Origin of the sequence: Pseudomonas putida NBRC 14164 (assembly GCF_000412675.1) — a bacterium.
GTDB classification, from domain to species: Bacteria; Pseudomonadota; Gammaproteobacteria; order Pseudomonadales; family Pseudomonadaceae; genus Aquipseudomonas; species Aquipseudomonas putida.
In genome coordinates this window covers 6,048,408-6,103,730 of sequence record NC_021505.1, presented here as the reverse complement: position 1 = coordinate 6,103,730, position 55,323 = coordinate 6,048,408, and the positions used below count along the sequence as shown (strand labels likewise).

The 55,323-nt window shown below is 63.0% G+C and carries 54 protein-coding genes and 1 pseudogene (2 of these 55 running past the window's edge); 28 read left to right on the top strand and 27 right to left on the bottom strand.

Annotated elements, in window-relative coordinates:
- Positions 1–1,117: the 5' portion of an aspartate ammonia-lyase gene (gene aspA / locus PP4_RS27195; RefSeq protein WP_041168153.1), read on the bottom strand. The gene continues 308 nt to the left of window position 1, outside the view; only the first 1,117 of its 1,425 coding nucleotides appear in the window; the start codon lies at positions 1,115–1,117; its stop codon lies off the left edge, out of view.
- A 182-nt stretch (positions 1,118–1,299) separates the two neighbouring features.
- On the opposite strand from aspA, the gene PP4_RS27190 reads away from it, so the two are divergent.
- The 5 genes from PP4_RS27190 to PP4_RS27170 all read left to right on the top strand — a co-directional run bounded on the left by PP4_RS27190 (position 1,300) and on the right by PP4_RS27170 (position 4,924).
- Positions 1,300–2,232 carry a LysR substrate-binding domain-containing protein gene (locus tag PP4_RS27190; RefSeq protein ID WP_162471777.1) on the top strand — a complete coding sequence of 311 codons (933 nt, stop codon included), beginning with the start codon at positions 1,300–1,302 and terminating at the stop codon, positions 2,230–2,232.
- A gap of 171 nt (positions 2,233–2,403) precedes the next feature.
- Entirely contained in the window at positions 2,404–2,895 is a 492-nt protein-coding gene (gene purE, locus PP4_RS27185; RefSeq protein ID WP_016489856.1) for a 5-(carboxyamino)imidazole ribonucleotide mutase, read from the top strand.
- A gap of 10 nt (positions 2,896–2,905) precedes the next feature.
- The gene (locus tag PP4_RS27180) at positions 2,906–3,988 is read left to right on the top strand and encodes a 5-(carboxyamino)imidazole ribonucleotide synthase (protein ID WP_016502259.1); all 1,083 of its coding nucleotides are present in this window, start codon (positions 2,906–2,908) and stop codon (positions 3,986–3,988) included.
- Between the two features lie 108 nt (positions 3,989–4,096).
- Positions 4,097–4,342 carry a GlsB/YeaQ/YmgE family stress response membrane protein gene (locus tag PP4_RS27175; protein WP_003253308.1) on the top strand — a complete coding sequence of 82 codons (246 nt, stop codon included), beginning with the start codon at positions 4,097–4,099 and terminating at the stop codon, positions 4,340–4,342.
- 48 nt (positions 4,343–4,390) lie between these two features.
- On the top strand, positions 4,391–4,924 hold the full coding sequence (locus tag PP4_RS27170; protein ID WP_161775560.1) for a DUF3299 domain-containing protein: 534 nt from the start codon (positions 4,391–4,393) through the stop codon (positions 4,922–4,924).
- 61 nt (positions 4,925–4,985) lie between these two features.
- On the opposite strand, the gene PP4_RS27165 is transcribed toward PP4_RS27170, so the two are convergent.
- Together PP4_RS27165 and PP4_RS27160 are read right to left on the bottom strand one after the other, a co-directional pair.
- Positions 4,986–5,882, bottom strand: coding sequence for a D-hexose-6-phosphate mutarotase (locus tag PP4_RS27165; RefSeq protein WP_016502258.1), 897 nt, complete (start codon positions 5,880–5,882; stop codon positions 4,986–4,988).
- Positions 5,883–5,953: 71 nt separating this feature from the next.
- Positions 5,954–6,352, bottom strand: coding sequence for an acyl-CoA thioesterase (locus PP4_RS27160; protein WP_016489852.1), 399 nt, complete (start codon positions 6,350–6,352; stop codon positions 5,954–5,956).
- A gap of 360 nt (positions 6,353–6,712) precedes the next feature.
- On the opposite strand from PP4_RS27160, the gene PP4_RS27155 reads away from it, so the two are divergent.
- The 8 genes from PP4_RS27155 (at position 6,713) to PP4_RS27120 (ending at position 17,215) form a co-directional block, all read left to right on the top strand.
- Positions 6,713–8,002, top strand: coding sequence for an MFS transporter (locus tag PP4_RS27155; protein ID WP_016502257.1), 1,290 nt, complete (start codon positions 6,713–6,715; stop codon positions 8,000–8,002).
- A gap of 218 nt (positions 8,003–8,220) precedes the next feature.
- Positions 8,221–9,219, top strand: coding sequence for a phosphate ABC transporter substrate-binding protein PstS (locus PP4_RS27150; protein WP_016502256.1), 999 nt, complete (start codon positions 8,221–8,223; stop codon positions 9,217–9,219).
- 139 nt (positions 9,220–9,358) lie between these two features.
- Complete coding sequence (locus PP4_RS27145) at positions 9,359–11,647, top strand: ABC transporter permease subunit (RefSeq protein ID WP_016502255.1); 2,289 nt, start codon at positions 9,359–9,361, stop codon at positions 11,645–11,647.
- Between the two features lie 71 nt (positions 11,648–11,718).
- Entirely contained in the window at positions 11,719–13,335 is a 1,617-nt protein-coding gene (gene pstA / locus PP4_RS27140) for a phosphate ABC transporter permease PstA (RefSeq protein ID WP_172439591.1), read from the top strand.
- 102 nt (positions 13,336–13,437) lie between these two features.
- Positions 13,438–14,271: a phosphate ABC transporter ATP-binding protein PstB gene (pstB, locus tag PP4_RS27135; RefSeq protein WP_016502253.1), complete on the top strand. Its 834-nt coding sequence runs from the start codon at positions 13,438–13,440 to the stop codon at positions 14,269–14,271.
- Positions 14,272–14,344: 73 nt separating this feature from the next.
- A complete protein-coding gene (gene phoU / locus PP4_RS27130) occupies positions 14,345–15,115 on the top strand; it encodes a phosphate signaling complex protein PhoU (RefSeq protein ID WP_016502252.1) in 771 nt (256 codons plus the stop codon).
- A 164-nt stretch (positions 15,116–15,279) separates the two neighbouring features.
- On the top strand, positions 15,280–16,176 hold the full coding sequence (locus PP4_RS27125; RefSeq protein ID WP_016502251.1) for a response regulator: 897 nt from the start codon (positions 15,280–15,282) through the stop codon (positions 16,174–16,176).
- A gap of 142 nt (positions 16,177–16,318) precedes the next feature.
- Positions 16,319–17,215 carry a peptidoglycan DD-metalloendopeptidase family protein gene (locus PP4_RS27120; RefSeq protein WP_016502250.1) on the top strand — a complete coding sequence of 299 codons (897 nt, stop codon included), beginning with the start codon at positions 16,319–16,321 and terminating at the stop codon, positions 17,213–17,215.
- Positions 17,216–17,332: 117 nt separating this feature from the next.
- Here the strand turns inward: PP4_RS27120 and PP4_RS27115 are convergent, their stop codons facing one another.
- The 3 genes from PP4_RS27115 to phoB all read right to left on the bottom strand — a co-directional run bounded on the left by PP4_RS27115 (position 17,333) and on the right by phoB (position 20,892).
- On the bottom strand, positions 17,333–18,673 hold the full coding sequence (locus PP4_RS27115; protein ID WP_016502249.1) for a hemolysin family protein: 1,341 nt from the start codon (positions 18,671–18,673) through the stop codon (positions 17,333–17,335).
- Positions 18,674–18,846: 173 nt separating this feature from the next.
- On the bottom strand, positions 18,847–20,154 hold the full coding sequence (phoR, locus tag PP4_RS27110; protein ID WP_041167940.1) for a phosphate regulon sensor histidine kinase PhoR: 1,308 nt from the start codon (positions 20,152–20,154) through the stop codon (positions 18,847–18,849).
- 48 nt (positions 20,155–20,202) lie between these two features.
- Positions 20,203–20,892 (bottom strand): phosphate regulon transcriptional regulator PhoB, encoded by a 690-nt coding sequence (gene phoB / locus PP4_RS27105; RefSeq protein ID WP_003253341.1) that lies wholly within the window; start codon positions 20,890–20,892, stop codon positions 20,203–20,205.
- A gap of 172 nt (positions 20,893–21,064) precedes the next feature.
- Between phoB and PP4_RS27100 the strand changes: the two genes are divergently transcribed.
- Positions 21,065–21,433, top strand: coding sequence for a COG4315 family predicted lipoprotein (locus PP4_RS27100; RefSeq protein ID WP_016502247.1), 369 nt, complete (start codon positions 21,065–21,067; stop codon positions 21,431–21,433).
- Between the two features lie 303 nt (positions 21,434–21,736).
- Entirely contained in the window at positions 21,737–22,732 is a 996-nt protein-coding gene (locus PP4_RS27095) for an IS110 family RNA-guided transposase (protein WP_016497900.1), read from the top strand.
- 92 nt (positions 22,733–22,824) lie between these two features.
- On the opposite strand, the gene ubiA is transcribed toward PP4_RS27095, so the two are convergent.
- Complete coding sequence (gene ubiA, locus PP4_RS27090; protein ID WP_016502246.1) at positions 22,825–23,715, bottom strand: 4-hydroxybenzoate octaprenyltransferase; 891 nt, start codon at positions 23,713–23,715, stop codon at positions 22,825–22,827.
- Entirely contained in the window at positions 23,715–24,272 is a 558-nt protein-coding gene (locus PP4_RS27085) for a chorismate--pyruvate lyase family protein (RefSeq protein WP_016502245.1), read from the bottom strand. The genes ubiA and PP4_RS27085 overlap by 1 nt, the downstream gene beginning before the upstream one ends.
- A 249-nt stretch (positions 24,273–24,521) precedes the next feature.
- Between PP4_RS27085 and rubA the strand changes: the two genes are divergently transcribed.
- The 4 genes from rubA (at position 24,522) to PP4_RS27065 (ending at position 26,869) form a co-directional block, all read left to right on the top strand.
- Positions 24,522–24,689, top strand: coding sequence for a rubredoxin RubA (gene rubA / locus PP4_RS27080; RefSeq protein ID WP_016502244.1), 168 nt, complete (start codon positions 24,522–24,524; stop codon positions 24,687–24,689).
- A gap of 16 nt (positions 24,690–24,705) precedes the next feature.
- The gene (locus tag PP4_RS27075) at positions 24,706–25,854 is read left to right on the top strand and encodes an NAD(P)/FAD-dependent oxidoreductase (RefSeq protein WP_016502243.1); all 1,149 of its coding nucleotides are present in this window, start codon (positions 24,706–24,708) and stop codon (positions 25,852–25,854) included.
- A gap of 187 nt (positions 25,855–26,041) precedes the next feature.
- Positions 26,042–26,347: an HU family DNA-binding protein gene (locus tag PP4_RS27070; protein ID WP_016502242.1), complete on the top strand. Its 306-nt coding sequence runs from the start codon at positions 26,042–26,044 to the stop codon at positions 26,345–26,347.
- 147 nt (positions 26,348–26,494) lie between these two features.
- Positions 26,495–26,869, top strand: a complete 375-nt coding sequence (locus PP4_RS27065) for an SCP2 sterol-binding domain-containing protein (protein WP_016502241.1) — start codon at positions 26,495–26,497, stop codon at positions 26,867–26,869.
- A gap of 135 nt (positions 26,870–27,004) precedes the next feature.
- Here the strand turns inward: PP4_RS27065 and PP4_RS27060 are convergent, their stop codons facing one another.
- The 6 genes from PP4_RS27060 to exbB all read right to left on the bottom strand — a co-directional run bounded on the left by PP4_RS27060 (position 27,005) and on the right by exbB (position 33,733).
- Positions 27,005–28,408, bottom strand: a complete 1,404-nt coding sequence (locus tag PP4_RS27060; protein WP_016502240.1) for an aminoacyl-tRNA deacylase and HDOD domain-containing protein — start codon at positions 28,406–28,408, stop codon at positions 27,005–27,007.
- 78 nt (positions 28,409–28,486) lie between these two features.
- A complete protein-coding gene (gene recG / locus PP4_RS27055; protein ID WP_016502239.1) occupies positions 28,487–30,565 on the bottom strand; it encodes an ATP-dependent DNA helicase RecG in 2,079 nt (692 codons plus the stop codon).
- Between the two features lie 3 nt (positions 30,566–30,568).
- On the bottom strand, positions 30,569–31,495 hold the full coding sequence (locus PP4_RS27050; RefSeq protein WP_016502238.1) for a hydrogen peroxide-inducible genes activator: 927 nt from the start codon (positions 31,493–31,495) through the stop codon (positions 30,569–30,571).
- Between the two features lie 94 nt (positions 31,496–31,589).
- A complete protein-coding gene (locus PP4_RS27045) occupies positions 31,590–32,321 on the bottom strand; it encodes an energy transducer TonB (protein ID WP_016489831.1) in 732 nt (243 codons plus the stop codon).
- Positions 32,318–32,746, bottom strand: coding sequence for a TonB system transport protein ExbD (gene exbD / locus PP4_RS27040; RefSeq protein ID WP_003253367.1), 429 nt, complete (start codon positions 32,744–32,746; stop codon positions 32,318–32,320). The genes PP4_RS27045 and exbD overlap by 4 nt, the downstream gene beginning before the upstream one ends.
- A 3-nt stretch (positions 32,747–32,749) precedes the next feature.
- Positions 32,750–33,733, bottom strand: coding sequence for a tonB-system energizer ExbB (gene exbB, locus PP4_RS27035; protein ID WP_041168152.1), 984 nt, complete (start codon positions 33,731–33,733; stop codon positions 32,750–32,752).
- Between the two features lie 191 nt (positions 33,734–33,924).
- On the opposite strand from exbB, the gene PP4_RS27030 reads away from it, so the two are divergent.
- Positions 33,925–34,782, top strand: coding sequence for an SDR family oxidoreductase (locus PP4_RS27030; protein WP_016502235.1), 858 nt, complete (start codon positions 33,925–33,927; stop codon positions 34,780–34,782).
- A gap of 154 nt (positions 34,783–34,936) precedes the next feature.
- Here PP4_RS27030 and PP4_RS27025 read toward each other — a convergent pair whose 3' ends face one another.
- The 5 genes from PP4_RS27025 to PP4_RS27005 all read right to left on the bottom strand — a co-directional run bounded on the left by PP4_RS27025 (position 34,937) and on the right by PP4_RS27005 (position 39,673).
- Positions 34,937–35,668, bottom strand: a complete 732-nt coding sequence (locus PP4_RS27025) for a hypothetical protein (RefSeq protein WP_041167939.1) — start codon at positions 35,666–35,668, stop codon at positions 34,937–34,939.
- Between the two features lie 56 nt (positions 35,669–35,724).
- A complete protein-coding gene (locus tag PP4_RS27020) occupies positions 35,725–36,105 on the bottom strand; it encodes a RidA family protein (protein ID WP_016489827.1) in 381 nt (126 codons plus the stop codon).
- Between the two features lie 23 nt (positions 36,106–36,128).
- Positions 36,129–38,237, bottom strand: coding sequence for a bifunctional GTP diphosphokinase/guanosine-3',5'-bis pyrophosphate 3'-pyrophosphohydrolase (gene spoT / locus PP4_RS27015; protein WP_016502233.1), 2,109 nt, complete (start codon positions 38,235–38,237; stop codon positions 36,129–36,131).
- 59 nt (positions 38,238–38,296) lie between these two features.
- On the bottom strand, positions 38,297–38,560 hold the full coding sequence (rpoZ, locus tag PP4_RS27010; RefSeq protein ID WP_003253383.1) for a DNA-directed RNA polymerase subunit omega: 264 nt from the start codon (positions 38,558–38,560) through the stop codon (positions 38,297–38,299).
- Positions 38,561–38,800: 240 nt separating this feature from the next.
- Positions 38,801–39,673 carry a LysR family transcriptional regulator gene (locus PP4_RS27005; RefSeq protein WP_016502232.1) on the bottom strand — a complete coding sequence of 291 codons (873 nt, stop codon included), beginning with the start codon at positions 39,671–39,673 and terminating at the stop codon, positions 38,801–38,803.
- A gap of 205 nt (positions 39,674–39,878) precedes the next feature.
- Between PP4_RS27005 and PP4_RS27000 the strand changes: the two genes are divergently transcribed.
- From PP4_RS27000 to PP4_RS26990, 3 genes are all read left to right on the top strand, one after another.
- Positions 39,879–41,261 carry a glutamine synthetase family protein gene (locus PP4_RS27000; protein WP_016502231.1) on the top strand — a complete coding sequence of 461 codons (1,383 nt, stop codon included), beginning with the start codon at positions 39,879–39,881 and terminating at the stop codon, positions 41,259–41,261.
- A gap of 4 nt (positions 41,262–41,265) precedes the next feature.
- Positions 41,266–42,039: a gamma-glutamyl-gamma-aminobutyrate hydrolase family protein gene (locus PP4_RS26995; protein WP_016502230.1), complete on the top strand. Its 774-nt coding sequence runs from the start codon at positions 41,266–41,268 to the stop codon at positions 42,037–42,039.
- A gap of 113 nt (positions 42,040–42,152) precedes the next feature.
- Positions 42,153–43,694, top strand: a complete 1,542-nt coding sequence (locus PP4_RS26990) for an APC family permease (protein ID WP_016502229.1) — start codon at positions 42,153–42,155, stop codon at positions 43,692–43,694.
- 132 nt (positions 43,695–43,826) lie between these two features.
- Here the strand turns inward: PP4_RS26990 and gmk are convergent, their stop codons facing one another.
- Both gmk and PP4_RS26980 read right to left on the bottom strand, forming a co-directional pair.
- On the bottom strand, positions 43,827–44,447 hold the full coding sequence (gene gmk / locus PP4_RS26985; RefSeq protein WP_016502228.1) for a guanylate kinase: 621 nt from the start codon (positions 44,445–44,447) through the stop codon (positions 43,827–43,829).
- A 13-nt stretch (positions 44,448–44,460) separates the two neighbouring features.
- Positions 44,461–45,324 (bottom strand): YicC/YloC family endoribonuclease, encoded by an 864-nt coding sequence (locus PP4_RS26980; RefSeq protein ID WP_016502227.1) that lies wholly within the window; start codon positions 45,322–45,324, stop codon positions 44,461–44,463.
- Between the two features lie 228 nt (positions 45,325–45,552).
- Between PP4_RS26980 and rph the strand changes: the two genes are divergently transcribed.
- Complete coding sequence (gene rph, locus PP4_RS26975; RefSeq protein WP_016489819.1) at positions 45,553–46,275, top strand: ribonuclease PH; 723 nt, start codon at positions 45,553–45,555, stop codon at positions 46,273–46,275.
- A gap of 61 nt (positions 46,276–46,336) precedes the next feature.
- Here rph and PP4_RS26970 read toward each other — a convergent pair whose 3' ends face one another.
- The gene (locus PP4_RS26970) at positions 46,337–47,116 is read right to left on the bottom strand and encodes an exodeoxyribonuclease III (protein ID WP_003253401.1); all 780 of its coding nucleotides are present in this window, start codon (positions 47,114–47,116) and stop codon (positions 46,337–46,339) included.
- 80 nt (positions 47,117–47,196) lie between these two features.
- Here PP4_RS26970 and pyrE point away from each other — a divergent pair, with 80 nt between their 5' ends.
- Complete coding sequence (gene pyrE, locus PP4_RS26965) at positions 47,197–47,838, top strand: orotate phosphoribosyltransferase (protein ID WP_003253405.1); 642 nt, start codon at positions 47,197–47,199, stop codon at positions 47,836–47,838.
- A gap of 175 nt (positions 47,839–48,013) precedes the next feature.
- Here pyrE and argB read toward each other — a convergent pair whose 3' ends face one another.
- From argB to coaBC, 4 genes and pseudogenes are all read right to left on the bottom strand, one after another.
- A complete protein-coding gene (argB, locus tag PP4_RS26960) occupies positions 48,014–48,919 on the bottom strand; it encodes an acetylglutamate kinase (protein ID WP_004575216.1) in 906 nt (301 codons plus the stop codon).
- 30 nt (positions 48,920–48,949) lie between these two features.
- Positions 48,950–50,317 (bottom strand): annotated as a pseudogene (locus PP4_RS26955) (phosphomannomutase/phosphoglucomutase); the annotation flags it as partial.
- 144 nt (positions 50,318–50,461) lie between these two features.
- Positions 50,462–50,917, bottom strand: a complete 456-nt coding sequence (gene dut, locus PP4_RS26950) for a dUTP diphosphatase (RefSeq protein ID WP_016502225.1) — start codon at positions 50,915–50,917, stop codon at positions 50,462–50,464.
- A 5-nt stretch (positions 50,918–50,922) separates the two neighbouring features.
- Positions 50,923–52,134 carry a bifunctional phosphopantothenoylcysteine decarboxylase/phosphopantothenate--cysteine ligase CoaBC gene (coaBC, locus tag PP4_RS26945; RefSeq protein ID WP_016489816.1) on the bottom strand — a complete coding sequence of 404 codons (1,212 nt, stop codon included), beginning with the start codon at positions 52,132–52,134 and terminating at the stop codon, positions 50,923–50,925.
- A 128-nt stretch (positions 52,135–52,262) separates the two neighbouring features.
- Here coaBC and radC point away from each other — a divergent pair, with 128 nt between their 5' ends.
- The gene (radC, locus tag PP4_RS26940) at positions 52,263–52,943 is read left to right on the top strand and encodes a RadC family protein (protein WP_016502224.1); all 681 of its coding nucleotides are present in this window, start codon (positions 52,263–52,265) and stop codon (positions 52,941–52,943) included.
- Between the two features lie 61 nt (positions 52,944–53,004).
- Here the strand turns inward: radC and PP4_RS26935 are convergent, their stop codons facing one another.
- Positions 53,005–54,612, bottom strand: a complete 1,608-nt coding sequence (locus PP4_RS26935) for an ABC transporter substrate-binding protein (RefSeq protein WP_016502223.1) — start codon at positions 54,610–54,612, stop codon at positions 53,005–53,007.
- Between the two features lie 361 nt (positions 54,613–54,973).
- Between PP4_RS26935 and rpmB the strand changes: the two genes are divergently transcribed.
- Both rpmB and rpmG read left to right on the top strand, forming a co-directional pair.
- The gene (gene rpmB / locus PP4_RS26930; protein WP_003253504.1) at positions 54,974–55,210 is read left to right on the top strand and encodes a 50S ribosomal protein L28; all 237 of its coding nucleotides are present in this window, start codon (positions 54,974–54,976) and stop codon (positions 55,208–55,210) included.
- Positions 55,211–55,221: 11 nt separating this feature from the next.
- Positions 55,222–55,323, top strand: the 5' portion of a protein-coding gene (gene rpmG / locus PP4_RS26925; protein ID WP_003253507.1) for a 50S ribosomal protein L33. Its footprint extends 54 nt past the window's final position; the window shows 102 of its 156 coding nt (coding positions 1–102); the start codon lies at positions 55,222–55,224; the stop codon falls past the right edge of the window.

Here is a 55,323-nt window from a genome sequence, read left to right as displayed (position 1 = left end):
TGTAGGCGATCAGCGGCTCCATCACGTTCAGCTGCAGCTGGCCACCTTCGGCGGCGACGGTCAGGGCCAGGTCGTTGCCCATGATGGCGAAGGCGACTTGGTTGACGGCTTCCGGGATAACCGGGTTGACCTTGCCTGGCATGATCGAGCTGCCTGGCTGACGCGCTGGCAGGTTGATCTCGTTGATACCGGTGCGCGGGCCGCTGGACAGCAGGCGCAGGTCGTTGCAGATCTTCGACAGCTTGACCGCGGTACGCTTGAGCATGCCGGAGAACAGTACGAAGGCGCCCATGTCGGAGGTGGCTTCGATCAGGTCGGCAGCCGGTACCAGCGGCTGGCCGCTGATGGTTGCCAGGCGCTGTACGGCGAGCATCTGGTAGCCCGGGTCGGCGTTGATGCCGGTACCGATGGCAGTACCACCCAGGTTGATTTCGGTCAGCAGCTCAGGCGCCAGCGAACGCAGACGGTTGAGGTCTTCGGTCATGGTGGTGGCGAAGGCGCGGAATTCCTGGCCCAGGGTCATCGGCACGGCGTCCTGCAGCTGGGTACGGCCCATCTTCAGTACGTGGTCGAACTCTTTACCTTTGGCAGCGAAGGCCTGGATCAGGCTGTCGAGGCTGGCCAGCAGGGCATCGTGACCCAGCAGCAGGCCCAGGCGGATAGCGGTCGGGTAGGCGTCGTTGGTCGACTGCGCCATGTTCACATCGTTGTTCGGGTGCAGGTACTGGTACTCACCCTTCTGGTGGCCCATGGCCTCCAGCGCGATGTTGGCGATGACTTCGTTGGCGTTCATGTTGGTAGAAGTACCAGCACCGCCTTGAATCATGTCCACCACGAACTGCTCGTGGTAGTCGCCCTTGATCAGTCGTGCGCAGGCTGCGCTGATCGCGGCGTGCTTGGCATCGCTCAAGTGCCCCAGCTCACGGTTGGCGTCAGCAGCTGCCTGCTTGACCATCGCCAGGCCGACTACCAGTTTCGGGTAGTGCGACAGCGGAACGCCGGAGAGGTGGAAGTTGTTGGCAGCGCGCAGGGTCTGGATGCCGTAGTAGGCATCAGCAGGAACTTCAAGGGTACCCAACAGATCTTTTTCGACGCGGAACGATGCAGCGGAGGACATGATGTATATCATCTCGATATTGACCCGGCACATGCCGGAATGGCGCCAATCCTAGGCCTGAAGGTGATTTTGCGGCCAATGCTGTTGCACGCTAACCTATGCACAAACGGCATAGTGTTTCATGTGACGCCAATTGACATTCGAGCGTGTTCCATTTTGGTGCACGCCGGGAGATGTGCTTCGTGAACCTTGAAAGCAAATGGCTGGAAGATTTCAGTGCGCTGGCTTCTACCCGCAGTTTTTCCCAGGCCGCAGAGCGGCGTTTCGTCACCCAACCGGCCTTCAGCCGGCGTATTCGCAGCCTCGAAGCGGCGTTGGGGCTGCAACTGGTGAATCGTTCCCGCACGCCCATCGAACTGACAGAGGCCGGCCAGCTTTTTCTCGTCACGGCGCGCACTGTTGTCGACCAGTTAAGCGAAATTCTCCGCCATTTGCATCATCTTGAGGGCGGGCAGGGCGAGGTGGTGCAGGTGGCTGCGGCACACTCCCTGGCGTCGGGCTTTTTCCCCCGGTGGGTGGCCCAGTTGCGCAACGACGGTTTGAACATCGCCACCCGCCTGGTTGCGACTAACGTCGGAGATGCCGTGCATGCATTACGTGAAGGTGGCTGCGACCTGATGCTGGCCTTCTATGACCCGGACGCGGCCCTGCAGATGGATGCCGAGATCTTCCCGTCGTTGCACATGGGCAACACCGAAATGTTGCCGGTGTGCGCCGTGGATGGCGAGGGCAAGCCGTTGTTCGACCTGGAAGGTGAGGGCAGCGTGCCGTTGTTGGCCTATACCGCTGGCGCCTTCCTGGGCCGGTCGGTCAATTTGCTGCTGCGTCAGCGCAACCTGCGCTATACCACGGTCTATGAAACCGCCATGGCCGACAGCCTCAAGAGCATGGCGCTTGAGGGCATGGGTATTGCCTGGGTACCGCGCCTGTCGATGCGTGGCGAGCTGGAACGGGGCGAGCTGGCCGTCTGCGGCGGCAGCCAGTGGCACGTGCCACTGGAAATTCGCCTGTACCGCTGCGCCCTGGTGCGCAAGGCCAACGTCAGGCTGTTGTGGCGCAAGCTCGAGGGTACGGCGACGGTTGACCCAAAAGTCAGCCAAAGCCCCGAAAAATAAGGCCCGACAGTTGGTCGCCGGGGTGCCTTAAACGCACCACCTTACGGTATACTGCGCGGCCTTTCGACCGGATGCGTCCGGTCCAGATCAGCAAACAAGCCACGCCGGTCGTCCCGCGTGGCTTGTTGTTTTTTGACGCGCCCGCGGGCGCACAAGCGAAGAGGCTCGACGATGAGTGCACTGGTTGGCGTGATCATGGGCTCCAAGTCCGATTGGTCCACCCTTAGCCACACCGCCGATATGCTGGAAAAACTCGGCATTCCCTACGAAGTGAAGGTGGTTTCTGCCCACCGCACCCCGGATCTGCTGTTCCAGTATGCCGAGGAGGCCGAAGGCCGCGGCATCGAGGTGATCATCGCCGGTGCCGGTGGCGCAGCCCACCTGCCAGGCATGTGCGCCGCCAAGACACACCTGCCGGTGCTGGGCGTGCCGGTGCAGTCGTCGATGCTGTCGGGTGTCGATTCGCTGCTGTCGATCGTGCAGATGCCAGCCGGCGTGCCGGTTGCCACGCTGGCCATCGGCCGTGCCGGTGCGATCAACGCTGCGCTGCTGTCGGCCAGCATCCTGGGCGCCAAGTACCCGCAGTACCACGCGGCGCTCAAGCAGTTCCGCACGGAACAGACCGACACTGTGCTGGACAACCCAGACCCGCGCCAGGCTTGAGGCTCAACCCATGAAGATCGGTGTAATCGGTGGCGGCCAGCTGGGCCGCATGCTGGCCCTGGCGGGCACCCCGCTGGGCATGAACTTCGCTTTCCTCGACCCGGCACCGGATGCTTGTGCCGCGCCGTTGGGCGAACACCTGCGGGCCGACTACGGCGACCAGGACCACCTGCGCCAGCTGGCCGACGAAGTCGACCTGGTCACCTTCGAGTTCGAAAGCGTCCCGGCCGAGACCGTGGCCTTCCTCTCGCAGTTCGTGCCGGTGTACCCCAGCGCCGAAGCGCTGCGCATCGCCCGCGACCGTCTGTTTGAAAAGAGCATGTTCCGCGACCTGGGTATCCCGACCCCGGCCTTCGCCGACATCCTCTCCCAGGCAGACCTGGACGCTGCGGTAGCCAGCATCGGCCTGCCGGCCGTGCTGAAAACCCGCACCCTGGGTTACGACGGCAAGGGCCAGAAGGTGCTGCGCACGCCAGAAGACGTGGTAGGCACCTTCGCCGAGCTGGGCAGCGTGCCGTGCCTGCTGGAAGGCTTCGTACCGTTTACCGGCGAAGTGTCGCTGGTGGCCGTGCGTGCCCGTGATGGCGAAACCCGCTTTTACCCGCTGGTGCACAACACCCACGAAAGCGGCATCCTGCGCCTGTCGGTAGCCAGCCAGGCGCACCCGCTGCAGGCCCTGGCCGAAGACTACGTGGGCCGTGTGCTGCAGAAGCTGGACTACGTCGGCGTCATGGCCTTCGAGTTCTTCGAGGTTGACGGTGGCCTGAAGGCCAACGAAATCGCCCCGCGCGTGCACAATTCCGGGCACTGGACCATTGAAGGCGCCGAGTGCAGCCAGTTCGAGAACCACCTGCGCGCCGTTGCCGGCCTGCCGCTGGGCTCGACCGCCAAGGTGGGCGAGAGCGCGATGCTCAACTTCATCGGTGAAGTGCCGGCCGTGGACAAGGTTGTCGCCATCGGCGACTGCCACCTGCACCACTACGGCAAGGCCTTCAAGGTCGGTCGCAAGGTTGGCCACGCCACCCTGCGCTGCCATGACATGGCCACCCTCGAGCGCAAGATTGCCGAAGTAGAGGCTCTGATCAGCAACTGATCGGGCTGTAAATCGAACTTCTGCAAGCGGCTTGCCCTCTGAACATGGCAACAAGCCAAAGCCCGTCTAGGCTTTGGCTTGTTCCATATTCACTGCAGAGGGATTGCCATGGGCATCATTGGAACCATCTTCATCGGCCTCATCGTCGGCCTGCTGGCCCGCTTCATCAAGCCGGGCGACGACAGCATGGGCTGGATCATGACCATCCTGCTGGGTATCGCCGGCTCCTTGTTGGCTACTTATGGCGGCCAGGCCCTGGGCATCTACCAGGCCGGGCAGGCGGCGGGCTTCCTTGGCGCGCTGGTCGGCGCCGTGGTCCTTCTGGTGATCTACGGATTCATCAAGAAACGCTGAATACTGGTTAGAATGCCCGGCAATTCATTCGAGTTGCCGAGCATTGCCATGCGAGCCTTTTTCCTCGTCCCCCTATTGTTGGCCAGTACCCTGGCCCATGCCGAATTGCCTGAAACCGACTGGCTGGAGCTGATGCCCAAGTCGGACCAGAAGGCGCTCGAGCAAATGCCCGAAATCGACCACAACTCGCCGGAAGCCATGGGCACCTTTACCGACAAGGGCGGGCTAAAGCAGAGCAAGGGCCTGCCAGCGGTGATGTATTCGACCAAGACCGTGGCGGCCATGAACGGCAAGGACATTCGCCTGGGCGGCTACCCGGTGCCACTGGAAAGCGACGCCAAGGGCAACAGCACGCTGTTCTTCCTGGTGCCTTACCCAGGCGCGTGCATCCATGTGCCGCCTCCGCCGCCCAACCAGCTGGTGCTGGTGCGCTACCCGAAAGGGTTGAAGATCGATGATATCTACACACCGCTGTGGGTCAGCGGCAAGCTGAAGGTGGAAAAGGTCAGCAATGACCTGGCCGATGCGGCCTATGCGCTGGATGCGGGGAAGGTGAGGGTGGTGGAAGACGCAGACCTCTGACACCTGGCCCGGCCTCTTCGCGGGCAAGCCCGCGAAGAGGCCGGCAAAAACATTTCAGGCCTCAGATCATTTCACAACCGATCTGTACACCCAGCGAATGACTCGCCCCAGGCTTCAATTCCACCAGGTCATTCCACACATTCGCCGTCTCGATGCACAGCATCCGCTGCCAGCCGTCGTCAGCCATGTCCGCCAGCTCCCGCGCCCGATCAGTCCATGGGTTCCAGATCACCGCCGACCGCGAGCCGCTGCTGGTCAGGTTTATCCGCCGGTTCCAGTGCGGGTCGACAATGCTCAATTGCGAAGGGGTGTCGAGGTAGATCCGGTCAGTCTCCCCCGCAAACGCCAGTGCCCCCTGCTGCTGACGCTGTTCCCAGTCCGCCAGCGTTTCGATATAGCCCAGGCCTTCGACGCCTTCGACCCGCGCCTGGCGCACATCGCTGACCGCGAAGTAGCTGTGCAGGGCCTGGCTGATGGTAACGGGGGAGTTGCCCATGTTGCGGCTGGTCAGGTTCAGCTTCAACGCCTCGTCCAGCTCCACCACCAGCTTCAGTTCGACATCATGAGGCCAGCCGGGTAGATCGCCCCGCGCTTCAGGCAACTGGAATTCGATGCGCAGGCCGGTGCCCGCTTCCTCGATACCTAGCAGCTGCCAGTCACGCGAGCGCGCCAGCCCGTGAGCAGGCGCCTGTTCGCCGTGGTACATGGCCTGAACGGCTTGGGGGTTGCGCTGCAGGTTGCCGAACCACGGCCAGCACACCGGCACACCGGCGCGGACCGACTTGCCCTGGCGGAAGATGGCTTGGTCGCTCAGCCACAGCAGCGGCGGCTCGCCGACCCGCTGGTAGCTGAGGATCTGCGCGCCCTGCTGGGCGATCAGGAGTTCGGCGCGGTCGCTGCTGATACGCCAGCAGTTGAGTTCGCCATGTTGCTCGGTTACGACCTGGTAGGTAGCCATTGCGTTAGTCTCATTGATTGCCAGTGGGCCTTGGACCCGGGCACATGCAATGAGTTTACCGCCCGCGTGGCTCAGCGACGAGGCACGGAACGGGTGCGGCCACTGCCGTCGATGGCAACGAAGACGAATGCTGCTTCGGTAACCTTGCGCCATTCACTGGACAACGGGTCGTCGCTCCACACTTCGACCATCATCTGGATCGAGCTGCGGCCGATTTCCAGGGTCTGGGTATAGAACGACAGCTGTGCGCCCACCGCGACGGGTACCAGGAACGCCATGCGTTCGATGGCCACGGTCGCCACGCGGCCACCGGCGACGCGGCTGGCCATGGCGGTGCCGGCCAGGTCCATCTGGGCAACCAGCCAGCCGCCGAAGATGTCGCCAAATCCGTTGGTCTCGCGCGGGAGTGCGGTGATCTGCAAGGCCAGGTCGCCTTGCGGGATTGGATCTTCTTGTTCGAGCTCAATCATGCGATGGGGCCTCTGACCCGTGACGCTTTCCGTTGATGTGGCGCAAAGGCCGGGTAAACGATTCAGCTTGAAACATACTACGCCGATTTCGTTTCACTGGACGGCCGTAGGGAAACTCTGCGAAACCGTCTGACATAAAGACCGGCGTTTTCGCACAACATCCCACGCTGGCAGCAACCTTTTCCTACGAATCGCCAGTATATAGAGCATAACCGCCAGCGACGACCGCGCATTCATGAATATCTGTATGGATTTTGTATCGCTTTCGGCGCGCCTCGGCAATTTGCTATCTTCGCCTGTCTCCCAATCCAGAAGCCGCGTGCCAAGCGGCCTGCATGCCCTACAAGAGAACAACGAGCGATGACTTCCGTGCCGAGCAGTATCGAGCAGCCCCCGCGGCCGCTGACCCGCAGTGATTACAAGACACTCTCACTGTCCGCCCTGGGTGGCGCACTGGAGTTCTACGACTTCATCATCTTCGTGTTCTTCGCCACGGTGGTCGGCAAGCTGTTCTTCCCGGCCGACATGCCCGAGTGGCTGCGCCTGATGCAAACGTTCGGCATCTTCGCCGCCGGCTACCTGGCGCGGCCGCTGGGCGGCATCATCATGGCCCACTTCGGTGACCTGCTCGGGCGCAAGAAGATGTTCACCCTGAGCATCTTCATGATGGCCCTGCCGACCCTGATCATGGGCCTGCTGCCAACCTATGCACAAATCGGCATGTGGGCGCCGATCCTGCTGCTGCTGATGCGGGTGATCCAGGGCGCTGCGATTGGTGGCGAGGTGCCGGGCGCCTGGGTGTTCGTCTCCGAGCACGTACCGGCGCGCAACACCGGCTATGCCTGCGGCACCCTCACCGCAGGCCTGACGGCGGGCATTCTGCTGGGCTCGCTGGTGGCAACCCTGATCAACAGCGTGTACAGCGCTGAAGAAGTGGCCGATTACGCCTGGCGTATTCCGTTCCTGCTCGGCGGTGTGTTCGGCCTGTTCTCGGTGTACCTGCGCCGCTGGCTGCACGAAACCCCGGTGTTCGCCGAGATGCAGCAACGCAAGGCGCTGGCCGAGGAGCTGCCGTTGCGCGCCGTGCTGCGCGACCACCGTGGCCCGATCATCCTGTCGATGCTGCTGACCTGGTTGCTGTCGGCCGGCATCGTGGTGGTTATCCTGATGACTCCTGCGCTGCTGCAGAGCTTCTACCACATCAGCCCGATCGACTCGCTCAAGGCCAACAGCATGGCCATCGTGCTGCTCAGCTTCGGCTGCATCGGCGCCGGCAGCCTGGCCGACCGCTTTGGCGCGGGGCGGGTGTTCGTGATCGGCAGCCTGTTGCTGCTGGCCAGCTCCTGGACCTTCTACCACAGCCTGCCGACCCGGCCCGAGCTGCTGTTCCCGCTGTACGCGCTGACCGGCCTGTGCGTGGGTGTGATCGGCGCGGTGCCTTATGTAATGGTCAAGGCATTCCCGGCCGCGGTGCGCTTCAGCGGGCTGTCGTTCTCGTACAACGTGGCCTACGCGATCTTCGGCGGTTTGACGCCGATGGTGGTGACCGCGCTGCTGAAAATAAGCCCGATGGCGCCTGCCTACTATGTGGCAGGGCTGTGCGCCGTTGGTCTGGCCGTGGGCCTGTACCTGCTCGCCAACAAGCGCTGATCTGTCTCGGGGCTGCTGGCCTCTTCGCGGGCACGCCCGCTCCCACAGGGCTCAGCATAACCCCTGTGGGAGCGGGCGTGCCCGCGAAGAGGCCAGACCTGCTATCAGTGATGGCCTTTCATCCAATTGTCATAATGAAGTCATATCGTGTTCATGCGGCCTGCCGATACTTGGGCCCGTTCCATCCAACACCCCAATATTCCTGCTAGGAGCAAGGCATGAAACTGAAGCGTTTGATGGCGGCCCTCACCTTTGCCGCCGCTGGCGTTGCAACCGCCAACGCGGTAGCCGCTGTCGATCCTGCAATCCCGACCTACACCAAAACCACCGGTGTTTCGGGCAACCTCTCCAGCGTCGGTTCCGATACCCTCGCGAACCTGATGACTCTGTGGGCCGAGGCCTACAAGAAGGAATATCCGAACGTAAACATCCAGATCCAGGCTGCCGGCTCTTCCACTGCGCCACCCGCGCTGACCGAAGGCACCGCGAACCTCGGCCCGATGAGCCGCAAGATGAAGGACGTCGAGCTGCAGGCCTTCGAGCAGAAGTACGGCTACAAGCCGACCGCCATCCCGGTCGCCGTCGACGCCCTGGCCGTGTTCGTGCACAAGGACAACCCGATCAAAGGCCTGACCATGGAGCAGGTCGACGCGGTCTTCTCCTCCACCCGCCTGTGCGGTGGCAAAGCAGACGTGAAAACCTGGGGCGACCTGGGTGTGACCGGCGACCTGGCCAACAAGCCAGTGCAGCTGTTCGGCCGTAACTCGGTGTCGGGCACCTACGGCTACTTCAAGGAAGAAGCCCTGTGCAAAGGCGACTTCAAGCCTAACGTGAACGAACAGCCTGGCTCGGCTTCGGTCGTGCAGTCGATCAGCAGCTCGCTGAACGGCATCGGCTACTCGGGTATCGGCTACAAGACCGCCAGCGTGAAGACTGTTCCGCTGGCCAAGAAAGGCAGCACCGAGTACATCGAGGACAACGAAGAAAACGCCCTGAACGGCAAGTACCCGCTGTCGCGCTTCCTGTACGTCTACGTCAACAAGGCCCCGAACAAGCCTCTGGCCCCGCTGGAAGCCGAGTTCGTCAAGCTGGTGCTGTCGCAAGCGGGCCAGCAGGTCGTGGTGAAGGATGGCTACATCCCGCTGCCGTCTAAGGTCGTCGACAAGACCCTGGCTGACCTGGGCCTGTCGCACGCTGGTAACGTCGCAAAGAAGTAAGTAACTGAAGAAGGGGCCGGTGCTGACGCCCGGCCTCTTCCACGAATTTCCAGTCCGAAGCCAGGTCCCCTGTGCGGCGGGCTTTCGTGCGTCACCACTTTGTAATGTTTTTGTCACACGGGACCGCTAGGGTGTGCGCATGAATGATCTGGCCAATTCCAACATGACCCAAAACTCCCAGCCCGTGCGCATTGATTTCAATACGCCCGAGTTGCAACGCAAGCGCCGCATCCGCGCGCTGAAGGACCGCCTGACCCGCTGGTACGTGCTGGTGGGCGGGCTTGCCGTATTGGCGGCAATCACCTTGATCTTCTTCTACCTGGCCTATGTGGTGTTGCCACTGTTCCAAGGTGCCGAGCTGACCAGCAAGAAGGCCCTGGAGCCGACCTGGCTGCAGCAGGATGCCGGCAAGCCGCTGATGATCGCGCTTGAAGAACAGAACCTGGTGGGGATGCGAGTTTCGGACAAAGGCCAGGCACTGTTCTTCGATACCAAGACCGGTAACGAGCTCAAGAGGGTCGACCTGCCAGTGCCGGCAGACACCCAGGTAACCTCGATCAGTAGCGACCAGCCGGGCAGCCCGCTGGTGGTGCTGGGCTTGTCCAATGGTCAGGCGCTGGTGTTCCACCACACCTACAAGATCACCTACCCGGACAACAAGAAAACCATCACCCCCGGCATCGACTACCCCTACGGCGAGCAGCCGTTCGTGCTCGACGAACAGGGCCGTGCGCTGGAGCACGTAAACGTCAACGTCAATGGCGATACCCTGGTATTGGCCGGGTCCACCGGCGCGCACCTGCAGGTGGTGCAGCTGACCCGCACCGAAAACATGATGACCGAAGAGGTCACCACCGAGCAGAACCGTATCGTGCTGCCGCAGATGACCGAAGCAGTGAAGAACATCTTCATCGACCCGCGTCAGCAGTGGCTCTACGTGATCAACGGCCGCGCCACCGCCGACGTGTTCAGCCTGCGTGACAAGAGCCTTAACGGCCGCTACAAGCTGGCCGAAAGCGCGGACACCGAAATTACCGCCAGCGCCCAGTTGGTCGGCGGCATATCGCTGATCATCGGTGACTCCAAAGGTGGCCTGGCCCAATGGTTCATGGCACGAGACCCGGACGGCGAATCGCGCTTCAAGCAGATCCGCACCTTCCAGATGGGCAAGGCCCCGGTTGTGCAGATTGACGCCGAAGAGCGCCGCAAGGGCTTCATCGCCCTGAACGCCGACGGCAAGCTGGGCGTGTTCCACAGCACCGCGCACCGCACCCTGTTGGTCGAGCCGGCTGCCGAAGGCCCTGGTATTCTGGCCCTATCGCCGCGTGCCAACCGCATCATTATTGAAGAAGGCGGCAAGCTGCTGCCGCTGAGCCTGCGCAACCCGCACCCTGAAGTTTCCTTCAGCGCGCTGTGGGGCAAGGTGTGGTACGAGAACTACGACGAACCGAAATACGTCTGGCAATCGACCGCTTCCAATACCGACTTCGAACCCAAGCTGAGCCTTTCGCCGCTGACCTTCGGTACGCTGAAAGCCGCGTTCTACGCGATGATCCTGGCCGCCCCGCTGGCCATTGCCGCCGCCATCTACACCGCCTACTTCATGGCCCCGGGCATGCGCCGCAAGGTCAAGCCGGTGATCGAGTTGATGGAAGCGATGCCGACGGTGATCCTCGGCTTCTTCGCCGGCCTGTTCCTGGCCCCTTACCTCGAAGGCCACCTGCCAGGCGTATTCAGCCTGTTCCTGCTGATGCCGCTCGGCATCCTGCTGGCCGGCTTCACCTGGAGCCGCCTGCCGGAGTCGATCCGCCTGCGTGTGCCCGATGGTTGGGAAGCCGCGATCCTGATACCGGTCATCCTGTTCACCGGCTGGTTCGCCCTGACCATGAGCCCGCACCTGGAAAACTGGTTCTTCGGCGGTGACATGCGCCTGTGGATCACCAACGACCTGGGCATCACCTACGACCAGCGCAACGCCCTGGTCGTGGGTATCGCCATGGGCTTTGCGGTCATCCCGAACATCTATTCCATTGCCGAAGACGCCGTGTTCAGCGTGCCGCGCAGCCTGACCCTGGGCTCGCTGGCGCTGGGTGCGACGCCTTGGCAGACCCTGACCCGCGTGGTCATCCTCACCGCCAGCCCGGGTATCTTCTCGGCGCTGATGATCGGCATGGGCCGTGCGGTGGGCGAGACCATGATCGTGCTGATGGCCACCGGCAACACCCCGGTGATGGAGATGAACCTGTTCGAGGGCATGCGCACCCTGGCCGCCAACGTGGCCGTGGAAATGCCGGAATCGGAAGTCGGTGGCAGCCACTACCGCGTGCTGTTCCTGGCCGCGCTGGTGCTGTTGATGTTCACGTTCGTCATGAACACCTTGGCCGAGCTGATTCGCCAGCGTCTGCGCAAGAAATACTCGTCGCTTTGATAGAAAGGTAGCGATCCGTGAAAAAGGATTCCCTCAAAGGCTGGTTCAAGAGCGGCGCCCCAGGCGTCTGGATGAGCGGCGGCGCCGTGGCCATGGCGGTGATCATGACCGTTGGCCTGCTGGCGGTGATTGCCGTGCGCGGCCTGGGCCACTTCTGGCCGGCCGATCTTGTCCAGGCCACCTACAAGGTACCGGGCCAGGCTGACCACATCGTCATCGGCGAAGTGGTGCAAAAGGAAGAGGTACCCCGTGCCCGCCTGAAGGGGGCCGGCCTGCCGGTACCGGAGCAGGGCCCGGAGTTCATGACCCGCGAGCTGATCAAGGTGGGTAACCGCGACCTCAACGGCAGCGATTTCACCTGGGTGGTCGGCGACTGGCTGGTCGATGAACAGCGCCCGGCCGACCTCATCGCCCTGGAGCGCCGCGAGTGGGGCAACTTCTATGGCTACCTGGTCAGCGTCAAGGAAGAAGGCCGCGTGGTTGCCGAAGGCCCTGCTGCCTGGAACGAACTGCAGGCTCGCCTCAAGCGCGCCAGCCAGCTCAACGGTGAGCTGCAGCAGCTGGAGAAGAAGGACATCGGTGCCATCAACCATGGCCTTGAGCGCCTGCGCCTGCAGGCCCGCAAGCTGGAGCTGGACGGCAAGCTGGACGCCGCCGCCCAGGCCGACATGGACGCCGACCGCGCCGAGCTGAACAGCCGCTACAAGGCCATCGAAGACCGCTTGAGCGGCCTGCACCAGGCCTTCGCCCGCGACAGCCTGGTGGCACGCGATGGCAACGGCCGCGAAGTGGAAATCAACCTGAGCAAGGTGGTGCACGCCATCCAGCCGAACGGCATGTCCGGCTTCACCAAGCTGGGTACCTACTTTGCCAAGGTGTGGGAATTCCTCAGCGATGACCCGCGTGAAGCCAACACTGAAGGCGGTATCTTCCCGGCCATTTTCGGTACCGTGATGATGACCCTGATCATGGCCGTGATCGTCACCCCGTTCGGTGTGCTGGCTGCCGTCTACCTGCGCGAATACGCACGGCAAGGCCCGGTGACCCGCCTGATCCGCATTGCGGTGAACAACCTGGCTGGCGTGCCGGCGATCGTCTACGGCGTGTTCGGCCTGGGCTTCTTCGTCTACGTGCTGGGTGGTTCTATCGACCGCCTGTTCTTCCCTGAAGCACTGCCGGCGCCTACCCTGGGTACCCCGGGCCTGCTGTGGGCATCATTGACCCTGGCACTGCTGGCCGTACCGGTGGTGATCGTGGCCACCGAAGAAGGCCTGGCGCGTATTCCGCGTACCGTACGCGAGGGGTCGCTGGCCCTGGGCGCGACCAAGGCCGAGACGCTGTGGAAGATTGTCTTGCCAATGGCCAGCCCGGCCATGATGACCGGCATGATCCTCGCCGTGGCCCGCGCCGCCGGTGAAGTGGCCCCGCTGATGCTGGTGGGTGTGGTGAAGCTGGCGCCTTCGCTGCCAGTGGACGGCAACTACCCGTACCTGCACCTGGACCAGAAGATCATGCACCTGGGCTTCCACATCTATGACGTCGGCTTCCAGAGCCCGAACGTCGAGGCCGCACGGCCGCTGGTGTACGCCACGGCACTGCTGCTGGTACTGGTGATCGCCTCCCTCAACCTCTCGGCCGTGTGGATCCGCAACCACCTGCGCGAGAAGTACAAGGCGCTGGACAGCTGATCAGAGCTTTAAGTCACAAGCGGCAAGCTCCAAGCAGATTGCCGCTTTGCCCTAACTTGCAGCTTGCAGCTTCAAGCTCGCAGCTACAAACGGAGTGAGACCATGCAGCAAGATTCTCATACCCACGGCATCGACATGTCTGCCCTGGGCCGCAACAAGCAGGGCCTGCAACTGGCCGAAGAAACCGTGGCCATCGAAGTGCCGGGCCTGAGCCTGTTCTATGGCGACAAGCAGGCGCTGTTCGATGTCAGCATGAACATTCCCAAGCAGCGCGTGACCGCCTTCATCGGCCCGTCCGGCTGCGGCAAGTCGACCCTGCTGCGCACCTTCAACCGCATGAACGACCTGGTTGACGGCTGCCGCGTGGAAGGCGCCATCAACCTGTACGGCAACAACATCTACCGCAAGGGCGAAGACGTGGCCGAGCTGCGCCGTCGTGTGGGCATGGTGTTCCAGAAGCCCAACCCGTTCCCCAAGACCATCTACGAGAACGTGGTCTACGGCCTGCGTATCCAGGGCATCAACAAGAAGCGTGTGCTGGACGAAGCTGTCGAGTGGGCGCTGAAAGGCGCGGCCCTGTGGGACGAGGTCAAGGACCGCCTGCACGAGTCGGCGCTGGGCCTGTCCGGTGGCCAGCAGCAGCGTCTGGTCATCGCCCGCACCATTGCCGTGGAACCGGAAGTGCTGTTGCTCGACGAACCTTGCTCGGCACTGGACCCGATCTCGACCCTGAAGGTTGAAGAACTGATCTACGAATTGAAATCCAAGTACACCATCGTCATCGTGACCCACAACATGCAGCAGGCGGCCCGGGTTTCGGACTACACCGCGTTCATGTACATGGGCAAACTGGTCGAATTCGGGGACACCGATACCCTGTTCACCAACCCGGCGAAGAAACAGACCGAAGACTACATCACCGGTCGCTACGGCTAGCAGCCACGCGGCCCGCTCCCACAGGGAATGACACGAACTACATGAAGCTTGCAGCCTCTTCGCGGAGCGAACGATGATCAACAAAGAAAGCCTTACGCACCATATTTCCCAGCAGTTCAACGCCGAGCTCGAAGAAGTGCGCAGCCATCTGCTGGCCATGGGTGGCCTGGTGGAAAAACAAGTCAATGACGCCGTTACTGCGCTGATCGAGGCCGACTCGGGCCTGGCCCAGCAAGTGCGCGAAGTCGACGAGCAGATCAACCAGATGGAGCGCAACATCGACGAGGAATGCGTGCGCATCCTCGCCCGTCGCCAGCCGGCGGCCTCTGACCTGCGCCTGATCATCAGCATTTCCAAGTCGGTGATCGACCTTGAACGCATCGGTGACGAGGCGACCAAGATCGCCCGCCGCGCCATCCAGCTGTGCGAAGAAGGCGAGTCGCCACGCGGCTACGTCGAGGTGCGCCATATTGGCGACCAGGTGCGCAACATGGTCCGCGATGCGCTGGACGCCTTTGCCCGCTTCGATGCCGACCTGGCGTTGTCGGTGGCCCAGTACGACAAGACTATCGACCGCGAGTACAAGACCGCCCTGCGCGAGCTGGTGACCTACATGATGGAAGACCCGCGCTCCATCTCGCGGGTTCTGAGCGTGATCTGGGCGCTGCGTTCGCTGGAACGTATCGGTGACCACGCGCGCAACATTTCCGAGCTGGTGATCTACCTGGTGCGCGGCACCGACGTGCGCCACATGGGCCTCAAGCGCATGACCGCAGAAGTGCAGGGTACCGCTGTCGCCGACGCCGAAAAGGCTAATGTTCCGGGCGAATCTGACGATAAGTAAGGTTGCTCCCGAGCTTCGACGCCCGGCCTCGGCCGGGCGTTTTCGTTTGCGGTCGAGGAGCCGGCAGGCACCCGCGAACGATGTGAAGAAGTCCCGGCGTGACCAGGTTGTAGCAAATAGCCATTATTTGGCAGTAGGCTAGTCGGGATTCAGAAGGAGTATTGATGAGTAAAGTGAATGTGCTGGTCGTGGATGACGCCCCGTTTATCCGTGACCTGGTCCGCAAGTGCCTGCGCAACGCCTTCCCGGGCATGGCCATCGACGACGCCGTCAATGGTCGCAAGGCCATGGCCATGCTGGACAAGGAAGCCTTCGACCTGGTCCTGTGCGACTGGGAAATGCCGGAAATGTCCGGCCTGGAATTGCTCACCTGGTGCCGTCAGCAGCCTGCGCTGAAGAACCTGCAGTTCATCATGGTGACCAGCCGTGGCGACAAGGAAAACGTCATTCAGGCGATCCAGGCGGGCGTGTCCGACTTTGTCGGCAAGCCGTTCACCAACGAGCAACTGCTGACCAAAGTGAAAAAGGCGCTGACCAAGATCGGCAAGCTCGACAGCCTGATGGCCATCGGCCCGGCGCGGGCTAACTCGGCATTCGCCAACGATTCGCTGAGTGCCCTGACAGGTGGCAAGCCACAGGCGGCCAAGGTGACGGCCCCCGCGCCAGCGCCAGGCGCTGCCAAGCCATTGGTCAATGTACCTACGCCGTCGGCCCCTGCTCCGACGGGGCGTGGCCAAGGCCAGTTGCGCCTGGCCAGCGGCATGCAACCGTGCGTGATCAAGGCGCTGAGCCTGAAAGAAGCGCTGCTGGTGGTACGCCGCAGCGAAGCGCTGCCGCAGGTGCTGGAGGGCGCCGTGCTGGACCTGGAGCAGGGCGAGAACGCTGAAGTTGCGCGTTTGAACGGCTATCTGCATGCCGTCGCAGCCCTGGAGCCCAAGCCCGACAGCGACTGGCTACAGTTGACCTTCAAGTTTGTCGACCAGGACGCCCAGAAGCTCGATTACCTGTCGCGGCTGATCGCCCGCGGGACGGCGCAGAAGCACTTCACCCCCGGCGCCTGACAACAAGGCAGCAGGTCAACCCTTGTGGGAGCGCCCGGCAAGGCCGCTCCCACAGAGAAAGCGTCATCCGACCAACTGCAATACCTGCCTCAAAACCCGCTGCTAGGCTTCGACAGATCATAACTGTCAAAAAGCCACTATCATGCCCGCCCGCCTGCTGCTGTTCTGTGCATTGCTCATGGCCTCGGCGTCGAGCCTGGGTGTGACGCTCTACAAGATCACCGACGACTTCGGTGTCATCTCATATTCCGACCGGCCAGGCCCGGGCGCCAAGCCCTTGGTGCTGCGCGAACCCATGGTCGAAACCCTCGAAGGCCAAGTGCTGCTGAACGCGAAAACCTTCGACGGCGGCGTGAGCTTTTCCGCACGCAACGAGCTGCATGTGCCGGTAGAGGTCGAATTGCGCCTGGACAACCTGGTAAATGCGCAAGGCGGCGATGCCCCGCGTATCGTGCGCCGGCTGCTGCCGCCGCGCACCACGCAAATGCTCAGCGTGCTCAGGGGGCGGCCCGGGCTGTTGCTGAACTACCGTTCGACCCTGCTGCAGGCCATGGGTGACCCGGGCAAGCGGCCCCAGGGCTTCCGGTATGCGTTCCCCTGGGTCGGTGGGCCGTTCCGCGTCACCCAGGGCCCTAACGGCCGTGTCAGCCATTTTGGGCCCAAAGGGCGCTACGCCATGGATATCGCCATGCCCGAAGGCACTACCATCATCGCGGCGCGCGAGGGCGTGGTGGTGAAGACGGAAAACAGCCAGAGCGGGCGCGCGCCCAACCCCTCGGGTAACTTTGTCAGGATCCTGCACCCGGACGGCACCATGGGTGTGTACCTGCACCTGATGCGTGGTTCGGTGGTGGTGGCGGAGGGGCAACGGGTACGCCAGGGGCAGATGCTGGCCAAGTCGGGCAATACCGGCAACAGCACAGGCCCGCACCTGCATTTCGTGGTGCAGCGCAATGTGGGGTTGGCGCTGGAGTCGATACCTTACCGGTTCGACCGGCCGATCAGCGGGTTACCCGACTTTACTGCGGGTAACCCTTGAGATTTTTGGGGCCGCTTTGCGGCCCTTTCGCGGCACAAGGCCGCTCCTACAGGATTACGCGAACCCCTGTGGGAGCGGCCTTGCGTCGCGATGGGCTGCGCAGCAGCCCCATACCCCTCAATCCAGCTTGAGCACCTTGGCCAGCACGATCTTGGGCCCTTTCATCTTCTTGATGATGATGCGCAGCCCTTCGACCTCCAGCACTTCCTCTTCTTCGGGCACACGCTTCAGCGTCTCGTAGATCAGCCCCGCAAGGGTTTCCGCCTCGATGTGATCAAGGTCGATGCCGAGCAGGCGCTCCACCTTGAACAGCGGCGTATCACCCCGTACCAGCAGCTTGCCCGGCTGATAGGCGAGGATGCCGCGCTCGGTCTTGCGGTGTTCGTCCTGAATATCGCCCACCAGTACTTCCAGCACGTCTTCCATGGTCAGGTAGCCGATGACCTTGCCGTCAGCTTCCTCCACCAGCACGAAATGCGCGCCGCCCTTGCGGAACTGCTCCAGCAGTTGTGACAGCGGCATGTGCCGCGATACGCGCTCCAGCGGCCGGGCGAGGTCGTCCAGGTCGATGGTTTCGGGCAAGTGCTCCAGCTCGGCAAGCTCCAGCAGCAGGTCCTTGATGTGCAGCAGGCCGGTGAATTCTTCACGCTCGGCGTCGTACACCGGGTAGCGGCTGAATTTGTGGCGACGTATCAAAGCCAGGATCTGCTTCAGCGGCGCATGGGCATCGATGCTGACCATGTCTTCACGCGAGTTGGCCCAGTCGACCACTTCCAGCTCGCCCATTTCCACGGCCGAGGCGAGCACACGCATGCCTTGGTCGCTCGGGTCCTGGCCACGGCTGGAGTGCAGGATCAGCTTCAGCTCTTCACGGCTGTAGTGGTGTTCGTGGTGCGGGCCCGGTTCGCCCTGGCCGGCAATGCGCAGGATGGTGTTGGCGCTGGCATTGAGCAGGTAGATGGCCGGGTACATCGCCCAGTAGAACAGGTACAGCGGCACGGCCGTCCACAGCGACAGCAGCTCGGGCTTGCGGATGGCCCAGGACTTGGGCGCCAGCTCACCGACCACGATGTGCAGGTAGGAAATGACAAAGAACGCGACGAAGAACGAGATCGCCTTGATCAGTTCGGGCGAGTCGACACCGAAGTACGCGAGCAGCGGCTCGAGCAAGTGGGCAAAGGCCGGCTCGCCGACCCAGCCCAGGCCCAGGGAGGCGAGGGTGATGCCCAGCTGGCAGGCCGACAGGTAGGCGTCGAGCTGGTTGTGTACCTTGCGCAGGATGTTGCCGCGCCAGCCATGCTGCTCGGCAATGGATTCCACGCGTGTGGCGCGCAGCTTGACCATGGCGAACTCGGCGGCAACGAAAAAGCCGTTGAGCAGCACTAGCAGCAAGGCAAAGATGATCATGCCGAAATCGGCGAATAACGAGGTGACGCTGATACCAGGGGAAGGGTCCATGATGGAGTTTTTACGGGGTCCGTCTTTGAGATTGAGAGAAAAAAAGTGCCAGCTCTTGCTGGCACAGGGGATCCAATGTAGCGGCTAGGGCCGTAAAAGCAAAGGGTAGCGGGCTTATTGCGGTCCCTGAGGGTGGGGGCGTGCCCGCGAAGGGCTGCGCAGCAGCCCCGATCTCAAGCCTTTTCGTTGGCCAATTGGGTCGGCGCAAAGTGACAGGTAAAGGTGCTGCCATGGCCCGGCACGCTGCTGATGTCCAGCTTGCCGCGGTGGCGCATCAGCACATGCTTGACGATCGCCAGCCCCAGCCCGGTGCCACCGGTATTTGATGCACGGCTGGAGTCCACCCGGTAAAAGCGTTCGGTCAGGCGCGGCAAGTGCTTGGCGTCGATGCCCACCCCCGAGTCCTGCACAGACAAGTGCGCACCCTGTGCATCGGCCCACCAGCGGATGCGGATGTTGCCCTCGTCCTGGGTGTACTTCACCGCGTTGAACACCAGGTTGGAAAAGGCGCTGCGCAGTTCCGACTCGCTGCCCTTCAGCTTGACGCCGGGCGCGGCTTCGAGGGTGATGCGCTGGTTGCGTGGCCCAGACAGGGCCTGGGCGTCGTTCTTGATCGCGGCGAGCAGGGCTTCGACCGCCACCGGCTGGTTGTCCGACGGGTAATCGGTGGCTTCCAGCTTGGCCAGCAGCAGCAGGTCGTTGAGCAGCGTCTGCATGCGCGAACCTTGCTGGCTCATCTGCTGCAGGGCGCGGGTCCAGCGCGGGTTCACATCCTCGACGTTGTCCAGCAGGGTTTCAAGGTAACCCGTGATCACCGTCAGTGGTGTGCGCAATTCGTGGGACACGTTGGCGACGAAGTCCTTGCGCATCTGTTCCAGCTGGTGGATGCGGGTGACATCGCGCACCAGCATCAGGTGTTCGTTGTTACCGTACCGGGTTATGTGCAACTGCACGCGCATGCGGTCGTTGATGGGCGAGGGGATTTCCAGCGGTTCGAGGTAGTTCTCCGCCTCGAAGTATTCCTTGAAGCGTGGGTGGCGCACCAGGTTGGTGACCTGCTGGCCACCGTCCTGTGGGGTCTTGAAGCCCAGCAGGGTTTCGGCGGCACGGTTCCACCATTCCAGGTTGCCGTCGCTGTCGAGCATGATCACCGCGTCGCGCAGCGCGGCGGTAGACTCCTGAACCCGGTCGATCACTGCCTGCAGACGGCCCCGCACGCGCTGGTCGCGGCGTTGCAGGTGGTAGATGCTGTCGAACACCTCGCCCCACAGGCCGTAACCATCGGGCGGTGCTTCATCGGGCTGGTGGTTGCGCAGCCAGTCGTGCAGGCGCAGCAGTTGCTTGAGGGTCCAGCCCAAGTAGAGCGCCAGGCCAATGGCCAGGCTCCAGCCATAGTAGCCGCTGACCAGCCCGCCGATCAGGCAGACGGTAATCAGCAACAACAGATGGCGAATCAGGGTTGCGTGCCAGTTCTGGTTCAATTGACGGTCCTTGTACAACGACGTGCAGCTTGGCGCTCTGGAGCTCGATCAGCTCTTGGTCGAGAAGCGGTAGCCAGTGCCCCGGACGGTTTGTACCAGATTTTCGTAGGCTTCACCCAGCGCCTTGCGCAGACGACGGATGTGCACGTCGACCGTGCGTTCCTCGACATAGACGTTGCCGCCCCACACCTGGTCCAGCAACTGGCCACGGGTGTAGGCGCGCTCCTGGTGGGTCATGAAGAACTGCAACAGGCGGTATTCGGTGGGGCCCATCTCGGCGGGCTTGCCGTCGATGGTGACACGGTGGCTGATCGGGTCGAGCAGCAGGCCGCCGACTTCGATCGGTGCTTCGCTGTCGCTCGGGCCGGTACGACGCAGCACGGCTTTCAGGCGCGCTACCAGCTCACGCGGCGAGAACGGCTTGGTGATGTAGTCGTCAGCGCCCACTTCCAGGCCCTGGATCTTGTTGTCCTCTTCACCCTTGGCGGTGAGCATGATGATCGGGATGTCGCCCGTCAGCTCATCACGCTTCAGGCGGCGGGCCAGTTCGATACCGGAGGTGCCGGGCAACATCCAGTCGAGCAGGATCAGGTCCGGTTTGCGGTCGACGATGATCGCGTGGGCCTGTTGGGAGTTTTCCGCTTCCAGGCAGTCATAGCCGGCCATTTCCAGGGCAACGGCGATCATCTCGCGAATGGGCGCTTCGTCGTCGACGATCAGAATGTTCCTGCCAACCATGCTCAAAACCTCTCCTGGATTCGGTGTCTTGGCCCGCATTAGATAACGGAATTATTGCAGCTGTGTGACAGGGTGTTGGCCGTTCTGGCGACATTGCGTGACTGAACTAGGCTTCAAAGAGCCGCAATCGTGGCACCTGAACCCAATTTCCCCCGAAACAATGGTGAATCCAATGACACGACAAACGCTGAGCTGGATGGCCCTTTTCACTGCGCTGGCGCTCCCGGGGGTGGCGTCGGCCCACCATGCCATGGAGAAGGACGGCATGTGGGTCGATCATGCCGGCATGACCCTGTACACCTTTGACAAGGATGCGGGCGGCAAGTCGATGTGCAATGGCGATTGCGCCACCAACTGGCCGCCATTGAAGGTAATGGATGGCGAAAAGGCCGATGGCAAGTGGACGCAGATCAAGCGTGACGACGGCTCGATGCAGTGGGCCTACGACGGCAAGCCGCTGTATACCTTCATCAAGGACAAGAAGGCCGGGGACAAGACCGGTGACGGCGTGAAAGACGTCTGGCATATCGCCAAGCCTTGAGATTGCCGGGGCCGCTGTGCGGCCCATCGCGACACAAGGCCGCTCCTTGTATGTTGTGCCTAGCCTGATGAGAGAGGTTATTCTCGTCAGGCTATAGAAGCACTTCCGGGGAGGCCGATCGCTCCTGAAGGCAGGGTTTGCCCCTGACCTTGTCTGTAGAGAGGCCCCCCGCCTCATTGCCCACTACGAAGAGTATCGAGAAGCCGACAAGTCGGACTTCGCATTACAAGGTTGCAGCGGCATGAAGTTCGAGGTCGGGGAACCGGAGGCCATTGTTACCTAACTCGCTTGGGAGTGGGAAGAATGAATGTCTGTGTGGGCCTGGATATTGGTTCTCGTACGTCGATCGTTGGGGTGCGTAAAGATGGGCGTCCCGCTGGACAGTGGGATATCGCTCAAACCCCTGCTGGTCGTAAGGCAGCGGTGAAAAAGCTGCAGGCGCTCAAGCCCAAGTCGATCGTGATGGAGGCGACCGGAATCTATTACCTGGACCTGGCCCTTGAGCTGCATGCTGCGGACCTTCCTGTTTCGGTGATCAACCCCAAGAGCTTCCATAATTTCGCCAAGCTGATGCTGGTGAACAGTAAAACTGACTCGATAGATGCTCAGTTGCTGTCCGAGTACGGTGAACGTATGACACCGCGCTTGTGGACACCGCCAAGCTCCGTACAGCTTGAGCTGAGGGCTCTTGGCCGGCACATCAATCGTCTGGTCGGGCACCGCACCAGGGCGAAGAATGAGCTGCATGCATTGCAGGCGACCGCTACGACCGTGTCGATGCTGATCGAAGATCAAGAGGAAGCGATTGCCACTTTGGACAATCGCATTGAGCGTTTCCGCAAAGCCGGACGTGAGTTGATCGCTCAGTGTCCGACGCTTAACCGGCAGTACAAGCAGTTACTAGCGGGCCCGGGAATGGGAGAAGTCTCGGCACTTGCTGCCTTGGCTGAGCTGACCACCCTTCCTCAAATGCTCAAGTCCTCTCAGGTCGCTCGTCATGCTGGTCTAGATGTTCGACAGACACAGTCGGGGACAAGCATTGATAAACCTGGTCGGCTCGGCAAAAGCGGGAATGCCTATTTACGGGCGGCCATGTACATGCCGGCGCTGACGGCGGTGCGCTGCGATCCTTACGCGAAGGCCTTTTATGAATCGCTGGTCAGCAGGGGGAAGAAAAAAATGCAAGCGATCGCCGCTGTCATGCGCAAGTACCTGACAGGCATATGGGCATGCATGCGCGGCGATGAACCATTTGATACGGCCAAGCTTTTCAGCTCTGAACACCTTAGAAAAGCTTGACCGCCAACAGAGTATCTACAGGGTCCTGCATACGCCGATCAGTGTGGGAGCGGCCTTGCGTCGCGATGGGCTGCAAAGCAGCCCCATAATATTCAGCGCAACGCGTAATCCAGCACCACACCAATGAACACCAGCAACCCCGCCCAGTGGTTGTGCAAAAACGCCTTGAAGCACGACTCGCGGTCCAGCTTGCGCGTCGACCAGTACTCCCAGGCAAAGCACGCCGCAGCGCCCAGCAACCCCAGGTGGAACCAGCCCCCCAGCTCGAAGCGGCTGCCCGCCAGCAACAGGCAGCCCAGCGACAGCAGCTGCAAGGTGAGGATGATGGAGCGGTCGGCCTCGCCGAACAGAATGGCGGTCGACTTCACGCCGATCTTCAGGTCGTCATCGCGGTCGACCATGGCGTAATAGGTGTCGTAACCCACCGTCCACAGCAGGTTGGCGATGTACAGCAGCCAGGCGCTGGCCGGCAGCTCGCCGCCCGCGGCAGTGAAGGCCATGGGGATGCCCCAGGAATACGCCGCCCCAAGCACCACCTGTGGGTAATAGGTGTAGCGCTTCATGAACGGGTAGCAAGACGCCAGCGCCACCGCGCCGAACGACAGCCACACCGTGCGGCTGTTGGTGCACAGCACCAGCAGGAAGCTTACCGCGACCAGAATCGCAAACAGTGCCAGCGCCTCGCGCGGCTTGACCCTGCCGCTGGCCAACGGCCGGTCGGCGGTGCGTTTGACGTGGCCGTCCACCTTGCGGTCGGCAAAGTCGTTGATGCAGCAGCCTGCGGCCCGCATCAGCACCACGCCAAGGCCGAAGATCAGCACGTTGGCCACGGTGGGAGAACCGTTGCCGGCAATCCACACCGCCGAAAGGGTTGGCCACAGCAGCAGATAGATACCGATCGGGCGGTCCATGCGGCTGAGCTGGACGAAGTCCCAGGCCCGCGGGTGCAGGCGGTTCAGCGACTTGAGCAGTTGCAGGTACATCAGCGGTTTTCCTCCCTGGCCGCTTGCCACAATGCCGGCAGGAACACTTCTGCCACCAGCAGCTCCAGGCCGCCTCGTTCAAAGCGCGAGCGACGGCCCCACAGGGCTGCATGGGCTGCGTCGGTCGGTAGCCAGGCCTGTGGATAACTGCACACTTCGATCGGGTGGCGGATGAACGCCTGGTCGCAGAACAGCAACTCGCCCAGCGAGCGGCTGCCGAGGGTTTCCAGGTCCAGCCCGCCGCGCTCCAGGGCGCTGCGGCTGGCCACACTGCGGGCGAACACCCAAGGCTGGCCATGGCCGCGCAGGTACACCTCGCGCACCCAGCCTTCGCTGCCGGCAGCAATGCCCAACGCCTGGCATTCATCCTCGCGCAGCGCTTGCCAGCCCTCGAACAGCGGGGTAACGGAGAAGTGATCAGAAGACAGGCGGGTCAGGCGGCGGGTCAGCGAGCCTTCGTCGAACAGCCAGTCAAGGGTAGGCTGGTCGAAGTCGGTCGCCAGCTGTGAATACGGCAGCCACGCGACAGCGGCTGCTTGCGGGGATTCGTACGACACGTCGGTCTGCTTGTTACAACCAATGAGGCGGCGAGCTTAGCATGATTGCCCCGACTGCTTGCATACTGCGGGCAGGGCCGATAAAAAAGCCCCCCATGAATTGCGCGCTGGCTGTTTCGCGGGCACGCCCGCTCCCACAGATATCACCACAACCTCTGGCCCGTGGAGTTCCTGTGGGAGCGGGCGTGCCCGCGAAGAGGCCATCAGCTGCGACACAAAGCCCCAGCCTGAACCGAGGAAAAAGACCTGATGAAAAAGTGGCAATGTATTGTCTGTGGCCTGATCTACGACGAAGCCGAAGGCTGGCCCGACGACGGCATCGCCCCCGGCACTCGTTGGGAAGATGTGCCTGACGACTGGCTGTGCCCGGACTGTGGCGTGGGTAAAAGCGACTTTGAAATGATCTCCATCGGCTAATCGAGGAAAGCACGACATGACGTCCCCTGTGGTAATCATCGGTACTGGCCTGGCGGGCTACAACCTGGCCCGTGAATTTCGCAAGCTCGATGCGCAGACGCCGCTGCTGCTGATCACCGCCGACGATGGTCGCTCCTACTCCAAGCCCATGCTCTCCATGGGCTTTGCCAAGCAGAAGGACGCCGACGGCCTGTGCATGGCCGAGCCGGGCGTCATGGCCGAGCAACTGAACGCCGAGATCCGCACCCATACCCGCATCAGCGGCATCGACCCGGGCCACAAGCGCCTGTGGATCGGCGAAGAGGCCGTGGAGTACCGCGACCTGGTGCTGGCCTGGGGGGCGCAGACCGTGCAGGTGCCGATCGAAGGCGATGGCAGCCATCTGGTGTTCCCGATCAACGACCTGGAAGATTACGCACGCTTCCGTGCCGCCGCCGTAGGCAAACAACGTGTGCTGATCCTCGGTGCCGGCCTGATCGGCTGCGAATTCGCCAACGACATGAGCCTGGGTGGCTTCCAGGTCGACGTGGTGGCGCCGTGTGAACAGATCATGCCGACCCTGCTGCACCCGGCCGCTGCGGCAGCGGTGCAGGGCGGGCTGGAGGGCCTGGGTGTGCGCTTTCATCTGGGGCCGGTGCTGACCCGCCTGCAGCAGGTGGCCCAAGGCCTGGAGGCGCACCTGTCGGATGGCAGTGTGATCGCCTGCGACCTGGTGGTTTCGGCCATCGGCCTGCGCCCCCGGATCGACCTGGCTGCCGCAGCCGGCTTGCAGACCAATCGTGGCGTCAGCGTAAACCGCGAGCTGCGTACCTCTCACGCCAACATCTTCGCCCTCGGCGACTGTGCCGAGGTCGATGGCATCAACCTGCTCTACGTGATGCCGCTGATGAGCTGTGCCCGGGCGCTGGCGCAAACCCTGGCCGGCAAACCGACCGCGGTTGCCTACGGGCCCATGCCGATCACCGTGAAAACCCCGGCCTGCCCGCTGGTGGTTTCGCCGCCGCCCCTGGCCCACGAGGGCATTTGGCAGGTAGAGGGGCAGGGCAGTGACCTCAAGGTGCTCTGCCACGGCGCTGACGGCGCATTGCTGGGCTATGCCCTGACCGGGGCTGCCGTTATGGAGAAGCTCGCACTGAATCGCCAGTTACCGCCGGTAATGGCGTAAATAGAGGGCGTTCTGTCGGATTTATCCTGTTGTTGCCTGCACAATGGCCGGCCTGATACTGGCGCGGCCCCTGAGCACGTGCCATTCTCACTTCCGTCTGCCGCAGATTAGAGCCTGCGGTGCCTTGAGCGCTGCTCCCAAAGGCAGCACGGCATAACAACAAGAATTCCGTCAAAGAGGCTTCACTATGCGCAAACCAGAACTCGCCGCCGTCATCGCCGATAAGGCTGATCTGACCAAGGAAAAGGCCAATCAGGTGTTGAACGCGATTCTCGACAGCATTACCGGTGCCCTGGACAAGGACACGGTGACCCTGGTCGGTTTCGGCACCTTCGAAAAACGTCATCGCGGCGCGCGTACCGGTAAAAACCCGCAAACGGGTGAGCCGGTAAAGATCAAAGCCAGCAATACCGTGGCCTTCAAGCCAGGCAAGAACCTCAAGGACAGCGTCAATCCACCGGCCGCGCCAGCCAAGGCCGCCAAGAAAAAGTAAGCTTCCGCTGACGATTCGTTGATCCCGAACGGGCGCCTTCATGGCGCCCGTTGTGCTTTACACGCGGTAACTGCTGCGAACTTGCATAAAAAGGTCGTTAAGAGGATAAACTGCGAAACTTAGTCACTTTTCAATCGAGGCGTGTCGATGAAGTTCCGCTTTCTTCTCTGGGCCATGGGGCTTTTGATGGCCAGGGCCAGCCGTAACAACCCGGCATTCCAGCAGCAGCTCAAGGGCAAGGACCTGGTGTTCCAGATGCAGACCCTGGACGGCAAGGTTGCCCGGCACTTCGTCGTCAACAACGAGCGCATCAGCAGCAAGGGCGGCGCACATCCGCAGCCGGCCTTCGCCATCGCCTTCAAGGACGCTGCCTACGGCTACGCCACGATGCAGGCGGGCAACAAGCAGTTGGCGTTCATGCAGGGGATTCAGGACAAGAACATCCAGATCAAGGGCAACCCGGCCCTGGTGATGTGGTTCCAGGGGCTGATGAAGTACCTGAAACCGAAGAAGAAAGGCTGAAATTGCCGGGGCTGCTGCGCAGCCCATTCGCCGGCAAGCCAGCTCCCACAGGTACCGCACAGGGTTTGAGACCAATGCGGTCGATGTGGGAGCTGGCTTGCCGGCGATTGGGCCGCAAAGCGGCCCCTCGTGATATCAGTGCGGTGCTTGAAACTGCGAAGCCAGTTCGCGCAGCAGGGTCTCGGCCTCAAGCACCTTGTTCACCACATCCTCAGCCTTTTCCCTGGTAATCCCAAGGCGCTCCAACAACTCGTCAGGAATCTCTTCCTGCGGCCCGGAGCCAATCCCCCGCGAGCGCAACAGGCGGGTGGCCAGGCACACCAGGTTGGGGAACGCCGAGTACTCGCCATCGTAGGCCGGGTCGTGCTGGAAGCGCAGCGCGGTCGACAGCTCTTCGGGCATGTCCCACAGCTTCATCAGCCAGGCACCGATCTGTTCGCGGTTGATGCCCAGCAGGTGCTGTTCCACGTAGGTGTGGTTCAGGTGCGGGTTCACCTCCAGATGGCGGCAAATCAGCGAGAAATGTGGCGGGAACACGTGCGCCAGCAGCAGGTAGCCGAAGTTGTGCAGCAGCCCGGCCAGGTAGGTCAGACCGGCTTCGGGGCGTTCTGCCCGAGGCATGGCGCGGGTCAGGCCTTCGATGATCGCGGCAGTGTAGATCGACTGCTGCCAGTAGGGTGTGGCCTGCTGCGGCTGGTCTTTCGGCAGGCTCAAGGTCTTGCCCAGCGCCAGGCCCAGGGCCAGGTTGATCACCAGGTCGAAGCCCAGCACGCGCACGATGGCGTCTTCTACCGAGCGGATCTTGCCCGGCGAAGCGTAGTAGGGCGACGCGGCCCAGCTCACCACCTGTGCCGCCAGCGCCGGGTCGGTTTCGACCACGCCGGTGATGTCATCGATGCTCGCGTTGGGGTCTACCCGCAGCTTGATGATCTTCTGCGCGGTATCGGCCAGTGGCGGAATCTCGATGGTTTCTTCCAGGCGTTTCTGGATGCGGCGGGCGGTGAAGGCCTGAACGGCATCGGTGATTTCCTGGGTGTCGTCATGGGGGCGGTCGAGGTTGGGGCTGATGGCCTCGATCTCCTGGCCGAAGCTGCTTTCGCTGGCCTTGGCCAGCATGCGCTTGAAGTGGGCGCGCTCGATCTCCAGCAGCAGCCCGCTTTCGCCAGACTGGATGTACACGGTCTCGGCGCTGAGCAGGCTCTTTTCGTACTGGCACGGTGAGCTGGTCAGGGCGGGAATGCCGGGCAGGGCCTTGAGATGGTGTTTGTCGAGCATTTGCTTGAGGCGTGGTACCGACACTGCGGTCAGCTTGCGCCCGGTCAGCTCGGCCAGGCGGCTGAGGTCCAGCAGTTGGCTCTGCGGGAACAGCACCATGAGGGCGCCGACCTCGTCGTCGAGAAGCACCGCCTGTACCCGCGAAGCCGCAGGCAGCTGCGGGTGTTCGACGACCTCGCGGTAGACCACGCCGAGCTTGTCGAGCAGCAGCTTGATGACAGAGGGGGCGTGTGGGGTTGCGGTGTCCAGGGCAACTTCAGTCATGGTCCGTATCCACTGATTCTTTTAAACGCGAAGTATAACCAGCCTGCGAGCAAATCTGGATCCATTCTGGGACTAGCGTCACACTTGGCCATATTGCTGGCCATGGCGCAGCCAGCGGTCGAGCAGCGGGCTGACATGGTCCGGCCAGCGGGCCACCAGGGCCTGGGCGGCATCGCGCACAGCCGGTAAAAGGTCGGCATCGCGCATCAGGTCGGCGACCTTGAATTGCAGCAGGCCGGTCTGGCGTGTCCCCAGCATTTCGCCTGGGCCGCGTAGTTCGAGGTCTTTCTCGGCAATGATGAAGCCGTCGTTGGTCTCGCGCATGATCCCTAAGCGTTCGCGGCCGATCTGCGACAGCGGCGGGTGGTACAACAGCACGCAATGGCTGACGGCACTGCCCCGGCCAACCCGGCCGCGCAGCTGGTGCAACTGGGCCAGGCCCAGGCGTTCGGGGTTTTCGATGATCATCAGGCTGGCGTTGGGTACGTCCACGCCTACTTCGATGACGGTGGTCGCGACCAGCAGCTGCAATTCACCGGCCTTGAACTGCGCCATGATTTCGGCTTTTTCAGCCGGCTTCATACGGCCGTGGATCAGGCCCACACGCAGTTCGCCCAAGGCGCTGCCGAGTTCTTCATACGTGCTTTCGGCGGCCTGGCAGGTCAGCTCTTCGGATTCTTCGATCAGGGTGCACACCCAGTAGGCCTGGCGCCCCTCGGCGCAGGCTGCGCGAACCCTTTCGACCACTTCGAAGCGTCGGCTGTCGGCTACCAGCACGGTGTTTACCGGGGTGCGCCCAGGCGGCAACTCGTCGAGCACCGAGGTGTCCAGATCGGCGTAAGCACTCATGGCCAGGGTGCGCGGAATAGGCGTGGCGGTCATGATCAGCTGGTGCGGGCACAACTGGCCGGCTACGCCTTTCTTGCGCAGGGCCAGACGTTGCTGCACGCCAAAACGGTGCTGTTCGTCAATGATCGCCAGGGCCAGGTGCTTGAACTTCACTTCTTCCTGGAACAGCGCGTGGGTGCCGACCACCATCGGCGCACCGTTGGCAATCTGCTCCAGGGCGCTGGCCCGGGCCTTGCCCTTGAGCTTGCCGGCCAGCCAGGCCACTTCAATGCCCAGCGGCTCGAGCCAGCGCTTGAAGGTGATGAAGTGCTGTTCGGCGAGGATCTCGGTGGGCGCCATCAGCGCCACCTGATAGCCGGCTTCCAGCCCTTGCAGGGCTGCCAGTGCGGCGACCACGGTCTTGCCGGCACCGACATCGCCCTGCACCAGGCGCATCATCGGCTCGTGCTGGCTGAGGTCGTAGGCAATTTCGTTGGCCACCCGCTGCTGTGCGCCGGTCGGCTGAAAGCCCAGGTTGGCCAGGTACTGCGCCTGCAGGCGCGTGGCCTTGGGCAGCACGGGCGCCCGCAGGCTGCGCAGGCTCTCGCGCAGGCGTTGCTGCGACAGCTGGTGGGTCAGCAGTTCTTCGAAGGCCAGGCGGTGCTGGGCCCAGTGCTGGCCTTCGGCAAGTTCGTCGAGGTCGGCGTCGGCGGGCGGGTTGTGCAGGTAACGGATGGCATCGTCCAGCGGCGCCAATTGGTAGTCCCGGGCCAGCTCGTCAGGCAGCCAGTCGGGCAGGCTGCGCGGGCCAAGCAGGCCCAGGCTCTGCTGGCACAACAGGCGCAGGCGTTGCTGGGTGAGGCCTTCGGTGGACGGGTAGATCGGCGTCAGGGTCTGTTCGACCGGTGGCGGCGGCTCGTCGCCGTTCAGCGCGCGGTACTCCGGGTGGTAGATTTCCAGGCCCGAGGCACCGGGGCGGGCTTCGCCGTAGCAGCGCAGGTGGGTGCCACGTTTCAGGCCTTCCTTCTGCGCGTTGCTGAAGTGGTAGAAGCGCAAGGTCAGCACGCCGCTGCCGTCGCCCAGGCGTACCACCAGGCTGCGGCGCTTGCCCATGGTCACGTCGGTACCACTGACCACACCTTCGATAACCGCATCCTGGCCGGGGCGCAGTTGGCCGATCGGCACCACGCGGGTGCGGTCCTGGTAGCGCAGGGGCAGGTGGAACAGCACGTCCTGCAGGTTCTCCAGGCCAACCTTGGCGAGTTTTTCCGCCATGGCCTCGCCAACACCCTTGAGTACCGTGACCGGGACCTTCGACAGCTCACTCATGACTCAGGCCGGTTGTTCCGCAGGGGCTTTGGCGACCGAGCACAGGCGGATCGAGTCGGCGAGGATCTCGATGGCCTTCGGCCGCGGGAAGCTGGCGCGCCAGGCGATGGCCACGGTACGGAACGGTGCCGGTGCAGTCAGTGGGCGCACTTCGATAATGCCTGGGGCGTAATGATGGCTGTGCACCGCCGACAGCGGCAGGATCGACACGCCAAGGCCCGAGGCCACCATGTGGCGAATGGTTTCCAGCGAGCTGGATTCGACCGTGGTGTGCCTGGCGCCTTCGCCGCCCTTGTTCAGGGTCGGGCAGGCTTCCAGTACCTGGTCGCGGAAACAGTGGCCCTCACCGAGCAGCAACAGGCTCTTGTCGTTGAGCATGGCGGTGTCGATGGTCTTTTTTGCCGTCCATGGGTGGTCGGCGGGCATCAGGGCGCAGAACGGCTCATCGTACAGCGGCAGGGTCAGCACATCGGCTTCGTTGAACGGCAGGGCGATGATCACTGCATCCAGCTCGCCGTTACGCAGCTTTTCACGTAGCACGTGGGTGAAGTTTTCTTCGATGTACAGCGGCATCTGCGGCGCTACGCGGTGCAGTTGCGGGATCAGGTGCGGGAACAGGTAGGGGCCGACGGTGTAGATGGCACCGACCTTGAGCGGGGCGGTCAGCTGGTTCTTGCCAGCCTGGGCCAGTTCGCGAATGCCTTGGGCCTGCTCCAGTACCTTCTGCGCCTGGGCGACGATGCTTTCGCCGACCGGGGTCAGGCGTACCGCGCTTTTGCTGCGCTCGAAGATCAGAACGCCAAGCTCGTCCTCGAGCTTCTTCACACCGACCGACAGGGTCGGCTGGCTCACGTGGCAGCGTTCGGCGGCATGGCCGAAGTGCTGTTCCTGGGCGAGTGTGACGATGTAGCGTAATTCGGTGAGGGTCATAACGTGCGTCCATGAAGTTGCGGGCCCAGCATAGCGGCTGCAATCGATAGACGCACGTTATCAGAGTTGCCGATTTGTGACAGAAGCAAAAGTCTTAGCGGCGGTCCAGCGAGTAGACGAACGGTGCCACGACTTCGATCGTGCCATTATTCAGCAACTCGGGTGGCGGCTTGGGTACCGTGCCGGCCCGACGGATCATTTCCAGGGTCGCCCGGTCCAGTGCAGCACTGCCCGAACCACCTGCCATGGAGTACGACACCACCTTGCCTTCGGCGTCGACCACGAAGCGCAGGCGGTTGATGCCTTGCAGGCCGCGACGGCGCGCGTCTTCCGGGTAACGCTTGTACTTCGCCAGGTGGCGCAGCAGGTCGCTCTGCCAGGTTGGCAGGGCGTTGCTGTTGGACGCAATGCTCGGCGCCGGTGCAGCGGACTTCTGCGGTGGCGTGTTGCTTGGCGGTGCGTCTACCGTTTGCTCGGTGGGTGGCGCTTCCTTAGGCGGCTCAGGCTTTTTCTCGGGCTTCGGCGGCTGGGGCTTGGCCTTCGGCTTGGGCGGCTTGGGGATGGCGATCTTGGGCTTGGGGGCTTCGGCCAGCTTGGGCAGTGGCGGTTCTTCGACCGGTGCCGGTGGCTGTGGCGCCGCTTTCGGTGGCGGTGGTGGCGCTGGCTCCGGTAACGGTGCCAGCTCGACCATCATCGCTGCCGGGGGCAGTTCGATGGCCTGGGGCACCGACCAGTTGAGCGTCAGCAGCACGGCGACCACGTGCACGCCCAGCACGATCGCCAGGCTGCCACCGTAGCGCGCCATGTTTGAGCGCGTTTTCGTCATTTCTTGGCTGCCGTCTCGAGACCTACCAGACCGACCTTGAGGTAGCCGGCCGCACGCATGTTGTTCATCACTTCCATCAGGTCGCCGTAATCCACGCCTTTGTCAGCCTGGAAGAAGATGGTGGTTTCCTTGTCACCCTTGGTCTTGGCGTCGAGCATCGGGCCAAGCTGGTCGGGCGCAGCAACCTGATCGTCGCCGACGTACAGTTTCTGGTCGGCCTTGACGCTGACGAACACCGGTTTCTCGGGCCTCGGCGCCGGTTTGGCGGTTGAAGCGGGCAGGTCGACCTTGATGTCGACCGTGGCCAAGGGGGCCGCGACCATGAAGATGATCAGCAGCACCAACATCACGTCGATGAACGGCGTAACGTTGATTTCGTGGTTTTCGGCGAGGTCGTCGCCACCTTCGTTGAGATGCAGGCCCATGGCTTACCCCACTTTCACCATGTGCGGGGCAGCGCGCTCGCTGCCCTGGTGGTCCAGGTCACGGCTGACCAGCAGCAGTACCTGGGCGGAGGCGTCGGACACCTGGGCCTTGTAGCCTGCGATAGAGCGGGCGAAGACGTTGTAGATGACTACAGCCGGGATTGCAGCGACCAGGCCCAGAGCGGTGGCCAGCAGGGCTTCGGCGATACCTGGGGCAACTACGGCCAGGTTGGTGGTCTGGGTCTTGGCGATGCCGATGAAGCTGTTCATGATGCCCCATACGGTACCGAACAGACCGACGAACGGCGCGGTGGAACCGATGGTGGCAAGTACGCCGGTGCCGCTGCTCATGGTGCGACCGCTGGCGTGAACCAAGCGCTCCAGGCGGAAGCTGACGCGCTCCTTGATGCCTTCTTTTTCGCGGGCATTGGCCGACAGGCGCATCTCCTCGAGGGCGTCGTGGACCAAGGTGTGGGACAGGGTGCCTTCCTTGTTGGAGAGGTCACTGGCTTCTTTCAGGGTGGTGGACTTCTTCAGCTGGGCGATTTCACCACGCAGACGACGCTTGGCGCCCATCAGCTCGAAGCCTTTGGCGATCCAGATGGTCCAGGTGATGATGGAGGCGATGGCCAGGCCGATCATGACGATCTTCACCACGATGTCGGCGTTCTTGTACATGCCCCATGGGGACAGGTCGTGGGCCATGCCCAGCGAGGTGTCTTCTACCAAGGCTTGAACGTTCGAGTCTGCCGGGGGCGTTGCATCGGCCGGGGTGGCAGCAGTGGCGTTGGCAGCAGGCGCCTGCGCGTCGGCAGCCGGGGCTGCAGCAGGTGCGGCCGGGGCAGTGGCAGCAGCAGGCGCGGCGGAGCTGGCGGTTGGCTCATCGGCCATGGCCACCGGGGCCAGCACCAGGCTGAGTGTCAGCGCGGCGATGGCGCGCCAGGCGCGCGACGGGGTTGGCGAAGCGGAAGGTTGAATACGTGTCATGCTGGCCGGACCTGATGAAGAAATAAAGTGAGCGTTCTCCAAGGCCTCGAGGTAGGCCGAGAACAGATTGGCGGCCATTATTGCAAGTAATTCTTGTTAACAAAAGTAATCTTGTTGCTTTTTTCGCCTATGGTCTAGCCGCCCATCGTGTAGCGTGGCCGGGCTGATCAATTGGTCTAGGGAGTTCAGAGATGTCAGACCTTTCCGTGATGGTGGTGGGTTGTGGTGATGTAGGTGGGCGTCTGGCCCTGCAAATGCTGGGCAAAGGCTGGCAGGTAAGCGGCCTGCGCCGCGCTGTCGGGCAGTTGCCTGCGGGCGTTCAACCGGTTGCCGCGGACCTGGCCGAACCGTCGATCCCGCAAGCCTGGCCACAGGGTCCGCTGGATTACCTGGTGTACTGCGTGGCGGCCAGCCAGCACGACGAGGCCGGTTACCAGGCGGCCTATGTGGATGGCTTGCGCCATGTGCTGGCCTGGCTGGCCGAGCGAGGCCAGCGCCCCCGTCGCCTGCTGTTCGTCTCCAGCAGCAGTGTGTATGCGCAGAAGGACGGCGAGTGGATCGAGGAAGGCGCGGCCACCGAGCCTGAAGGTTATTCCGGGCGGGTGATGCTGGAGGCTGAGCGGCTGGCGCTGGCCAGTGGTATCCCGGCGAGCGTTGTGCGCCTGACGGGCATCTACGGCCCAGGCCGCGAGTGGCTGCTGAGCCAGGTGCGCCAGGGTTACCGTGTGGCCGAGGAGCCACCGCTGTATGGCAACCGCATCCACGCCGAGGATGCCGCCAGCCTGTTGGCGTTTCTGCTGCAGGCCGATGCCGATGGCAAGGTGCTGGACGACTACTACATTGGCGTTGACGACGACCCGGCGCCGCTGGCTGACGTGGTGGCCTGGCTGCGGGCATACATGGGGGTTACCGAGTGGTCCGATGAACAACGGGTGCGGCGTACCGGCAGCAAGCGCTGCAGCAACGCCCGAGCCCGGGCATTGGGCTGGGCGCCGGTGTATCCGAGCTACAAGGAAGGCTATGCCGCCATCCTGAAAGGAAAAGCTTAGCTGGCGAGGGTGACGCGCTCCCACTGGTATCGAGAGTATCCTGTGGGAGCGGGGGTGCCCGCGAAGGCTCCAGCGCGGTGGATGTCACCGGCTTTGCCGGTGTTCGCGGGCATGCCCGCTCCCACAAAGAACGTCTACAGCCAGCAGAAGTGCTTCAGCTGCGTTCCAGCACCCACTGGCGCTTGCCCGCCGCCAGCTCCGGCATTTCATCCGGTTGCGCACGGTTCACTGCCTGGAAAATCTCCAGCTTGTCGCCATCACGCTTGATGATGAACGGTGCACCGCGCTGGTTACGCTCCAGCCACAGGCTGTCATTGCTGCCGCCCATGGTCGCGCAGTCGCCTGCCAGGCACAGTGCGAAACGGTCTGGCCCCGGCAGGCCTGTGACGTTGCCGGTGTCGCTGAAGCGCACGCTGGCACCTTTGCCCTCGCCTTCGACCACCTTCCAGTTGCCGCCCAGGTAGGCTTGGTACAGCGCTTTCTCGAAGCTGCTGCCCAGCGGCGCATTGGCAGCCGCCGGCGCCTTGGCACGGACGAAGGTCTGCTTGGCGCCACGCTGGTCGACGGCTTGCAGCTCGTCACCGTCGAGCGACAGCTGCTCGGTCTGGCCGCCCTCGAAGCTGGCCTGCCATTGCTTTTCGTTGCTGCTCAGCTGGCCGTCAGCGGCCTCGAAGCCATTGCTGTAGCTGGCCTGCTGGCTGGCAACGTCGAGCTTCCATTCGAACACCGGGCCGTGTTCATTCAGCGCTTGGCGCAGGCTTCCGCCTTTTACCGCAGCAGTGATGGCCTCCTGGTTGATCCAGGTGCCGTTGAAATCTTCGGGTTTGTGGCTGGCGCAGCCGCCCAGTAGCAGGGCTGCCAGCGCGAGGGGCAGTGCTTGACGCATGACGGGGTAACCTTGCAAAGGAGGGGTGACGGGCAGGGCGCCCGTCACCGGGGGCATCATTCGATGACCAGGATGGCGTCCATTTCGACCTGGGCGCCTTTCGGCAGCGCGGCAACGCCAATGGCGGCACGGGCCGGGTAGGGCTGTTCGAAGTAGCGGCCCATTACCTCGTTGACCTTGGCGAAGTGGCTCAGGTCGGTGAGGAAGATGTTCAGCTTGACGATGTCCTTGAACGAACCGCCAGCGGCTTCAGCCACGGACTTCAGGTTCTCGAACACCTGCACGGTCTGGGCTTCGAAGCCTTCGACCAGTTCCATGGTCTTAGGGTCCAGCGGGATCTGGCCCGACATGTACACCGTATTGCCGGCCTTGATCGCCTGCGAGTAGGTGCCGATGGCGGCTGGGGCCTTGTCGCTAGTGATGACGGTCTTGCTCATGATGACTCCTTGCGGTTGGCGGACTACGTACGCATGCGGGTGATGCGGACCACACCGGTCAGGGTACGCAGCTTCTTGATCACACGCGCCAGGTGCACACGGTCGTGCACGCTGACCACCAGTTGGACCACGCTGATACGGCCGTCGCGTTCGTCCATGCTGATCTTCTCGATGTTGCCGTCGGCGGCGTTGACGCTGCTGGCCAGCAGGGCGATAAGGCCGCGCTGGTGCTCCAGTTCGACACGCAGTTCGACATTGAACTCACCGGTGATGTCCTTGGCCCAGGAAAGCTGTACGCACTTCTCCGGGTTATGGCGGATTTCACTGATGTTGCGGCAATTCTCCAGGTGCACGACCATGCCCTTGCCGGCTGACAGGTGGCCGACGATCGGGTCGCCAGGGATTGGCGTGCAGCACTTGGCGTAGCTCAGCACCAGGCCTTCGGTACCACGGATCGCCAGCGGGCCTTCAGGTGCAGGCAGTTGCTCGCCGTCGGCCGACAGCAGGCGGCGTGCGACCACGTAGGCCATGCGGTTGCCCAGGCCGATGTCTTCGAGCAGGTCTTCGATCAGTTCCAGGCGGTACTCGGCGAGAATCGCCTGGATGCGCTCCTGGGGGATTTTCTCCAGGCTGCTGTCGAAGCCGGTGAGCACCTTGTTCAGCAGGCGTTCGCCCAGGCTGATGGACTCGGAGCGGCGCTGTTGCTTGAGCGCGTGGCGGATGTGCGTGCGCGCCTTGCCGGTCACCACGAAGTTGAGCCAGGCCGGGTTCGGCCGTGCGCCTGGGGCGCTGACGATTTCCACCGTCGAGCCGCTTTGCAGCGGTTCGGACAGCGGCGCCAGGCGGCGGTTGATGCGGCAGGCGATGCAGCTGTTGCCGACGTCGGTGTGCACCGCGTAGGCGAAGTCCACCGCCGTGGAGCCTTTGGGCAGCTCCATGATGCGGCCTTTGGGCGTGAACACGTAGACCTCGTCCGGGAACAGGTCGATCTTCACGCTCTCGATGAATTCCAGCGAGTTGCCGGCACGCTGCTGCAGTTCGAGGATGCCCTTGACCCACTGGCGCGCGCGGGCGTGGCTGCCCTTGGGCTGTTCATCGTCGTTGGACTTGTACAGCCAGTGCGCGGCAATGCCGTTGTTGGCCATCTCTTCCATCTCACGGGTGCGGATCTGGATTTCGATGGGCACGCCGTGCATGCCGAACAGCGTGGTGTGCAACGACTGGTAGCCGTTGGCCTTGGGGATCGCGATGTAATCCTTGAAGCGACCGGGCAGCGGCTTGTACAGGTTGTGCACGGCGCCAAGCACGCGGTAGCAGGTATCGACCTTGTCGACGATGATGCGGAAGGCATACACGTCCATGATCTCGTTGAAGGCACGGCGCTTGCCGCGCATCTTCTTGTAGATGCCATAGAGGTGTTTCTGCCGGCCGCTGACCTCGCCCTCGATGCCGTCGGCAGCCAGGCAGTTGGCCAGCGAATGCTCGATCTTGGCGACGATCTCTTTGCGGTTGCCGCGTGCGCTTTTCACCGCCCGGTGAATCAGCGACGAGCGCATCGGGTGCATGGCCTTGAAGCCGAGGTCCTCGAACTCCACGCGCACGGTGTGCATGCCCAGGCGGTTGGCGATGGGGGCGTAGATTTCCAGGGTTTCCTTGGCGATGCGCCGGCGTTTTTCGCCGGACAGCACTTCCAGGGTGCGCATGTTGTGCAGGCGGTCGGCCAGCTTGACCAGGATCACGCGAATGTCGCGGGCCATGGCCATGGCCATCTTCTGGAAGTTTTCGGCCTGCGCCTCGGCCTTGGTCTCGAAGTTCATCTGGGTCAGCTTGCTGACCCCATCGACCAGTTCGGCCACCGTCTCGCCAAACTGCTGGCTGAGGGCTTCCTTGGCGATACCGGTGTCTTCGATGACATCGTGCAGCATGGCCGCCATCAGGCTTTGATGGTCCATGTGCATGTCGGCGAGGATGCTGGCCACGGCCAGCGGGTGGGTCACGTAGGGCTCGCCACTGCGGCGGCGCTGCCCATCGTGGGCCTGTTCGGCGTAGAAATAGGCGCGCCGAACCAGGTTGACCTGTTCGGGGCCAAGGTAGGTCGACAGCCGTTCGGCCAAGGCTTCTATACCCGGCATGGGTTCACCTCCTGCGGAGGACGAGGGCCTTGCGCCGTGCGACGTCGACCTGGCATCAATCAGACAGCCTCGTTGTTCTCGTCCTCGAAGGCGGCGAAGACCGGATCCTCGGTGACGATCTCTTCAGCGGCGATGAACTCGTTGGTGACGATGCCTTCGGCGATTTCACGCAGGGCAACAACGGTCGGTTTGTCGTTTTCCCACGCAACGCGGGGCTCTTTGCCGCCGGTCGCCAGCTGGCGAGCGCGCTTGGTCGAGAGCATGACCAGCTCGAAGCGGTTATCCACGTGTTCCAGGCAGTCTTCAACAGTTACGCGGGCCATGGTCTTCCTCAGTAGCAAATGCGGTGGGCGTGCAGCCCAGTAATGGGCAGGCGGACTCGATAGTATAAAAATTCACCAGCCAATAGGGAAGCGCTGTTTTGCCGGGTGGTCACCTTGAAGCACTGTGTTTGCTTCTTCGCGGGCCAACCTGCCCCCACAGGCACCGCCTACCCTGTGGGAGCGGGTTTTCCGGCGAAAGGGCCGGACCAGACAGCCGCAATACTTGAGCCGACGATAACCTCAGAGCATCGCGCCACGCAACCGCGGCGTCAGCTCTTCGAAAAGGGTCTGCACCGAGCGCAGCGCCCGGCAGTCCGGCCGGGTCAGCAGCCACAGCTGCGTGTCGCAACCCGGCAGCGGTCCGCTCAGCGCATCCACGCCGGGCAGGGCGTGCACCATGTAGTCCGGCAGCGCCGCCACGCCCAGGCCGGCAGTTACCAGTTGGGCGATGGTCGACATGCCGCTGCACTGGTAGCGCGGGCTCAACCCAGGGTGCTGCTGGTTGCGCCAGACCACCGTGGGGTGGTCCTGCATCGAGTCGTCGGGGGCGATCCATGGCACGCTGACGGCCGATTCTGCCAGGCGCTCGCGCCACTGCGGCTTGCCGCAGACCACATAGGAGGTGGACCCCAGGTTGCGACCCACCAGGTGTTCCGGTGGTGTATTGGTCAGGCGCAGGGCAATGTCGGCATCGCGCCGGCTGAGGTTGGCGAAGGTGTTCGAGGTGCCCATCTCCAGCGACAAGGCCGGGTAGTTGGGCATGAACTCGGCCAGCGCCGGCAGCAGCAGGCTATGCATCACCGCCTCGGTGCAGGTCACCCGCACCGTGCCGCTTACAACCTGCTCGCCACTGGTCATGGCAATGCGCGCCGCCTCCAGCGCCTGTTCCGCGCGCTCGGCCTGCTCGGCCAGGGCCTGGGCAGTGTCGGTCGGCAGGTAGCCCTTGCGGCTCTTGACGAACAAGGCGGTGCCCAGCGCCGACTCCAGCCGTCGGATCGAGCGGAATACCGTCGAAACGTCGACTTTGAGGAGCTCGGCGGCTTTGGCCAGTGAGCGGCCGCGCTCCAGTGCCAGGACCAGGGAGAGGTCGGCGTGGGTGATCTGATATTGCATTGGTGCACGCTCTGCTTGCCGAATTGCCAATGTCTGTTGCGTCGGGGCCATTTTATAGTGAAACGGCCCCCCGGAATCAATGCGTCCGGTCGGGTAACCAATCCCCACGATGGGAAAGTGAAAAAAACAACAGCTGCAACCATCGTCGCCCGTGAGGCGCCAGCCGTATCCCCACATCGCCGCAGCACATCAAAGGATGTACACCATGACGTCGGTAACCCCGTGCGCCAGTTCTTCCAGCGAGATGAATGACTTCCTCCAGGCCCATCCGGAAACGCAGTACGTCGACCTGCTGATCTCCGACATGAATGGCGTGGTACGTGGCAAGCGCATCGAGCGGGCCAGCCTGCACAAGGTGTACGAGAAAGGCATCAACCTGCCGGCTTCGCTGTTCGCCCTGGACATCAACGGTTCCACGGTAGAGAGCACCGGCCTTGGCCTGGACATCGGCGATGCCGACCGCATCTGCTTCCCTATCCCCGGCACGCTGTCGGATGAGCCGTGGCAGAAACGCCCCACCGCCCAGCTGCTGATGACCATGCACGAGATCGAAGGCGCGCCGTTTTTCGCCGACCCGCGTGAAGTGCTGCGTCAGGTGGTGAGCAAGTTCGACGACCTGGGCCTCACTATTTGCGCGGCGTTCGAGCTGGAGTTCTACCTGATCGATCAGGACAACCTCAACGGCCGCCCGCAGCCGCCGCGCTCGCCCATTTCCGGCAAGCGTCCGCAGTCGACCCAGGTGTACCTGATCGACGACCTCGACGAATACGCCGACTGCCTGCAGGACATGCTCGAAGCGGCCAAGGAGCAGGGCCTGCCTGCCGATGCCATCGTCAAAGAAAGCGCCCCGGCGCAGTTCGAGGTCAACCTGCACCACGTGGCCGACCCGCTGAAGGCCTGCGACTATGCGATCCTGCTCAAGCGGCTGATCAAGAACGTTGCCTACGACCATGAGATGGACACCACCTTCATGGCCAAGCCCTACCCGGGCCAGGCCGGCAACGGCCTGCACGTGCATATCTCGCTGCTGGACAAGAAAACCGGCAAGAACATCTTCTCGAGCGATGACCCGCTGCAAAGCGACACGCTGCGCCACGCCATTGGTGGTGTGCTGGAGACCATGCCAGCGTCGATGGCCTTCCTCTGCCCGAACATCAACTCGTACCGCCGCTTCGGCGCGCAGTTCTATGTGCCCAATGCGCCGAGCTGGGGCCTGGACAACCGCACCGTCGCCGTGCGCGTGCCTACCGACAGCAGCGAAAACGTGCGCCTGGAACACCGTGTGGCCGGCGCCGATGCCAACCCGTACCTGATGCTCGCGGCAATCCTTGCCGGCGTGCATCACGGCCTGACCAACAAGGTCGAGCCGGATGCCCCGATCGAGGGCAACTCATACGAGCAGCTGGAACAGAGCCTGCCGAACAACCTGCGTGATGCCCTGCGCGCGCTGGACGACAGCGAAGTGCTCAACCAATACATCAGCCCGGACTACATCGATATCTTCGTGGCCTGCAAGGAAAGCGAGCTGGCCGAGTTCGAAGTGTCGATTTCCGACCTTGAGTACAACTGGTACCTGCACACGGTGTAAGCCCATGAGCGCAAATGCGGTCCCCTTGATCGGTGTCAGCGCCTGCCGCCAGCAGGTGGGGAAGAACTCGTCGCACACGGTAGGCGACAAGTATGTCGAGGCGGCCGGCTTTGCCGGTTTGCCGCTGATCCTGCCGGCCCGAGACGGGGGCAGCGACACGCAGGCGCTGTTGGCCCGGCTGCACGGCATTGTTTTTACCGGCTCGCCTTCAAATATCGAACCGCATCATTACAATGGCGCCCCTAGCGTAGCCGGCACCCGGCACGATCTGGCGCGCGATCGCCTGACCCTGCCGCTGCTGCAGGCAGCGATTGCCGCCGGCGTGCCGGTGTTCTGCATCTGCCGTGGCTACCAGGAACTGAATGTGGCGCTTGGCGGCAGCCTGCACCAGCGCGTGCAGGAAATGCCCGGGTACCTTGACCACCGCGAACCTGAGGACGCACCCCTGGAGGTGCAATACGGCCCTCGTCACCCTGTCGGCATCGAGCCAGGCGGGGTGTTCGAGCGCCTGGGCCTGGCGGCGCAGTTCGAGGTCAACTCGCTGCACAGCCAGGGTATCGACCGCCTCGCCCCGGGCCTGCGTGTCGAGGCACGGGCCCCGGATGGCCTGATCGAAGCGGTATCCATGCCTGCGGCGCCGGGCTTTGTGCTTGGCGTGCAGTGGCACCCGGAGTGGCGCTTCACCGAAAACCCGGTCTCGCTGCGCCTGTTCCAGGCGTTTCGCGAGGCCTGCGTTGCCTACGCGGCACGGGAGGGCGCACGGCAGGAGACATTCTGACGTCAGCCGAAGGTCTTGGATGACTGGTTCCCGGCAGCAAGCTTTCAATGAGTGAAAGCAGGCCTTGTGCGCAAGGCCTGCGAAAACAATTCCAAAATTTACGGCAAATACTCATGAGCAATTATACAGAAGCCGGCCGCCCACCCGATGTGGCGGCCGACGCGGGCAACACCCAACGCGGCAAGGGCTTGGCCAAAGGCCGCCTGGGCCTGCTGGCCAGCGTGGTGCTGGGCATTTCCACCATCGCCCCGGTCTACACCCTGACGGGCGCCCTTGGCCCGACCGTGCGCGAGGTGGGTGCCCACCTGCCCGCCGTATTCATCGTCGGCTTCCTGCCGATGCTGCTGGTGGCCCTGGGCTACCGTGAACTGAACTCGGCAGAACCGGACAGCGGTACTTCGTTTACCTGGTCGGCGCGTGCCTTCGGCCCGATGATCGGCTGGATCGGCGGCTGGGGGCTGGTGGTCGCCACTACCATCGTGCTGTCGAACCTGGCGGGGGTGGCGGTCGATTTCTTCTACCTGTTCCTTGGCCAGATCACCGGCAAGCATGAACTGGCAGCGTTGGCCGACAACCTGCTGATCAACATCAGCACTTGTTGCGTGTTCATCGGCCTGGCCGTGTGGATCTGCTGTCGCGGCATCGCCACCACCATGACCGTGCAGTACGGCCTGGTGGCCCTGCAGTTGCTGGTGCTGATCGGCTTTGCCTTTGCCGCCTTCGGCGGCACCACTGCGCCGCCACCGCTGGAGTTCGATTTCGCCTGGTTCAACCCGTTCGGTGTCGAGTCGTTCTCGGCCTTTGCCGCCGGGCTGTCGCTGTCGATCTTCATCTTCTGGGGCTGGGACACGTGCCTGACCGTCAGCGAAGAGTCGGTGGGCAGCGAAGAGGTGCCGGGCAAGGCCGCTACCTGGACCGTGATGTTGATCCTCGGCCTGTACTTGTTCACCGCCATCGCCACCCTGCAGTTTGCCGGTATCAGCGAAACCGGGCTGGGCCTGAACAACCCGCGCATCCAGGAGAACGTCTTCGCCCACCTGGCCGGCCCGGTCATGGGGCCGCTGGCAATCCTGATGTCCATCGCCGTGCTGGCCAGCACCGCGGCGTCGCTGCAGTCCACCTTCGTGGCACCTGCGCGCACCCTGTTGGCCATGGGTTACTACGGTGCGGTGCCGCAGAAGTTCGCCAGCGTCTGCCCGCGTTCGCAAACCCCGCGCTACGCCACCATCTGCGCCGGCGTGGCAGCAGGCCTGTTCTACGTGACCATGCGTACCCTGAGCGAGAACGTGCTGGCGGATACCATCACCGCGCTGGGCATGATGATCTGCTTCTATTATTCGCTGACCGCGTTCGCCTGCGTCTGGTATTTCCGCGACAGCCTGTTCGACAGCGTGCGCCACTTCATCATGCGTGGCCTGTGCCCGCTGGTCGGTGGGGTGATCCTGTCGGTGATCTTCGCACGGACCGCCATCGACAGCGCCTCGCCGGACTTCGGCAGTGGCTCGCATGTGGGCGGGTTGGGGCTGGTATTCGTGATTGCCGCGATCATCTCGGTGCTCGGCATCGGGCTGATGATGCTGTCGCGCATGCGGGCGCCGGCTTACTTCCTGGGGGCTACCCTGCGCCAGCAGGCTACCCTGCCTTTGCAGGAATAAATAATTGGGGCCGCTCTGCGGCCCTTCGCGGGCACGCCCGCTCCCACAGGTACAGCGCACGCCTCAGGGCGGTGACTAACCTGTGGGAGCGGGCGTGCCCGCGAAGGGCTGCAAAGCAGCCCCAATCGTTTTTCAGCCGATCAACTGCTTCAGTAGAGACCCGTGGCGCTGTTGCTGTTTCTTCAGCACCAGCCGGTTCGAACGGAACACCGCTTTCAAGTCTTCCAGCGCCGCGTCGAAATCATCATTGATGATCAGGTAGTCATACTCGTCGTAGTGCACCATCTCGCTGACCGCTTCCTTCATGCGCCCGGCGATGATCTCTTCGCTGTCCTGCCCGCGGCCGTCCAGGCGCTGACGCAGCGCTTCCTGGCTTGGCGGCAGGATGAACACCGACAATGCCTGCGGCATCAGCTTGCGCACCTGCTGGGCGCCTTGCCAGTCGATCTCCAGGATCAGGTCATAGCCCTGGTCCAGGGTCTGCTGCAGCGCACTGCGCGAGGTGCCGTAGAAGTTGCCGAACACTTCGGCATGCTCCAGGAAGTCGCCTTGCTGGATCAGCGCCTTGAACTCCTCGTGGACAACGAAGTGGTAGTTCACCCCGTGTTCCTCGCCCGGGCGCATGGCGCGGGTGGTGTGCGAGACCGAGACGCGGATTTGCTGGTCGTCCTTGGTCAGGGCTGTTACCAGGCTGGTCTTGCCGGCGCCCGAAGGGGCCGAAACGATGTAGAGGGTGCCGCTGCTGTGGTTCATGGTCGGGTTGGCCTTACTCGATGTTCTGTACTTGTTCACGCATCTGTTCGATCAATACCTTCAGGTTGACCGCCGCTTGCGTGCTACGTGGGTCGAAGGCCTTGGAGCCGAGGGTGTTGGCTTCGCGGTTGAGTTCCTGCATCAGGAAGTCCAGGCGTCGGCCGGCGGCGCCACCACCCTTGAGCACGCGGCGCACTTCGGTGACGTGGGTGCTGAGGCGGTCGAGCTCCTCGGCCACGTCGCTCTTCTGGGCCAGCATCACCATTTCCTGCTCCAGGCGCTGCGGGTCGAGTTCGGCCTGCATGTCGCCGAAACGGTCGAGAATCTTCTGCCGCTGCGCCGCCAGCATCTGCGGCACCAGGGCGCGCAGGGTGGTGACTTCGCTGGTCATGTTGTCCAGGCGCTCGTTGATCAGCCGGGCCAATTCCTGGCCTTCGCGCTGGCGGCCGGCCTTGAGTTCGGCCAGTGCTTCGTCGAACAGGGCCATGGCTTCGGCGTTCAGCGCCTGTGGATCACTGGTGTCGGCCACCAGCACACCCGGCCACGACAGCACTTCCAGCGGGTTCAGCGGTGCCGGCTGCTTGATCAGGCCGGCCACTTCCTCGGCGGCTGCGACCAGCTGTGCCGCGCGCTCGCGGTCTACCTTCAGCGGCTTGCCGTTGCTGTCTTCATTGAGGCGCAGGGTACATTCCACCTTGCCCCGCGAAAGGCCCTGGCGCAGGCCTTCACGCACGGCACCTTCAAGGTCGCGCAGGGCCTCGGGCAGGCGCAGGTGGGGTTCCAGGTAACGGTGGTTGACCGAACGCAGCTCCCAGATCAGGGTGCCTTGGCTGCCGGCGCGCTCGACACGAGCAAAAGCGGTCATGCTGTGCACCATGGGGAGTACCTCGCGTAGATGAATGAACGGTGGGAGCCTCTCGGCTGCAAGGCGCAGGATTGTAGCGCAGTGGGACCTCGGCGCCCAATCCGCCTATGTTACAGAGGGGTGGCCATGGCAGTCGGAAAAGGCGACGGGCTGTGTCGGGCGCGACAATAGGCATGTCTTCCCCGCGCTGCGGGCTCTATAATGCTCGGCAGATTCAAAGTCCCAGTACAGGTATCCCAGATGAAACGTCCAAGTGGTCGCGCCGCCGATCAGCTCCGCTCGATCCGCATCACCCGCAACTACACCAAGCACGCCGAAGGGTCGGTACTGGTCGAGTTCGGTGACACCAAGGTCATCTGCACGGTCAGCGTGGAAAACGGTGTCCCTCGTTTCCTCAAAGGCCAGGGCCAAGGTTGGCTGACCGCCGAGTACGGCATGCTGCCGCGCTCCACCGGTGAGCGTAACCAGCGCGAAGCCAGCCGTGGCAAGCAGGGTGGCCGCACCCTCGAAATCCAGCGCCTGATCGGCCGTTCGCTGCGCGCCGCGCTGGACATGAGCAAGCTGGGTGACATCACCCTGTATGTCGACTGCGACGTGATCCAGGCCGATGGCGGCACCCGTACTGCGTCCATCACCGGCGCCATGGTCGCCCTGTGCGACGCCTTGGCGGTGATCAAGAAGCGCGGCGGCCTGAAGGGCGGCAACCCGCTCAAGCACATGATTGCTGCCGTGTCGGTAGGCATGTACCAGGGCGAAGCCGTGCTCGACCTGGACTACCCGGAAGACTCCGCTGCCGAAACCGACCTGAACGTGGTGATGACCAGCGCCGGTGGCTTCATCGAAGTGCAGGGCACCGCCGAAGGTGCGCCGTTCCAGCCGGAAGACTTCAACGCCATGCTCGCCCTGGCGCAGAAGGGCATGAACGATATCTTCGAGCTGCAGCAGGCTGCTCTGGCTGACTGACTGTTCCTGTAGATACGAAAAAGCCGACATCAATGTCGGCTTTTTCGTGTTTGAACAGCAATCAGATGGTCAACGTCCAGTCATAGTCCACGATCAGCGGCGCATGCTGGGAGAAGCGCGGCTGACGCGGCAGGCGGGCGTTGCGCACGAAGCGGCGCAGGCCCGGGGTGAGGATCTGGTAGTCGAACCGGTAGCCCAGGTTGAGCATCTCGGCCTGCTCGTTGTCCGGCCACCAGCTGTACTGGTCGCCTTCACGGCTGACTTCGCGCAGGGCATCGACGTAACCCATCTCACCGGTGATCGCATCCATCCAGGCGCGTTCCGGCGCCAGGAAGCCCGGCGACTGCTGGCTGTCACGCCAGTTCTTGATATCGAGCTTCTGCTGCGCCACGTAGAACGAGCCGCAGTAGATGTATTCGCGACGTTTGCGACGCTGTTTGTCCAGGTACTTGGCGAAGTCGTCCATCAACTTGAACTTCTGGTTCAAGTCTTCGTCGCCGTTCATGCCCGAAGGCAGCAGCAGGCTGGCAATACTGACTTTGTCGAAATCTGCTTGCAGGTAACGCCCGTAGCGGTCGGCTGTCTCGAAGCCCAGGCCGGTGATGACTGCCTTGGGCTGCATGCGCGAGTAAAGGGCCACACCACCTTGGGCAGGCACCTCCGCGTCGCAGGCATAAAGGAAATAGCCATCGAGCTGGAAAGCTGGGTCATCGAGTTCAAAGGCCGAGGCGCGGGTATCCTGAAGGCAGATGACGTCGGCATTCTGGGCTTGTAGCCAGCTGAGCAAACCACGCTCGGCCGCAGCCTGAATGCCATTTACGTTCACACTGATGATCCGCATAAATGGCCCCAAAAATCTCGTGCGTGTATGATACCCGAGCTCAACCCATTTAGCTAAATCCGTGGTGTCCGGGACTATTCATGCAGCCGTATCAGCGCGACTTTATCCGTTTTGCCATCGATCGCGGGGTACTGCGTTTCGGTGAATTCACCCTGAAATCGGGGCGTACCAGCCCGTATTTCTTCAATGCCGGCCTGTTCAACACCGGTTCTGCATTGGCCGAGCTGGGGCGGTGCTATGCCGCAGCCATCGTCGACAGCAAGATCCCGTTCGACGTGCTGTTCGGCCCGGCCTACAAGGGTATCCCTCTGGCGGCGACCACTGCCGTGGCCCTTGCCGATCAACATCAGCTCGACGTGCCATGGTGCTTCAACCGCAAGGAAGCCAAGGACCACGGCGAAGGCGGCAGCCTGGTCGGCGCGCCGCTGGCCGGTGATGTGCTGATCATCGACGACGTGATCACCGCCGGTACCGCTATCCGCGAGGTCATGCAGATCATCAACGCCCAGCAGGCCAAGGCCGCTGGCGTGCTGATCGCGCTGAACCGCGAAGAGCGTGGCAATGGCGAACTGTCGGCGATCCAGGAAGTGGAACGCGACTTCGGTATCCCGGTGGTCAGCATCGTTTCGCTGACCCAGGTGCTGGAGTTCCTGGCCGATGACCCACAGCTCAAGCAGCATCTGCCGGCTGTCGAGGCTTACCGGGCGCAGTACGGGATCTGATCCTGGCCGGGTAAATAAAAAGGCGACCTTCGTGTGAAGGTCGCCTTTTTTTGTGCCGCCAGTTCCTGCCTCTTCGCGGGCTTGCCCGCTCCCACAGGTACCGCGCTGCCTTTGAGCGCGATGAAGATCCTGTGGGAGCTGGCTTGCCGGCGATGAGGCCGGGACAGGTCAACGATCAGCGTGGCTTGCGATTGGTAATCAGGGTACCCACGCCGCTGTCGGTGAAGATTTCCAACAGCACCGCGTTCGGTACGCGGCCGTCGATGATGTGCGAGCTGTTCACGCCGCCCTGCACCGCATCCAGTGCGCACTTGATCTTCGGCAGCATTCCGCCGTAGATGGTGCCGTCGGCGATCAGTTCGTTGACCTGCTCGGTGGTCAGGCCGGTCAGTACCTGGCCCTGCTTGTCCATCAGGCCGGCGATGTTGGTCAGCAGCATCAGCTTCTCGGCTTTCAGCGCCTCGGCTACCTTGCCCGCCACCAGGTCGGCGTTGATGTTGTATGACTCACCGTTGGCGCCCACGCCGATCGGCGCGATCACCGGGATGAAGTCACCCTTCACCAGCATGTTCAGCAGGTCGGTGTTCACGCTCACCACTTCGCCCACGTGGCCGATGTCGATGATTTCGGGGGTGGTCATCTCAGGCGTCTGGCGGCTGACGGTCAGCTTGCGGGCGCGGATCAGCTCCGCGTCCTTGCCGGTCAGGCCGATGGCGCTGCCGCCGTGGCGGTTGATCAGGTTGACGATGTCCTTGTTGACCTGGCCACCCAGCACCATCTCCACCACGTCCATGGTCGCCGAGTCGGTGACACGCATGCCGTCGATGAAGTGGCTTTCGATCGACAGGCGCTTGAGCAGGTCGCCGATCTGCGGGCCACCACCGTGGACCACCACCGGGTTGATGCCCACAGCCTTCATCAGCACGATGTCACGGGCGAAGCCTGTTTTCAGCTCCTCGCTTTCCATCGCGTTGCCGCCGTACTTGATCACCAGGGTCTTGCCGACAAAGCGGCGGATGTAAGGCAGTGCTTCGGACAAAACCTCGGCTACATGGGAAGCGGCATCGCGATCGAGGGTCATGCAGGGCTCCTGTAAGGAACAGATAGTCGGTCAGAACGGCAGTTGCAGCTCAGGCTCAACCCGCAGCAACTGGGTACGGAAAACGTCCTTGATACGTTGCAACTCGGCGTCGCTATCGGCCTCGAAGCGCAGCACCAGCACCGGGGTGGTGTTGGAGGCGCGAACCAGGCCCCAGCCGTGGGGATAGTCGACCCGCACACCGTCGATGGTGGTCAGGCTGGCTGCGCCCCAGTCGGCGTCGCGTTGCAGTGCATCAATGATGCTGAATTTACCCTCGTCGGTCACATCAATATTGATTTCCGGCGTGGAAATATCGTTCGGGAAGGCGGCAAACAGGTTTTCGGCGCTCTGCCCGGCCTTGCTGAGGATCTCCAGCAGGCGCGCAGCGCTGTAGATACCATCATCGAAACCGTACCAGCGTTCCTTGATGAAGATGTGACCGCTCATTTCGCCGGCCAGCAGCGAACCGGTCTGTTTCATCTTCTTCTTGATCAACGAATGGCCGGTCTTCCACATCAGTGCGCGGCCGCCGTGCTGTTCGATCAGCGGGGTCAGGCGACGGGTGCATTTGACGTCGAAGATGATCTCGGCGCCCGGGTTGCGTGCCAGCACGTCCTGGGCAAACAGCATCAGCAGGCGGTCCGGGTAGACGATGCTGCCGGTGTTGGTCACCACGCCGACGCGGTCGCCGTCACCGTCGAAGGCCAGGCCGATGTCGGCACCGGTCTCCTTGACCTTGGCGATCAGGTCTTCGAGGTTTTCCGGCTTGCCCGGGTCCGGGTGGTGGTTGGGGAAGTTGCCGTCGACCTCGCAGAACAGCGGGATCACTTCACAGCCCAGGGCTTCGATCAGCTGCGGCGCGACCACGCCGGCAGCGCCGTTGCCGCAGTCCACCACTACTTTGAGTTTTTTGGCCAGTTTCACGTCGCTGACGATCTGCTGGAAATAACGCTCCAGGATTTCGACTTTTTCCACGCGGCCTTCGGCCAAGGTCAGGTCGTTGGTTTTCAGGCGGCTCAGCAGGGCCTGGATCTGTTCATTGGCCAGGGTGTCGCCGGCGATGACGATCTTGAAACCGTTGTAGTCTGACGGGTTGTGGCTGCCGGTCAGCATCACGCCCGACTTGCCGGCCAGCACGTTGGCCGCGTAGTACAGCGCCGGGGTGGGCACCAGGCCGACGTCGCTGACCTGGCAACCGGCGTCGACCAGGCCCTTGATCAGCTGTTCGACCAGCATTGGGCCCGACAGGCGGCCATCGCGGCCTACAGAAACCTGCGGTTCACCCTGGGCCAGGCTCTGCGCGCCGATGGCGCGGCCGATCCAGTAGGCGGTTTCGGCGTGGAGGGTTTTGCCGACCACGCCGCGGATGTCATACGCGCGGAAAATGCTGTCGGGTAGTGCGGCGGGGACCAGGTGGGCCATATCGTTCATCTCTGGAAGCTCCATTAGTCAAAGGCTGTCTGGGCAGGCGCAAACTGAACGCTTGGACGGTGCTTTCGCCAGAGAGTTCGCCATCCTTGGCCTGAACGGTCATTTGCCGGCTCAGTGGCTGCCAGAGTGACCGAAGCCGCCAGCGCCACGCTGGCTTTCATCGAACGCTTCGACGATGTTGAAGTGGGCCTGTACCACCGGGACCAGCACCAGCTGGGCGATACGTTCGCCAACCGCGATGGTGAACGGCGTATTGCCACGGTTCCAGCACGACACCATCAGCTCGCCTTGGTAGTCCGAGTCGATCAGGCCGACCAGGTTGCCCAGCACGATGCCGTGCTTATGGCCCAGGCCCGAGCGCGGCAGGATCATCGCCGCCAGGCCCGGGTCGCCGATGTAGATCGACAGGCCGGTAGGGATCAGCAGGGTCTGGCCTGGCTCGAGGACGGTGTCCTCCTTGAGCAGGGCGCGCAGGTCCAGGCCGGCGGAGCCGGGGGTGGCGTAGGCCGGCAGGGGGAATTCGGTACCCAGGCGTGGGTCGAGGATCTTGGCTTGAAGAGCGTGCATGTAACTTATTGAACCTGATTGAGCCGATCGGCGATGAAGGCGACCAGTTGCCGGGCGATCTTGCCCTTGCTGGTCTGCGCGAAGAGGGTCTGGTGCTGCTGGCGGTCGATCACGGTCAAGGCGTTTTCTTCGCTGTTGAAGCCGATGCTGGGGTTGGCCACATCATTGGCGACGATCAGGTCGAGGTTCTTGTCCTTGAGCTTGCGCGTGGCGTAATCGAGCAGGTGTTCGGTTTCGGCGGCGAAGCCGACGCTGAACGGGCGGTCGCTGCGGCCAGCAATGGTGGCAAGGATATCGGGATTGCGCACCATCTGCAGCAGCATGCCGTCGCCGGTCGTAGGATCTTTCTTCAACTTTTGCGTGGCAACGACCTCCGGGCGGTAGTCCGCAACCGCCGCCGAGGCGATGAACAGGTCGCACGGCATGGCCGCTTCACAGGCCGCGAGCATGTCCCGCGCGCTGACCACGTCGATGCGGCTGACCCGGTCGGGGGTTGGCAGGTGCACAGGGCCGGTAACGAGGGTGACCCGAGCCCCGGCCTCGGCAGCCGCTTCGGCCAAGGCGAAGCCCATCTTGCCGGAGCTATGATTGGTGATGTAGCGCACCGGGTCGATGTTTTCCTGGGTCGGGCCGGCGGTGATCAGCACGTGCTTGCCGGTCAGCGCCTGGCGCTTGAAGCTTTCTGCGGCGCACCAGGCCAGGTCGGTGGCTTCGAGCATGCGGCCCAGGCCCACGTCGCCACAGGCCTGGCTGCCGGACGCCGGGCCGAACACCTGGATGCCACGGCTCTTGAGCAGTTCGAGGTTGGCCTGGGTAGCCGGGTCGCGCCACATGGCCTGGTTCATGGCCGGGGCTACGGCGACGGTGGCGTCAGTGGCCAGCACCAGCGTGGTCAGCAGGTCGTCGGCCATGCCTTGGGCCATGCGCGCCATGAGGTCGGCCGTGGCCGGGGCGATCAGCACCAGGTCGGCCCACTTGGCCAGTTCGATATGGCCCATGGCCGCTTCTGCGGCAGGGTCAAGCAGGTCCATGTGCACCGGGTGGCCCGACAGCGCCTGCAGGGTCAGCGGGGTGATGAACTCGGCACCACCACGGGTCATGACGACGCGCACCTGCGCGCCGTGCTCCAGGAGACGGCGGATCAGCTCGGCGCTTTTGTAGGCGGCAATGCCGCCACCCACGCCGAGAACGATGCGCTTGCGATACAGCCGCTGCATAGGCTTGCCTTTTTCCAGTGAGAGCGGGCGGCGACGTTTGAAATTGCCTGCGGCAGTACGTCGCATGTACGAGGCGAAATAGATTAACACAGGGTCGAAATGGGCCGCAGCAAGGGCAGGGGGCGGGGATGAATATCAGGGAATGGCCGGCGCAAGAACGGCCGCGGGAGAAGTTGCTGCTGCGCGGGGCTGCTGCGCTCTCGGATGCAGAGTTGCTCGCCGTATTGCTGGGCTCGGGGGTTGCCGGGCGCAATGTGCTGGACCTTGCGCGAGGGCTGCTGGTGCGTTTTGGCGGGCTGAGGCAGTTTCTTGAGGCCGAACGCGAAGCGGTGCTGCGCGAGCCGGGCATTGGCACTGTGAAATACGCACAGTTACAGGCGCTGTTGGAGATTGGTCGGCGTTATCTGGATGAGAACCTCGAGCGCGCACCGGCGCTAGAGGGACCAGCGGCGGTGCGGCGCTATCTCAAGGCCATGTTGCGCCATGAGATCAGTGAGGTGTTCGGTTGCCTGTTTCTGGATACCAAGCACCGCCCATTGGCGTTTGAGATCCTGTTCAGGGGCACGATAGACCGGGCCAGTGTCTACCCACGGGAGGTAGTGCGCCGGGCACTGCTGCACAACGCGGCGGCGATGATCCTGTGCCACAACCACCCTTCAGGCAACAACGAGCCGAGCCAGGACGATGTGCATCTGACCTTGTCGCTGAAGCGGGGGTTGGCGTTGATCGACGTGCGGGTGCTGGACCACATCATCATCGGCGACGGGGAGCCGTTGTCGATGGTCGAGAATGGGTGGATTGTGGCTTAGGCCTTGGTACTGCCTGTGCTGGCCCTCTCGCGGGCAAGCCCGCGAGAAGGCCAGCACAGGGTTACTTGGTCACCGACACCTTGCTGAAATCCAGCCGCCCGAAGGGGCTCACCTGGTACCCCTCCACACCTTGGCGCAGCAGCGTCGCCGCCTTCGGGTGCGCCAGCGGTACCCACAGCGCCTGTTGCTGGATCAACGTCTGCGCCTGCTGGTACAGCCGGCTACGCACACTCTGGTCGTTGGTGGTGCGCCCGGCGCTGATCAGCTGGTCCAGGCGGTTGTCGCAGAAGCGGGCAAAGTTGGTCCCCGACTCGACCGCAGCGCAGGAAAACTGCGGGCTGAGGAAGTTGTCCGGGTCGCCGTTGTCGCCCGCCCAGCCCATGAACAGCAGGTCGTGCTCGCCGGCCTTGGCGCGGCGGATCAACTCGCCCCATTCGATTACGCGGATCTCGGCCTTGACGCCGATCTTGGCCAGGTCGGCCTGCAGCATCTGCGCGCCAAGGCTGGGGTTGGGGTTGAGCAGGCTGCCCGACGGGCGGGTCCAGATGGTAGTGCTGAAGCCATCGCCCAGGCCGGCCTTGGTCAGCAGGGCCTTGGCTTTCTTCAGGTCCAGCGGGTAGCCGGGCAGGTCCTTGGCATAGCTCCAGGTGCTGGGCGGGTAGGGGCCGTTGGCGGCCACTGCGGAGCCTTCGAACACGGCCTTGAGGTAGGCCTGCTTGTCGAACGCCAGGTTGATGGCCTGGCGCACTTCCGGTTTGTCCAGTGGCGGGTGCTGGCTGTTGATGGCGACGAAGGCGGTCATGAAGGCCGGGGTGGTGGCCACCTTGAGGTTGCCGTCCTTGCCCGCTTCGGCAATGTCCAGCGGCTTGGGCGACAGGGCCACCTGGCACTCGCCACGCTTGAGCTTCTGCAGGCGCACGTTGGCATCGGTGGTGATGGCGAAAATCAGCGGGTCGACCGCCGGCTTGCCGGCAAAGTAGTCAGGGTTGGCGCGATAGCGCACCACGGCGTCTTTCTGGAAGCGCTGGAAGACGAACGGCCCGGTGCCGATCGGCTGGTTGTTGAGCTTCTCGGGCGTGCCGGCCTTCAGCAGCTTGTCGGCATATTCGGCGGAGTAGATCGAGGCGAAGCCCATGCTCAGCGTGGCCAGGAATGTGGCGTCCGGGTGGCTGAGGGTGAAGCGCACGGTGTTTGGCGCCGGCGCCTCGATTGCCTTGATCAGGCTGCCCAGTTGCAGCGACTGGGCATGCGGGTAGCCACCCGGTGCGGTCTTGTGCCAGGCATGGGCGGGGTAGAGCATGCGCTGGAAGCTGAACAGCACGTCGTCGGCGTTCAGCTCACGGCCTGGCTTGAAGTAGGGGGTGGTGTGGAATTTCACGCCATCGCGCAGGGTGAAATCATACACCAGCCCTTCGGCCGACACTGTCCAGCTGGCTGCCAGGCTCGGCACCACCTTGCCTTGCGCCGCGTCGAACTCCACCAGGCGGTTCATCAACACGTCAGCTGTGGCGTTGGTGGTGGTCAGCGAGTTGTACTGCACCACGTCAAAGCCTTCGGGGCTGGCTTCGCTGCAAACGCTCAGCGGCGCGGCCTGGGCTACGCCGGCAGCGAACAGGGCGCCGGCGGCGAACAGTGAGTTGATCAATAAGGAAAGGGCGGCAGCACGCATGGTGGCTCCTTGGCTGTCGGTGGCCCATCTGCCAGTGCAGTCTGGAAAAGGCCTACCCTAGTGTGCCTGCCGGTAAATGACCACACCCTTTTTTACAAATATGGCGACGAGCGGTCGACGGCTGACGGGGCCTGCCGCTATGCTGGCCCGGCGCGTTCTGGCTTGCGGCAATGTGTATCTACTGTTGTTGCAGGCAAGTCTTTCTGGTATAAAGCAGCGCTCTTTTCTAGGGGCTCGGCCTGTCGCATAAGCGGATCCGGTCGATAAGACCTCCAGAATCACGGCGCCCAGGCGCCAAAGACTGAGAGATTAAGCGGCCAACCCATGCCGGGTTGGGCATGTGGTTTTAGAGGGCTGAGTCATGTCGAGAGTCTGTCAAGTTACTGGTAAGGGTCCAGTAACCGGGAACAACATTTCCCACGCAAACAACAAAACCCGTCGTCGTTTCCTGCCGAACCTGCAGCACCACCGTTTCTGGGTTGAATCCGAGAAGCGTTTCGTGCGTCTGCGCGTTTCCGCCAAGGGCATGCGTATCATCGACAAGCGCGGCATCGACGCCGTTCTGGTTGACATCCGTAAAGCTGGCGCCAAGGTTTAAGGGAGAACATCATGCGTGAATTGATCCGTCTGGTTTCGAGTGCCGGTACCGGCCACTTCTACACCACCGACAAGAACAAGCGCACCACCCCGGACAAAATCGAGATCAAGAAA

Coding starts and splice junctions, on each gene's coding strand:
- PP4_RS27170 (WP_161775560.1), top strand. CDS start 4,391: ATGCGAGCCTTTTTCCTCGTCCCCCTATTGTTGGCCAGTACCCTGGCC.
- argB (WP_004575216.1), bottom strand. CDS start 48,919: ATGACCCTCGATCGCGATGCCGCTTCCCATGTAGCCGAGGTTTTGTCC.
- spoT (WP_016502233.1), bottom strand. CDS start 38,237: ATGCCGGGTATAGAAGCCTTGGCCGAACGGCTGTCGACCTACCTTGGC.
- rpoZ (WP_003253383.1), bottom strand. CDS start 38,560: ATGGCCCGCGTAACTGTTGAAGACTGCCTGGAACACGTGGATAACCGC.
- pyrE (WP_003253405.1), top strand. CDS start 47,197: ATGCAGCCGTATCAGCGCGACTTTATCCGTTTTGCCATCGATCGCGGG.
- PP4_RS27030 (WP_016502235.1), top strand. CDS start 33,925: ATGTCAGACCTTTCCGTGATGGTGGTGGGTTGTGGTGATGTAGGTGGG.
- PP4_RS27165 (WP_016502258.1), bottom strand. CDS start 5,882: ATGGCTACCTACCAGGTCGTAACCGAGCAACATGGCGAACTCAACTGC.
- ubiA (WP_016502246.1), bottom strand. CDS start 23,715: ATGTACCTGCAACTGCTCAAGTCGCTGAACCGCCTGCACCCGCGGGCC.
- PP4_RS27070 (WP_016502242.1), top strand. CDS start 26,042: ATGCGCAAACCAGAACTCGCCGCCGTCATCGCCGATAAGGCTGATCTG.
- dut (WP_016502225.1), bottom strand. CDS start 50,917: ATGCACGCTCTTCAAGCCAAGATCCTCGACCCACGCCTGGGTACCGAA.
- PP4_RS26980 (WP_016502227.1), bottom strand. CDS start 45,324: ATGGTGCACAGCATGACCGCTTTTGCTCGTGTCGAGCGCGCCGGCAGC.
- PP4_RS27145 (WP_016502255.1), top strand. CDS start 9,359: ATGAATGATCTGGCCAATTCCAACATGACCCAAAACTCCCAGCCCGTG.
- PP4_RS27175 (WP_003253308.1), top strand. CDS start 4,097: ATGGGCATCATTGGAACCATCTTCATCGGCCTCATCGTCGGCCTGCTG.
- PP4_RS27005 (WP_016502232.1), bottom strand. CDS start 39,673: ATGCAATATCAGATCACCCACGCCGACCTCTCCCTGGTCCTGGCACTG.
- recG (WP_016502239.1), bottom strand. CDS start 30,565: ATGAGTGAGCTGTCGAAGGTCCCGGTCACGGTACTCAAGGGTGTTGGC.
- PP4_RS27065 (WP_016502241.1), top strand. CDS start 26,495: ATGAAGTTCCGCTTTCTTCTCTGGGCCATGGGGCTTTTGATGGCCAGG.
- PP4_RS27150 (WP_016502256.1), top strand. CDS start 8,221: ATGAAACTGAAGCGTTTGATGGCGGCCCTCACCTTTGCCGCCGCTGGC.
- rpmB (WP_003253504.1), top strand. CDS start 54,974: ATGTCGAGAGTCTGTCAAGTTACTGGTAAGGGTCCAGTAACCGGGAAC.
- PP4_RS27155 (WP_016502257.1), top strand. CDS start 6,713: ATGACTTCCGTGCCGAGCAGTATCGAGCAGCCCCCGCGGCCGCTGACC.
- PP4_RS27075 (WP_016502243.1), top strand. CDS start 24,706: ATGACGTCCCCTGTGGTAATCATCGGTACTGGCCTGGCGGGCTACAAC.
- PP4_RS27095 (WP_016497900.1), top strand. CDS start 21,737: ATGAATGTCTGTGTGGGCCTGGATATTGGTTCTCGTACGTCGATCGTT.
- PP4_RS27120 (WP_016502250.1), top strand. CDS start 16,319: ATGCCCGCCCGCCTGCTGCTGTTCTGTGCATTGCTCATGGCCTCGGCG.
- PP4_RS27115 (WP_016502249.1), bottom strand. CDS start 18,673: ATGGACCCTTCCCCTGGTATCAGCGTCACCTCGTTATTCGCCGATTTC.
- PP4_RS26970 (WP_003253401.1), bottom strand. CDS start 47,116: ATGCGGATCATCAGTGTGAACGTAAATGGCATTCAGGCTGCGGCCGAG.
- PP4_RS27180 (WP_016502259.1), top strand. CDS start 2,906: ATGAAGATCGGTGTAATCGGTGGCGGCCAGCTGGGCCGCATGCTGGCC.
- exbD (WP_003253367.1), bottom strand. CDS start 32,746: ATGGGCCTGCATCTCAACGAAGGTGGCGACGACCTCGCCGAAAACCAC.
- PP4_RS27100 (WP_016502247.1), top strand. CDS start 21,065: ATGACACGACAAACGCTGAGCTGGATGGCCCTTTTCACTGCGCTGGCG.
- phoB (WP_003253341.1), bottom strand. CDS start 20,892: ATGGTTGGCAGGAACATTCTGATCGTCGACGACGAAGCGCCCATTCGC.
- phoU (WP_016502252.1), top strand. CDS start 14,345: ATGATCAACAAAGAAAGCCTTACGCACCATATTTCCCAGCAGTTCAAC.
- rubA (WP_016502244.1), top strand. CDS start 24,522: ATGAAAAAGTGGCAATGTATTGTCTGTGGCCTGATCTACGACGAAGCC.
- radC (WP_016502224.1), top strand. CDS start 52,263: ATGAATATCAGGGAATGGCCGGCGCAAGAACGGCCGCGGGAGAAGTTG.
- purE (WP_016489856.1), top strand. CDS start 2,404: ATGAGTGCACTGGTTGGCGTGATCATGGGCTCCAAGTCCGATTGGTCC.
- PP4_RS26990 (WP_016502229.1), top strand. CDS start 42,153: ATGAGCAATTATACAGAAGCCGGCCGCCCACCCGATGTGGCGGCCGAC.
- PP4_RS27020 (WP_016489827.1), bottom strand. CDS start 36,105: ATGAGCAAGACCGTCATCACTAGCGACAAGGCCCCAGCCGCCATCGGC.
- PP4_RS27125 (WP_016502251.1), top strand. CDS start 15,280: ATGAGTAAAGTGAATGTGCTGGTCGTGGATGACGCCCCGTTTATCCGT.
- PP4_RS26995 (WP_016502230.1), top strand. CDS start 41,266: ATGAGCGCAAATGCGGTCCCCTTGATCGGTGTCAGCGCCTGCCGCCAG.
- pstA (WP_172439591.1), top strand. CDS start 11,719: ATGAGCGGCGGCGCCGTGGCCATGGCGGTGATCATGACCGTTGGCCTG.
- coaBC (WP_016489816.1), bottom strand. CDS start 52,134: ATGCAGCGGCTGTATCGCAAGCGCATCGTTCTCGGCGTGGGTGGCGGC.
- PP4_RS27000 (WP_016502231.1), top strand. CDS start 39,879: ATGACGTCGGTAACCCCGTGCGCCAGTTCTTCCAGCGAGATGAATGAC.
- PP4_RS27050 (WP_016502238.1), bottom strand. CDS start 31,495: ATGACCCTCACCGAATTACGCTACATCGTCACACTCGCCCAGGAACAG.
- gmk (WP_016502228.1), bottom strand. CDS start 44,447: ATGAACCACAGCAGCGGCACCCTCTACATCGTTTCGGCCCCTTCGGGC.
- rph (WP_016489819.1), top strand. CDS start 45,553: ATGAAACGTCCAAGTGGTCGCGCCGCCGATCAGCTCCGCTCGATCCGC.
- PP4_RS27160 (WP_016489852.1), bottom strand. CDS start 6,352: ATGATTGAGCTCGAACAAGAAGATCCAATCCCGCAAGGCGACCTGGCC.
- pstB (WP_016502253.1), top strand. CDS start 13,438: ATGCAGCAAGATTCTCATACCCACGGCATCGACATGTCTGCCCTGGGC.
- PP4_RS27025 (WP_041167939.1), bottom strand. CDS start 35,668: ATGCGTCAAGCACTGCCCCTCGCGCTGGCAGCCCTGCTACTGGGCGGC.
- PP4_RS27045 (WP_016489831.1), bottom strand. CDS start 32,321: ATGACGAAAACGCGCTCAAACATGGCGCGCTACGGTGGCAGCCTGGCG.
- PP4_RS26935 (WP_016502223.1), bottom strand. CDS start 54,612: ATGCGTGCTGCCGCCCTTTCCTTATTGATCAACTCACTGTTCGCCGCC.
- PP4_RS27060 (WP_016502240.1), bottom strand. CDS start 28,408: ATGACTGAAGTTGCCCTGGACACCGCAACCCCACACGCCCCCTCTGTC.
- exbB (WP_041168152.1), bottom strand. CDS start 33,733: ATGACACGTATTCAACCTTCCGCTTCGCCAACCCCGTCGCGCGCCTGG.